46 protein-coding genes, 1 tRNA gene and 2 pseudogenes (1 of these 49 running past the window's edge) are annotated in these 57671 nt (G+C 71.5%); 22 read left to right on the top strand and 27 right to left on the bottom strand.

Annotated elements, in window-relative coordinates:
• From ACFYZJ_RS14405 to ACFYZJ_RS14390, 4 genes are all read left to right on the top strand, one after another.
• Window positions 1-327, top strand: partial view of a trypsin-like peptidase domain-containing protein gene (locus ACFYZJ_RS14405; protein WP_388567094.1) — the 3' end only. The gene continues 3906 nt to the left of window position 1, outside the view; 327 of the gene's 4233 nt are visible here — the last part of the coding sequence; its start codon lies off the left edge, out of view; its stop codon occupies window positions 325-327.
• A gap of 737 nt (window positions 328-1064) precedes the next feature.
• Window positions 1065-1379, top strand: coding sequence for a hypothetical protein (locus ACFYZJ_RS14400; protein ID WP_388567091.1), 315 nt, complete (start codon window positions 1065-1067; stop codon window positions 1377-1379).
• Between the two features lie 127 nt (window positions 1380-1506).
• On the top strand, window positions 1507-1911 hold the full coding sequence (locus ACFYZJ_RS14395) for a DUF6416 domain-containing protein (RefSeq protein ID WP_388567088.1): 405 nt from the start codon (window positions 1507-1509) through the stop codon (window positions 1909-1911).
• A gap of 129 nt (window positions 1912-2040) precedes the next feature.
• Entirely contained in the window at window positions 2041-2763 is a 723-nt protein-coding gene (locus ACFYZJ_RS14390) for a class I SAM-dependent methyltransferase (protein ID WP_388567085.1), read from the top strand.
• A gap of 175 nt (window positions 2764-2938) precedes the next feature.
• Here ACFYZJ_RS14390 and ACFYZJ_RS14385 read toward each other — a convergent pair.
• Window positions 2939-3163: pseudogene (locus tag ACFYZJ_RS14385) on the bottom strand (UTRA domain-containing protein); the annotation flags it as partial.
• Between ACFYZJ_RS14385 and ACFYZJ_RS14380 the strand changes: the two are divergent.
• Window positions 3104-4120 carry an ATP-dependent DNA ligase gene (locus ACFYZJ_RS14380; RefSeq protein ID WP_388567082.1) on the top strand — a complete coding sequence of 339 codons (1017 nt, stop codon included), beginning with the start codon at window positions 3104-3106 and terminating at the stop codon, window positions 4118-4120. The pseudogene ACFYZJ_RS14385 and the gene ACFYZJ_RS14380 sit on opposite strands and share 60 nt — an antisense overlap.
• A 292-nt stretch (window positions 4121-4412) precedes the next feature.
• On the opposite strand, the gene ACFYZJ_RS14375 is transcribed toward ACFYZJ_RS14380, so the two are convergent.
• A tRNA-Arg gene (locus ACFYZJ_RS14375) sits at window positions 4413-4485 on the bottom strand.
• Between the two features lie 304 nt (window positions 4486-4789).
• Here ACFYZJ_RS14375 and ACFYZJ_RS14370 point away from each other — a divergent pair.
• The 4 genes from ACFYZJ_RS14370 (at window position 4790) to ACFYZJ_RS14355 (ending at window position 11079) form a co-directional block, all read left to right on the top strand.
• Window positions 4790-6397: a dynamin family protein gene (locus tag ACFYZJ_RS14370; RefSeq protein WP_388567080.1), complete on the top strand. Its 1608-nt coding sequence runs from the start codon at window positions 4790-4792 to the stop codon at window positions 6395-6397.
• Window positions 6398-6402: 5 nt separating this feature from the next.
• Window positions 6403-8454 carry a GTPase gene (locus ACFYZJ_RS14365; protein ID WP_388567077.1) on the top strand — a complete coding sequence of 684 codons (2052 nt, stop codon included), beginning with the start codon at window positions 6403-6405 and terminating at the stop codon, window positions 8452-8454.
• A 449-nt stretch (window positions 8455-8903) separates the two neighbouring features.
• On the top strand, window positions 8904-9395 hold the full coding sequence (locus tag ACFYZJ_RS14360) for a single-stranded DNA-binding protein (RefSeq protein ID WP_388567075.1): 492 nt from the start codon (window positions 8904-8906) through the stop codon (window positions 9393-9395).
• A 304-nt stretch (window positions 9396-9699) separates the two neighbouring features.
• Entirely contained in the window at window positions 9700-11079 is a 1380-nt protein-coding gene (locus ACFYZJ_RS14355) for a TQXA domain-containing protein (protein WP_388567073.1), read from the top strand.
• A 34-nt stretch (window positions 11080-11113) separates the two neighbouring features.
• Here the strand turns inward: ACFYZJ_RS14355 and ACFYZJ_RS14350 are convergent, their stop codons facing one another.
• From ACFYZJ_RS14350 to ACFYZJ_RS14340, 3 genes and pseudogenes are all read right to left on the bottom strand, one after another.
• Complete coding sequence (locus tag ACFYZJ_RS14350) at window positions 11114-12091, bottom strand: FAD-binding oxidoreductase (RefSeq protein WP_388567070.1); 978 nt, start codon at window positions 12089-12091, stop codon at window positions 11114-11116.
• 49 nt (window positions 12092-12140) lie between these two features.
• A pseudogene (locus ACFYZJ_RS14345) lies at window positions 12141-12464 on the bottom strand (FAD-binding oxidoreductase); the annotation flags it as partial.
• A gap of 61 nt (window positions 12465-12525) precedes the next feature.
• Window positions 12526-13491 (bottom strand): antibiotic biosynthesis monooxygenase, encoded by a 966-nt coding sequence (locus ACFYZJ_RS14340; RefSeq protein WP_388567067.1) that lies wholly within the window; start codon window positions 13489-13491, stop codon window positions 12526-12528.
• A gap of 99 nt (window positions 13492-13590) precedes the next feature.
• Here ACFYZJ_RS14340 and ACFYZJ_RS14335 point away from each other — a divergent pair, with 99 nt between their 5' ends.
• From ACFYZJ_RS14335 to ACFYZJ_RS14320, 4 genes are all read left to right on the top strand, one after another.
• Window positions 13591-14157 (top strand): nucleoside deaminase, encoded by a 567-nt coding sequence (locus ACFYZJ_RS14335; protein WP_388567614.1) that lies wholly within the window; start codon window positions 13591-13593, stop codon window positions 14155-14157.
• A gap of 203 nt (window positions 14158-14360) precedes the next feature.
• Window positions 14361-16025: an energy-dependent translational throttle protein EttA gene (gene ettA, locus ACFYZJ_RS14330; RefSeq protein ID WP_388567065.1), complete on the top strand. Its 1665-nt coding sequence runs from the start codon at window positions 14361-14363 to the stop codon at window positions 16023-16025.
• 2 nt (window positions 16026-16027) lie between these two features.
• Window positions 16028-16438 carry an acyl-CoA thioesterase gene (locus tag ACFYZJ_RS14325; RefSeq protein ID WP_388567063.1) on the top strand — a complete coding sequence of 137 codons (411 nt, stop codon included), beginning with the start codon at window positions 16028-16030 and terminating at the stop codon, window positions 16436-16438.
• Window positions 16435-17121 carry a hypothetical protein gene (locus tag ACFYZJ_RS14320; RefSeq protein WP_388567061.1) on the top strand — a complete coding sequence of 229 codons (687 nt, stop codon included), beginning with the start codon at window positions 16435-16437 and terminating at the stop codon, window positions 17119-17121. Before ACFYZJ_RS14325 ends, ACFYZJ_RS14320 begins: the two co-directional genes overlap by 4 nt.
• Before the next feature lie 22 nt (window positions 17122-17143).
• Here the strand turns inward: ACFYZJ_RS14320 and ACFYZJ_RS14315 are convergent, their stop codons facing one another.
• Complete coding sequence (locus ACFYZJ_RS14315; RefSeq protein ID WP_388567059.1) at window positions 17144-17557, bottom strand: globin; 414 nt, start codon at window positions 17555-17557, stop codon at window positions 17144-17146.
• 185 nt (window positions 17558-17742) lie between these two features.
• On the opposite strand from ACFYZJ_RS14315, the gene ACFYZJ_RS14310 reads away from it, so the two are divergent.
• Window positions 17743-18723, top strand: a complete 981-nt coding sequence (locus ACFYZJ_RS14310) for a methyltransferase domain-containing protein (RefSeq protein ID WP_388567057.1) — start codon at window positions 17743-17745, stop codon at window positions 18721-18723.
• A 21-nt stretch (window positions 18724-18744) separates the two neighbouring features.
• On the opposite strand, the gene ACFYZJ_RS14305 is transcribed toward ACFYZJ_RS14310, so the two are convergent.
• The 14 genes from ACFYZJ_RS14305 to ACFYZJ_RS14240 form a co-directional block, all read right to left on the bottom strand.
• Window positions 18745-20073, bottom strand: a complete 1329-nt coding sequence (locus ACFYZJ_RS14305) for an FHA domain-containing protein (protein WP_388567055.1) — start codon at window positions 20071-20073, stop codon at window positions 18745-18747.
• Between the two features lie 82 nt (window positions 20074-20155).
• Window positions 20156-21502, bottom strand: coding sequence for a VWA domain-containing protein (locus ACFYZJ_RS14300; protein ID WP_388567052.1), 1347 nt, complete (start codon window positions 21500-21502; stop codon window positions 20156-20158).
• 138 nt (window positions 21503-21640) lie between these two features.
• On the bottom strand, window positions 21641-22966 hold the full coding sequence (locus ACFYZJ_RS14295; protein ID WP_388567049.1) for a protein phosphatase 2C domain-containing protein: 1326 nt from the start codon (window positions 22964-22966) through the stop codon (window positions 21641-21643).
• A 3-nt stretch (window positions 22967-22969) separates the two neighbouring features.
• Window positions 22970-25654 (bottom strand): tetratricopeptide repeat protein, encoded by a 2685-nt coding sequence (locus ACFYZJ_RS14290; RefSeq protein WP_388567046.1) that lies wholly within the window; start codon window positions 25652-25654, stop codon window positions 22970-22972.
• The gene (locus ACFYZJ_RS14285) at window positions 25651-26973 is read right to left on the bottom strand and encodes a hypothetical protein (RefSeq protein WP_388567044.1); all 1323 of its coding nucleotides are present in this window, start codon (window positions 26971-26973) and stop codon (window positions 25651-25653) included. The genes ACFYZJ_RS14290 and ACFYZJ_RS14285 overlap by 4 nt, the downstream gene beginning before the upstream one ends.
• 85 nt (window positions 26974-27058) lie before the next feature.
• Entirely contained in the window at window positions 27059-28063 is a 1005-nt protein-coding gene (locus ACFYZJ_RS14280) for a glutamate ABC transporter substrate-binding protein (protein ID WP_388567041.1), read from the bottom strand.
• A 14-nt stretch (window positions 28064-28077) separates the two neighbouring features.
• A complete protein-coding gene (locus ACFYZJ_RS14275; RefSeq protein WP_388567038.1) occupies window positions 28078-29451 on the bottom strand; it encodes a hypothetical protein in 1374 nt (457 codons plus the stop codon).
• A gap of 411 nt (window positions 29452-29862) precedes the next feature.
• The gene (locus ACFYZJ_RS14270; protein ID WP_388567035.1) at window positions 29863-30837 is read right to left on the bottom strand and encodes an N-acetylglucosamine kinase; all 975 of its coding nucleotides are present in this window, start codon (window positions 30835-30837) and stop codon (window positions 29863-29865) included.
• A complete protein-coding gene (locus ACFYZJ_RS14265; protein WP_388567032.1) occupies window positions 30828-32093 on the bottom strand; it encodes a 6-phospho-beta-glucosidase in 1266 nt (421 codons plus the stop codon). Before ACFYZJ_RS14265 ends, ACFYZJ_RS14270 begins: the two co-directional genes overlap by 10 nt.
• Window positions 32094-32101: 8 nt before the next feature.
• Entirely contained in the window at window positions 32102-32995 is an 894-nt protein-coding gene (locus ACFYZJ_RS14260) for a carbohydrate ABC transporter permease (protein WP_388567029.1), read from the bottom strand.
• A 2-nt stretch (window positions 32996-32997) separates the two neighbouring features.
• Window positions 32998-33966 (bottom strand): carbohydrate ABC transporter permease, encoded by a 969-nt coding sequence (locus tag ACFYZJ_RS14255; RefSeq protein ID WP_388567026.1) that lies wholly within the window; start codon window positions 33964-33966, stop codon window positions 32998-33000.
• Between the two features lie 2 nt (window positions 33967-33968).
• Window positions 33969-35300, bottom strand: coding sequence for an ABC transporter substrate-binding protein (locus ACFYZJ_RS14250; RefSeq protein WP_388567023.1), 1332 nt, complete (start codon window positions 35298-35300; stop codon window positions 33969-33971).
• Between the two features lie 88 nt (window positions 35301-35388).
• Window positions 35389-36600 (bottom strand): ROK family protein, encoded by a 1212-nt coding sequence (locus ACFYZJ_RS14245; RefSeq protein ID WP_388567021.1) that lies wholly within the window; start codon window positions 36598-36600, stop codon window positions 35389-35391.
• Window positions 36601-37162: 562 nt separating this feature from the next.
• Window positions 37163-38260: a mechanosensitive ion channel family protein gene (locus ACFYZJ_RS14240; RefSeq protein WP_388567019.1), complete on the bottom strand. Its 1098-nt coding sequence runs from the start codon at window positions 38258-38260 to the stop codon at window positions 37163-37165.
• Window positions 38261-38580: 320 nt separating this feature from the next.
• Between ACFYZJ_RS14240 and ACFYZJ_RS14235 the strand changes: the two genes are divergently transcribed.
• Window positions 38581-39117 carry an HNH endonuclease gene (locus tag ACFYZJ_RS14235; RefSeq protein WP_200417413.1) on the top strand — a complete coding sequence of 179 codons (537 nt, stop codon included), beginning with the start codon at window positions 38581-38583 and terminating at the stop codon, window positions 39115-39117.
• A 240-nt stretch (window positions 39118-39357) separates the two neighbouring features.
• Here the strand turns inward: ACFYZJ_RS14235 and ACFYZJ_RS14230 are convergent, their stop codons facing one another.
• Genes ACFYZJ_RS14230 through ACFYZJ_RS14220 form a run of 3 tightly spaced genes read right to left on the bottom strand, consistent with a single transcriptional unit; the run spans window position 39358 to window position 41905 of the window.
• Window positions 39358-40692, bottom strand: coding sequence for an FtsX-like permease family protein (locus ACFYZJ_RS14230; protein ID WP_388567016.1), 1335 nt, complete (start codon window positions 40690-40692; stop codon window positions 39358-39360).
• On the bottom strand, window positions 40689-41375 hold the full coding sequence (locus ACFYZJ_RS14225) for an ABC transporter ATP-binding protein (protein WP_388567013.1): 687 nt from the start codon (window positions 41373-41375) through the stop codon (window positions 40689-40691). Before ACFYZJ_RS14225 ends, ACFYZJ_RS14230 begins: the two co-directional genes overlap by 4 nt.
• Window positions 41372-41905 carry a PadR family transcriptional regulator gene (locus ACFYZJ_RS14220; protein ID WP_388567010.1) on the bottom strand — a complete coding sequence of 178 codons (534 nt, stop codon included), beginning with the start codon at window positions 41903-41905 and terminating at the stop codon, window positions 41372-41374. The genes ACFYZJ_RS14225 and ACFYZJ_RS14220 overlap by 4 nt, the downstream gene beginning before the upstream one ends.
• A 231-nt stretch (window positions 41906-42136) precedes the next feature.
• Between ACFYZJ_RS14220 and ACFYZJ_RS14215 the strand changes: the two genes are divergently transcribed.
• From ACFYZJ_RS14215 to ACFYZJ_RS14205, 3 genes are all read left to right on the top strand, one after another.
• The gene (locus ACFYZJ_RS14215) at window positions 42137-42376 is read left to right on the top strand and encodes a hypothetical protein (protein WP_388567007.1); all 240 of its coding nucleotides are present in this window, start codon (window positions 42137-42139) and stop codon (window positions 42374-42376) included.
• Complete coding sequence (gene malQ, locus ACFYZJ_RS14210; RefSeq protein ID WP_388567004.1) at window positions 42377-44455, top strand: 4-alpha-glucanotransferase; 2079 nt, start codon at window positions 42377-42379, stop codon at window positions 44453-44455.
• Window positions 44456-44567: 112 nt separating this feature from the next.
• Window positions 44568-44807, top strand: a complete 240-nt coding sequence (locus ACFYZJ_RS14205; protein WP_388567002.1) for a hypothetical protein — start codon at window positions 44568-44570, stop codon at window positions 44805-44807.
• Window positions 44808-44998: 191 nt separating this feature from the next.
• Here ACFYZJ_RS14205 and pepN read toward each other — a convergent pair whose 3' ends face one another.
• Both pepN and ACFYZJ_RS14195 read right to left on the bottom strand, forming a co-directional pair.
• Window positions 44999-47578, bottom strand: coding sequence for an aminopeptidase N (gene pepN, locus ACFYZJ_RS14200; protein ID WP_388567000.1), 2580 nt, complete (start codon window positions 47576-47578; stop codon window positions 44999-45001).
• A gap of 131 nt (window positions 47579-47709) precedes the next feature.
• On the bottom strand, window positions 47710-48738 hold the full coding sequence (locus tag ACFYZJ_RS14195) for an aspartate-semialdehyde dehydrogenase (protein WP_388566998.1): 1029 nt from the start codon (window positions 48736-48738) through the stop codon (window positions 47710-47712).
• A gap of 364 nt (window positions 48739-49102) precedes the next feature.
• On the opposite strand from ACFYZJ_RS14195, the gene ACFYZJ_RS14190 reads away from it, so the two are divergent.
• Both ACFYZJ_RS14190 and ACFYZJ_RS14185 read left to right on the top strand, forming a co-directional pair.
• Window positions 49103-49906 (top strand): hypothetical protein, encoded by an 804-nt coding sequence (locus ACFYZJ_RS14190; RefSeq protein ID WP_388566995.1) that lies wholly within the window; start codon window positions 49103-49105, stop codon window positions 49904-49906.
• 66 nt (window positions 49907-49972) lie between these two features.
• Window positions 49973-50347: a hypothetical protein gene (locus tag ACFYZJ_RS14185; RefSeq protein WP_388566993.1), complete on the top strand. Its 375-nt coding sequence runs from the start codon at window positions 49973-49975 to the stop codon at window positions 50345-50347.
• 70 nt (window positions 50348-50417) lie between these two features.
• Here the strand turns inward: ACFYZJ_RS14185 and ACFYZJ_RS14180 are convergent, their stop codons facing one another.
• A complete protein-coding gene (locus ACFYZJ_RS14180) occupies window positions 50418-53717 on the bottom strand; it encodes a S8 family serine peptidase (protein ID WP_388566991.1) in 3300 nt (1099 codons plus the stop codon).
• 300 nt (window positions 53718-54017) lie between these two features.
• Between ACFYZJ_RS14180 and ACFYZJ_RS14175 the strand changes: the two genes are divergently transcribed.
• Together ACFYZJ_RS14175 and ACFYZJ_RS14170 are read left to right on the top strand one after the other, a co-directional pair.
• A complete protein-coding gene (locus ACFYZJ_RS14175; protein WP_388566989.1) occupies window positions 54018-54482 on the top strand; it encodes an NUDIX hydrolase in 465 nt (154 codons plus the stop codon).
• A gap of 275 nt (window positions 54483-54757) precedes the next feature.
• Window positions 54758-55987: a glycosyltransferase gene (locus tag ACFYZJ_RS14170; RefSeq protein ID WP_388567612.1), complete on the top strand. Its 1230-nt coding sequence runs from the start codon at window positions 54758-54760 to the stop codon at window positions 55985-55987.
• An 89-nt stretch (window positions 55988-56076) separates the two neighbouring features.
• On the opposite strand, the gene ACFYZJ_RS14165 is transcribed toward ACFYZJ_RS14170, so the two are convergent.
• Window positions 56077-57129 (bottom strand): hypothetical protein, encoded by a 1053-nt coding sequence (locus tag ACFYZJ_RS14165; protein WP_388566987.1) that lies wholly within the window; start codon window positions 57127-57129, stop codon window positions 56077-56079.
• Window positions 57130-57671 lie beyond the last annotated feature (542 nt).

The raw sequence follows: 57671 nt of genomic DNA, 5'->3' as shown, positions 1-57671 counted from the left end.
TACGACGGCGCCTACTGGCTCGACGACTTCTTCTCCGCGGACACCCTGGGCACGCAGGGCCCGACGAACGAGTTCACCGTGTGGGACGTGCGCAGCCGCAGCGAGAAGTACCACTTCATGCCCGGTTACTCGGCGACGAGCGACCTGACCTCGGACGGCAGACGGCTCGCCATCGTCGACGGCGGCGACGCCCGGCTGATGTCCCTCGACCCCAGGGACTGGACCGACCGCCTGTGCGCCCTCGCGGCCCGCGAACTGACCTCCGCGGAGAAGGACTTGGCGCCCCCGGGCAGCAGGGTGGACCACCTCTGCGACCACGGCGGCTGACCGGCCTCGTCTCGGGGGCGTCACGGTGTCCCCGGTCGCGGGTTGATGCCGGACGTCCAGGAGCCTGGGCGCGCCACGCCTCGCAGCAGGCCGCAGCGGGTCCGACTTTCACGTATCGGAGTGATCTCGGCCTCGACGGACCACTAGGGTCCAGGCATGACAGGCGGGGTAAGAAGATCGGCGCGCGCGTTGTCGGTGCTGACCTTTGCTTGGGTCCTCTCAGGCTGCGCTTCCAGTACCGATGGCCAGGGGTCCTCGCCGCCGCCGACTCCTTCTGCTTCCTCCAACGTGCATCACCCTGATCCCACCGACCCTGCGGACGCTGTTACCGGTGACCACTTCACAGTCCCGCCTGGGCACTACGCCAGCCCGACGGCAACAGGCGACTGTGCGTCCGGTGGATTCGTGATTCGCGGGGACAAGTTGTATCGATGCGAGCCGAACGGCCACCTCAAGTACCTGGGCCCGTATTCCGGAGCGACTCACTGACCTTGTGCACGCGGCGGAAACGGCAGGGCGACACGTCCCTTGGGTTCGTACTTGTCCAGAGCCTACGGTCCTGACGACCCTGTACCCGGAGCCCACGGTCCTGACGCCCCGCGATGGCCGGCGACTGCTTCCCCCAGCGTCGGCCCGTTGGGGAAGGGACCGGCCCGTTCGATTGCCTGGATACGGCGCCGACCGCGCGGCGGCACCGGCTCCACGCCTTCTTCGCCACCCCGTACCACTGCAGCCCCATGCCCGAGGAAGCCGTAGCCATGCGGGTGCAGGTTGTGACCCTGCCCGAGCCCGACGCCGACGACCAATGGTGCGAGCTGCTGATCCCTACGGCGGCCCCGGAGATCGGAAAGCAGTGGACCGACACGGGGGAGATCCACGAACATCACGACCTGAAAGGCCGCGCGGAGGGCGAGACGCGCACGGTGCCGGGCCACCCGGCCGTGACGCGCATCCTCCGCCAGCACATCGAGGACGAAAGCTCCAGCCGGGTGATCTGCTCTTCCAGGGGGAGTCGGGCGGCATCCTGTGGCTGTGTCCCGTCCTCCTCCTGACCTGTGGCTCTTCCTCAGCTGAGCGGCTTGTCGGTAGAACTTCGACACGGATTCGACACGCAGTGTCCTGGTGGCTCTGTACGGTGCCAACGACACACACGCTGAGTACCAACTGTTGGGGGCGGGCATGACGGAGTATCTGTCTGAGGTTGATCCGCGATGGGCTGAGCACTCGGGCGAAGAGGCGCACTACGGCGCCCCGGAATGGGGTCCGGAGGACTTGCAGCGCGCCGCAGTGTTCTTGGCTGAACTCGCACCGCAGGCCCGGCAGGTGCTCGAGTACTTGGCGCGCAACCCTGGTCGGCGGATCCACTGCACGGAGCTGGTGGACAAGGCCCTGGACGGGCCGAACGAGAGTGATCCGGCGCGGCGCGTGGCAGGGGTGCTGTCCGGGATGAGCAAGGGACACAGCGACAGTGGGCGGCGGCTTCCGTTCTACTGGTGGGAGGCACCCGAGGGGAGCGCGGGCGCGACGTACGCAGTCCGCCCCTCGGTGGCAGCGGTGTTCCTGGCCGCTCAGCTCGGCGAGTGACTCCATCGCTCATGGCCTAGGTGTTCTGGCCGGCGGATCATGGGCCGAGCCAGGGCCGGACCGAGGCGAGGGCCGACCAGTGCCCTAATCGTGTTGACCGCCCCCGACAGGCAGTGCTGGAGTCGGCACGTGGACAGCATCCCCGCCAACCGGCGGCTCTGGAACCAGATCAGCAGCGCCTACCAGCGCGAACACGACCCGCAGATCGGGGCCACCCCCCGGCTGTGGGGCATGTACTCCATCCCCGATGCGCACCTGAACGCCCTGGGCGACGTCACCGGCAAACGCGTCCTCGAACTGGGCTGCGGCGCCGGCCAGTGGTCCAGGGCGCTCGCCGCCGAGGGCGCCACTGTGGTGGGGCTCGACCTGTCCGAAGCCCAACTCGCCGCAGCGAGCCGCGCGATGGGAGCGGCCCGCTATCCGCTGGTGCAAGGCGCCGCCGAACGACTCCCCTTTGCCGCCGACAGCTTCGACCTGGTGTTCTGCGACTTCGGTGGGCTCAGCTGGGCACCGCCGCACCTGGCCGTCCCGCAGGCCGCGCGCGTCTTGCGCCCAGGCGGGCGCCTGGTGTTCAACGTCGCCAGCCCATGGTTCGAAGTCTGCTACGACGAAGCCGCCAGCCGCGTGACCACGACGCTGCAGAAGGAATACTTCGGGCTGAACACCATTGCCGAAGACGGCGACGCGACCAGCTATCAGCTCACCTACGGCGACTGGGTCAGGGTCCTGAGCGGCGCGGGTCTCGTCATCGACGACCTCATCGAGCCGCGGCCCGAACCCGGAACACCCAACGGCTACAACGAAACCGACCCACCCGACTGGGCACACCGCTGGCCGGCGGAACTGCTCTGAGTAACCCACAAACCGTAAGTTCCGCCGCGCCGAGACGTGAAGGCATCCTCTCGCCGGGCAGGCCTAAGGGACCGCTGATCTCGCAGCGGCGCCTCGCTGACGACCAACTGTCGTCGACGGGGCGCACGCCTTTTGCACCTCACGCTGCGGCCGTCAGCCGCCCTCGGAGTGACGGTTAGCGGTTGGTCGGGATCTCGTGGACGATCTCGCAGTGCGCGGCGGGCACCACGATGTCCGCTGTCTCGACGGGCCGTCCTTCGTCGCTGTAGTACGTCCGCCGGATGTGCGTCACGAGCGCGGCCTTCCGGATGCCCAGGAGTGAAGCCTCCTCGGAGGTCGCATGCCTCGGCTCCGGCTGCTCAACGGCGTGGCTGACCGTGACCCCGATCGGTTGCCTCCGCCCGGAGCGCTGCCCGGCGGCTTGGTCTTTCAGCCCAAGTTCGACGGCTACCGCGCCCTGCTTTTCACCCCGAGCCCAACTCTCGGCTCGGCGATTCTCCAGTCCCGTCGGGGCGCCTTCATCCAGGGGCGCTTTCCCGACCTCGGCCAGGCCGCCGGGAGTCTGCCCGATGGCCTTCTCCTCGATGGCGAACTGGTCGTGTGGGCTGGCGAGCAGCTGTCCTTCGAGGCGCTGCAGCGCCGTGCCGCTTCCAGTGGTCGGACAGCCGTACGGCTTGCCGAGGAGCTGCCTGCGCACTTCATCGCCTTTGATGTCCTGCAAGCCGACGGGCAGGAGTTGCTACGTGAGCCGTACGCACGTCGACGCGAGAAGCCGGAGGGCCTGTTCAGCGAGCGTGGGCTGATTACGCCGTGGACGCTCTGCCCCGAGACAAGCGACGTCCGGACCGCACAGGAGTGGCTGGCCTCCTGGACGCAGGTGCCAGGCCTTGAGGGGCTGGTGATCCGCGGGCGGGACCAGCGATACCTCCCGGGCGTTCGGGGCTGGTACAAGATCCGCCGCAGGAACACGACCGAGGGCATCGGCGGGGCGATCACCGGCACCCTGCCCCGCCCGAAAAGCCTCTTGATGGGCCGCTACGACCAGGACGGAGCCCTGCGTCTGGTCGCCCGTAGCACCCAACTGCACCTTGAGTCGGCCCGGCGTGTCGCCGGCAGGCTCACCGCTCCCAGACCTGGGCACCCGCGGGACGGCGTGCGATTCACCACGTCGTGGGCGTCTCGGACACCACTGGACGTCGTCCTCGTCGAACCCGCACTGGTCGCGGAGATCGACGTGGACACTGCCCAGGACAGGGGGACCTGGCGGCACCCGGTGCGGTTCATCCGCCTCCGCGACGACATGGCGCCACAGGACGTTGCTGCCTTCGGCGAGGGCGCCGCGCCGACCGCCGGGTGACCGCATGATCAGAGGTGTCCTGTACACCTCGAGGCAGCTTCGGGACGTCAAGAGCGATCCTCGCGGTTACCTCTTCGCCCTGCGTGAACGGCCTGACGGTGCCCGGAGAACTTCTCCGCGTATTCACCACAGCCACCCGCAGAAACCCGCAGAAACCCGCAGAAACCCGGTGACAGCCGGACAGCGCCGGACTCTCCCCGCTACCACCAGGAGCGGCCCGGCGCTCTTCTGTGTAGACCTGCGCCCACCCTGACCAGCAAAAAGCCCTCCCCGAGGGGAGGGCAGAAACGTGCGCCCCCGGCAGGACTCGAACCTGCGGCCAAGCGCTTAGAAGGCGCCTGCTCTATCCACTGAGCTACGGGGGCCTGTGTGGTGGCCTGTCGTGGTGCCCCAACGGGCTGATCCGTGACCTTGCCGGGGACAAGGATAGGGCTCCCCGGGCCCTTGTCCCTGTTGCTTCGCCTCCGTGGCTCTATGTGGAGGTTCAGTGAAGCGGTCCGATAATCGCAGGCAGGTGCGAATCGTGCATCGCTTTTGGCGTTCGACGCCCCGGGTGTTGTGCACTCGTTATGCCTGCGTCCCAGTCGCCCCTTCCGTCCCGTGTGTCCTTCGGCGCGCAGACATAGCCATATGCTTCAGAAAGCCACCAAAATTGGGCATTCTTCGCATGTGGTGACCTTGGACGTACGGCCTCAGCTGCTCGACGCACTCTCCGCCCTGCGCGACCGTGTCGCCGCCGCACGCTTCCCGCTGCCCCTGCCCGGGGCTCCACGCGCTCGTGCGAACCGCGACGAGCTTCTCGCACAGCTCGACGACTATGTGGTGCCCCGGCTGAGAGATCCTGAAGCGCCCCTGCTGGCCGTCGTCGGGGGATCCACCGGAAGCGGTAAGTCCACGTTGGTCAATTCCCTCGTCGGGCGGAGGGTCAGCGAAGCGGGCGTACTGCGGCCCACCACCCGGACGCCCGTCCTCGTCTGTCACCCGGGGGACCACCACTGGTTCAGCCGTATGCGCGTCCTGCCCGGCCTGTCACGCGTGTGGGTGCCCCAGCAGGACTCCGGTGACGAGCCGCGCACCGCCGTCGGCCGCGACGAGCGGGTGCTGCACATCGAGAGCGCCGACACCCTTCCGCGCGGGCTCGCCCTTCTCGACGCGCCCGACATCGACTCCCTGGTCGCGGGCAACCGGATCCTCGCCGCCGAGTTGATCTGCGCCGCCGACATCTGGGTCCTGGTCACCACCGCCGCCCGCTACGCCGATGCCGTGCCGTGGCACCTGCTGCGCACCGCCAAGGAGTACCGCGCGACCCTCGTCACCGTGCTCGACCGGGTACCGCACCAGGTCGTGTCCGAGGTGTCGGGGCAGTACGGTGCCCTGCTCGCCAAGGCCGGGCTCGGCGATGTTCCCCGCTTCACCGTGCCCGAGCTGCCCGAGTCCGCCTGGGGCGGGGGCCTGCTGCCCGCCACGGCCGTCGAGCCCCTGCGGGAGTGGCTCGCTCACCTGGTGCAGGACCCCGCCGCCCGGGAGGCCGCCATGACACGGACGGCCCAAGGAGTCCTCGACTCGCTGCGGGCCCGGCTGCCCGAACTGGCCGGCGCCGCCGCCGCCCAGTACGCCGCCGCCCTCCGGCTCACCGCGGCCGTCGACACGGCGTACGACAGCGAGTACGCGCGCGTGCGGGAGCGCCTCGAGTCCGGGGCCGTGCTCTCCGGCGACGCCCTGAAACGCTGGCGCGGCCACCCCGTGGACTGCACTGCCGGGGAACTGCTGGACGCCCTCGTGGACAGCCTGGGCGCCCTGCTGCTGTGCGCGGTCTCAGCCGCCGACGAGCGTGTCGAGGAGGCCTGGCGGAGCGAACCCGCGGCCATGGCCCCGGAACTGACCAAGCGCGACCCGACGCTGGAGAGCGCCGAGCACCGCATCGGGATGACCGTACGACGCTGGCGGCGCGTCCTGGAGGAGTACTCCGAGGAAACGGTGCGCGACCTCGACAAGAGCCCCGCCCCGGAGGCCGAGGAAGTGGCCGCCCTCGTCGCCACGGCCCTGCTCGGCGGGCGGCGGGCGCGGGCGGCGGGCGAGGGGCTCGCCGAGCGGATCGGCGCCCACCGGGCACTGCGGCTGCGCGACCGCGCCGCGCTGCTGCTCTGGGAGTACCTCGACCGGGCCCTGCGCACGGAACGCGAACGCCGCCTCGCCCCCCTCGACGCCCTCGGCGTCCACGCCGAGCCCCAGGCCGAACTCATCGCCGCGCTGTCCGTACTGGAGAAGGAGAGGTGACCGCGGTGGCCACCGCCACGGATCCCAGCGATCACAGCGAGCACAAGGGCCATACACATCACAGCGATCACACCGGTCGCAATGGCCGCGCCAAGAACGCTCGGCATGAGCTTCCGGAGGGAGCCGTCGCCACCACCGAGGAGCGGGTCGGTGACGGAGGGTCAGCCGGTGAGTACGCGCGCGTGGAGCCCGATTCCAGGAGGGAGTTGACCGGTGTGGAGACCGGCGTGCCGCACGGCTCCCCAGCGGGCGTCCCGCAGGGGGCGCCCCCGCCCGGGGGCGCTGCGGAAGATGACCGGCACGCGCGCGTGCAGCACGGCGACCTGGGGGCGCGCACGGAGGCCCTGGCGGTCTGGGACGACGGACTGATCGCCCGCCGCATGTCCGGTACGGCCGTCCCGCTGGACGGCACCACGTCGGGCCAGCCCGGCGACGCGGCCCTACGGCAGCCCGCGCCGCTCGCCTACGACGGACCCCTGCGCTCCCGGCTGGACGCGCTGCGCGAACTGGTGGGGCTGTCACGGACCCGGCTGGACAGCCGCACGCTCGCCGAGGCGGGCCGGGTCCTGGACGAGGCGGCGGCGCGTCGCAGGCTCTCCGGAGAACACACCGTGGTCGCCGTCGCGGGCGCCACCGGCAGCGGGAAGTCCACGCTCTTCAACGCGCTCGCCGGCGTGCCCCTCTCCGAGACCGGGCTGCGCCGGCCGACCACCGCCGCCCCGATCGCATGCAGTTGGAGCGACGGCACGGGCCCGCTGCTCGACCGTCTCGGCGTCCCGGGGCGGCTGCGCCGACGCCCCTTGCCGAACCCCGACGGAGAGGCACGGCTGGGCGGGCTCGTCCTGGTCGACCTGCCCGACCACGACTCCGCGGCCGTGGAACACCGGGAACAGGTCGACCGCATCCTGGCGCTCGTGGACGCCGTGATCTGGGTCGTCGACCCCGAGAAGTACGCCGACGCCGTCCTCCACGAGCGCTATCTGCGGCCCCTGGCCGGACACGCCGAGGTCATGTTCGTCGTCCTCAACCAGGTCGACCGGCTCCCCGGGGAAGCCGCCGAACAGGTGCTCGACGATCTGCGGCGGCTGCTCGACGGGGACGGGATCGCGCTCGGGGAGTACGGCGAGCCGGGCGCGACCGTGCTCGCGCTGTCCGCGCTCACCGGTGAGGGCGTGGGTGAGCTGCGCGAGGCGCTCGGACAGTTCGTGGCCGAGCGCGGGGCTGCCGCGCGCCGTGTCTCCGCGGACGTGGACGCGGCCGCGGCCCGGCTCTGGCCCGTCTATGTCACCGCGGGGCGCGCCGGGCTCACCGAGGAGGCGCGCCAGGAGTTCGCCGCCCGGCTCGCGGATGCGGTGGGCGCGACCGCCGCGGGGGAAGCCGCCGAGCGCGCCTGGCTGCGGCACGCCAACCGCGCGTGCGGCACGCCGTGGCTGCGGCTGTGGCGGTGGTACCGGGACCGGCGCGAACCGTCCACGGGACGCCTGCCGGTGCCTGTGCCCCCGGACGAGGAGGTCACCGCGCGGCAGCGCGTCGAGCAGGCCGTGCGGACGGTGGCGGACCGGGCGGCGGCCGGGCTTCCGGCACCCTGGGCCCTGGCGGTGCGCGAGGCCGCGGTACGGGGCGCCGAGGGGCTGCCGGAGGCGCTGGACGAACTGGCGGTGCGTACCTCCCTGCCGACGGAGCGGCCGCCCCGGCCCGGGTGGTGGCGGATCGCCGTGTTCGCCCAGATGTCGATGACACTGCTGCAACTGCTGGGATTCCTGTGGTTGCTGGGGCAGGTCGTCGGGTTCATGCCCTCCAGCTTCGGGATGCCGCTGCTGATGTTGCTGGCCGGTCTGGCCGGCGGTCCAGCCGTCGAGTGGGGCTGCGGGATGGCGGCGCGCGGACCGGCTCGGCGGTACGGGCTGGAGGCGGAACGGCGGCTGAGGGACGCGGCAGCCGAGTGTGGGCGGGGCCGGGTCCTGGATCCGTTGGCGGCGGAACTGCTGCGGTACCGGGAGGTGCGGGAGCAGTACGCGAAGGTGGCGGGGGTCGGGGTGGGGGCTCGGGTGGGGTGAGCGCCGCGGTTGCCGCGGTTGCTGCTGTCGTCGTGGTCGACGGGTCGTCGTGGTCGCTGTGGTCGCCGTGCGGCGGTCGCGTCGGAGAGCGGACAGATGGGTCGGCCGGACGCGGGAAAAGGGCGTCGGTTCCGAACGGGAAGGGGTGCCGGTTCGGCACGGGAAGGGGCGTCGACTCGGAATGGGAAGGGACGTCGGTTCGGCACGGGAAGGGGCGGAGGCGCTCGTTCGGGTGGCGGAGTTTTCCACAACCGGGCGGTAGCCCACAGCGCGCAGCGGGCTCTTGCCGACGGAGGCAGTCTGGCTTCGCGGCGATCGCTGACGACGCGGTCGTCGCACCGGCGGCGGCAGGCGACAGGGCCTGACCGCCGCGGCAGACGCATCCGTGCGGGAGGAGCCCGCACGCGTTCCGCTCCGGCGCGCAGCCGGGGCGAGGGAGGGGTTTCGCCATGAACGAGACGACGGTGTGCGTGGTCGGCAACGTCGCCACCCAGCCGGTGTACCGGGAGTCGCCGACGGGACCCACCGCCCGCTTCCGGCTGGCGGTGACGGCCCGGTATCTGGACCGCGAGAAAAACGTGTGGACGGACGGGCACACCAATTTCTTCACGGTGTGGGCCCGGCGCTCGCTGGCCACGAACGTCGCCGCGTCCGTGGCGGTGGGGGATCCGCTCGTCGTCCAGGGGCGGTTGAAGGTGCGGACCGAGCAGCGCGAAGGGCAGGGCTGGCTCTCGGCGGACCTCGACGCGGCGGCGATCGGCCACGACCTGTCGCGCGGCACATCGGCCTTCCGACGGTCGTCCCGGCCCGAGACCCAGGCCGGCGTCACGGCGCAGCCGGAGCCCAACTGGGAGACCGAACCGGCGAGTCGGATGCCCGAGGAGACGGAGCCGCGCGAAAGGGCGGAGCAACCACACCCCGATCCAGTCGGAGTGACGTGACATCAGTCACGCCGGTTCACCCGATCCCGGCCCAACTGCCGCTTATCACCACTTGAATCGGTGGATATCCCGACGCTTCCCGCTCAAAGGGTGATAGGCGCAGCTCACAGGCTGTGTGAGCGATAACGATTATGAGTCGGATCGGCTGATCGGTCACATGATCGGGGAGTGGGGTGCGCGGCGTCCCTAGGATGCCGGGCATAGCTGACGGAGCTTCTGATTCTGCTGGTGGGACCACACCCCCCACATCAACGGGTCCTGCTCGAAAGGGAATTCTGTGTTTGCTGCGTTCTTTGCGCGGTTCGTGCGCAGGCGAGGGGCCGTCCGCCTCGCCACCGCGACGCTGGTGTCCGGACTCGTCGCGGCGGGCCCGGTCGCCACCGCGGGGGCGGCGGCCGCCGACGGGACGCCGCAGGGCCAGGGCGGGGCGACCGCGACCTTCGGCGGCCTGAAGATCTACGGGGCCGCCGTCGTCCACGACGGCGGCACGGACGAGCAGATGTCGGCGGGGCTGTACGAGATGTCCGTCGACAACGGCGGCACCCTGCAGACGTACGGCATCGACCTCCACAACCCCACGCAGAAGGAGGCCAGGTACCACGAGACGGCCTGGAGCGGCACGTCCCTGAACGGCAACAAGAACGCCGGAAAGATCCGCTGGATCCTGCAGAACTCCTACCCGCAGGTGAACGACCTGGCGCGGCTGGCGGCCGAGGCAGGGGCCAAGGGCCTCACCGAGCAGGACGCGGCGGCCGGCACCCAGGTGGCGATCTGGCGCTACTCGGACGGCGCCGACGTGGACGCGGTCGACCCGCGGGCCGAGAGGCTCGCGGACTACCTGGAGAAGCGCGCGCGGAATCTCCCGGAGCCCGCAGCGTCCCTGACCCTCGACCCGCCGGCCGTCTCCGGCCGCCCGGGAGCGCGGCTCGGTCCGGTCACGGTGCACACGAACGCGGACAGCGTGACAGTGACCCCGCCGACGAACGCCGCCACGACCAGAGTCAAGATCGTCGACAAGAGCGGCAAGCAGGTCACGACCGTGGCTGACGGCAGCCGGATCTACTTCCAGGTGCCGAAGACGGAGCAGGACGGTTCGGCCGAGCTGACCGTCCAAGCGTCGACCACCGTGCCGGTCGGCCGGGCCCTCACCTCCGAGACCCGCAGCCAGACGCAGATACTCGCCGGCTCCAGCGAGTCCACCGTCTCGGCCACGACCACGGCGACCTGGGCCCACAAGGGCGCCATACCGGCCCTGTCGGCAGGGAAGAACTGCGCCGACGGCGGAGTGGACATCACCGCGGTGAACAAGGGCGACGAGGCGTTCACCTTCGAGCTGATGGGCGCCGAGCACACGATCCCCGCAGGCGCGTCACAAACGCTGACCGTCCCGTTTCAGGAGGATCAGCCCTACGACTTCAGGATCAAGGGCCCGGCAGGCTATGAGAAGTGGGTCAAGGGCGTCCTCGACTGCCAGACGGAGACCGCCACGGGCGGCCTGAAGATCCAGACGCTCAGCGAACCCAGCCCGGCCACGGCGGGCGGCACGGCGACGGACACCAACCTCGCCGAAACGGGCACGTCGAACGCTACCCCGCTCATCGCGGGCACCGCGATAACCCTGGTGGTGATCGGCGGCGCGACGCTGCTCCGGCTCCGTACGAGGCGGACGGGGACGCGGGACTGACCGGTAGGCATCGTCCGACCGGTACGGATCGTCGTCACGGCATGACACGCGCGGCGTCCCCAGGTGACAGATAGGAGTGGAAGAGGCCGTCGGGGTCGTACTGCGCTTTCAGCCTCTGCAGACGCTGCCAATCGCCCGGGGTGAACGACCGGCGGGCACGGGACTCGGCGGCGGTGAGGTCGGTCTCGGCGATGTAGTGCCCCGTGCCCAGGGGTTCGACCACGCGGATGGCCTGGCGCAACCAGCTGATGTTGGCCGCGTCCTGCCGGGGATCGTCCCAGACGGCATAAGGGACGACGTAGCTGTCCCCGAGCACCGAGAAGGCCATGTCCTGGGACGGCCGACCCGCCGGTGAGACGGGAGCGAGGACCAGCGATCTGCTCGACGGTGCCGCTTCGAAAGCGTCGGCCAGCCGCCCCAGCAGCGTGGGGAAGTCGGCGTCCGACCACAGTGTGTCCGCCGCATAGCGGTGCTCCGGACCCCACAGGGTGGCGGAGGTGTCGTACAGGGCCTCGAACGTCATCGGTTCGTCCAGTTGCCGGGACAGGGAACGCGCAGCGAGGGGACAGTTCCGGAGCGGTGTCAGGAGGTCGCACGTCTCTTGCCGCGAGGAGGCGAAGACGGTCCCCGTCACGGTCACGACTTTGGGGCCCGGCGCCCTGCCGGGGTGCGCAGCGGCGAGGGAGAAGCTCAGCTCGACGTTCGGGGAGAGCGTCGAGGACACCCCGGTCGCCCACTGCGTCACCTCCACGGTTTCCGCGAGAGGGAAGGTCCATGTGGTGCTGGCGATCGCGCCGGGGCGCGGATACAGCCTGAGGCGGAAGGCGGTGACCGCGGCGAAGAAGCCGGGACCGGCTCCCCGTGCCGCCCAGAACAGATCACGGTGTTCGTGCTCGTTGCAGGTGACCGGCTCGCCGTCCGCGGTGACGGCCTCGATCTCCTCGACGTCGGCACAGGCCGGACCACGGAGTGGGGAGTTCCATCCGAGTCCTCCGCTGAGGAGGTACCCCACCGACGGCGACGGATCCGCAGTGGCCCGTGGGGAAGGCGAGCCCATGACGGCTGATCTCGGAGGTGAGCTCCAGGCCCCTGATCCCGGGCTGCACCGTCGCCGTCGCGGAGACGGGGTCGACCGCACACGCGCGGAGCCGGGAGAGGTCGATCAGCATGCCGCCGTCACGCAACGGTGACCCGCACCAGCTGTGTCCCCCCGACCGCATGGCGACCTGGAGCCCCTGGGCGCGGGCCGTGCGGACCGCCTCCACGACGTCATCGGCCGAGGCAGGGCGGACGATGACGTCCGGGAACCGCGCGGGTGTGAGCCCGTTCCACACCGCGGCGCTGCGGATGTCCTCGTAATCGGCGTCGTCCCGTCTTACCGACATCGCTGCGAGACGGTGGGTGTGCGAGTGCCGGCTCATCAGCTGTGCTCCTCATCTCGGCACGTCAAGTGGTCAAGCCGAAAAGCGCGAGGAGCCCCGCGTAGCAGCCCGTCACGATGGCAGCGCCCGCCAGCTCGACGCGCCGCGAACGCGGCCGGTCGGGCGCCAGCCAGAAGGTCAGCATGCGGTTCACCAACGGCATCAGAACCCAGGTCAGGATGGCGACGCTCAACACGTTTCCGATGAACAGGCCGAGGTACCCCGGAACGCCCGTGTCAGTGAGGGCACGGCCCACGCTGAGGTTGAGCACCACGACGGTGGGATAGAGGGCGAGGAGAACGGACATGGCCTGCTTCCAGTTGGGCGGGACACCCGCCTCCTCCCCGCCGCCGAAACGGAACCACCCGCTGAAGGCCGATGCGATCTCGCGCACCTCGAAGTCGGCGAAGTAGGCACGCCCCTCGTCCAGCAGTTTCCTGCGGACGTCCGACTCCAGCCACTGTTCGAGGTGTTCACGGGTGTCGAACCGGAACACGACGACCCAGCGATCCTGGATCCCCTCCACCGGCGCGAAGAGCTCGGAGCCCTTGAAGCCCCGGTACTTCTGCTGAGTCTTCAGGACCTTGTCCTGCCAGCGCAGGAAGTCCTGCTCGCGCCCCGGTTTCACATCGTGGGAGACGACCGCCGTCACGGCCTCCCCAGCCGGTCGCCCTCCGCTGAGAACCTCCTGGGAGGGCTCCCCCTGGAACAAGTCGCGGCCGTCATCCAGGAGTTCCTGGCGCGTCGCAGACTCGAGCCAGGCGCTCAACCGGCCGAGGTCCGAGAAACGGAACACCACGACCCACTGGTTGTCCTCGGCGGATTCGGGCGAGTACACCTCCGTTCCCTCGAACCCGTCGAAGTCCCGTACCGCTCGATTCACCTGCTCCTGCCAGCGCTTGTAGTCCTCCTCACGACCGGGGACGACCCTTTGCGTGATCACCACGGTCGCTCCGGCTCCACCAGGAGCACGGTTGGCGCTGGCGTTCATACGGAGTAGCCTAATCTGAAAGGGATTTAAGGGGCAAATCGGAATAATTCCAATAAAACTGACCGTCGAGCCATGAAATGGCGAGAAGCGGAGGTCGTCATGGGGCACAAGGAGTTCTTGGCGGAAGCGGTACGACTGGCCACGGAATCGGTCGAGCATGGATGGGGTGGCCCGTTCGGTGCCGTCATCACCCGGGACGACGAGATCCTCGCCCGGGGGCAGAACCGCGTGCTCCTGACCGGCGACCCGACCGCGCACGCCGAGGTGGAGACCATCCGCAAGGCGTCCCAGCTGCTCAACCCCCAGACGCCCACCATCCCGGAAGAGCACCAGAACGAGGGCACCCTGGAATTCGTGCCGCGTCCCGAGGACTCCCCCGACCCGGTCCCCGAGCGCGCCCGGATGCTCCAGGGCTGTTCGATCTACATCAGCGGCGCACCGTGTCCGATGTGTATGAGCGCCATCTACTGGTCGCGCATCGACAACGTCTACTTCAGCTGTGACCTGGACGCCACGCGGAATATCGGCTTCGACGACGCCTTCCAGTACGAGGATTTCCAGAAACCGATGGACCAGCGTCGGATCCACATCGAGCAGATCCACCCCGAGCTGGGTGCGACGGCATACGAGGTGTGGCAGACGAAACCGGACCGGCACCCCTACTGAACCGGCCGGGACACATACAGCCACAGAGCGCGGACGCTCCGTGACGGAGCTGCGTGGCCGGTGCCCGTCGAGCCCGCAGCAGCGAGGGGAGAAACGGCAGGCCGGAGGGGTAAGCACGGACGGGTTTCCGCTCCGGGGCGGCCGTCGGGCAAGATGGGGTGTATCTGCCCACTGCCAGATTTCAAGCTGCCGGACGGTTTCTCTTGGCTGAGTTCATTTACACCATGCGCAAGGCGCGCAAGGCGCACGGCGACAAGGTGATTCTCGACGACGTCACCCTGAACTTCCTGCCGGGTGCGAAGATCGGCGTCGTCGGTCCGAACGGTGCCGGTAAGTCGACCGTGCTGAAGATCATGGCGGGGCTGGAGCAGCCCTCCAACGGTGACGCCTTCCTCACGCCCGGCTACAGCGTCGGCATCCTGCTCCAGGAGCCCCCGCTGAACGAGGAGAAGACCGTCCTGGAGAACGTTCAGGAGGGTGTCGCCGAGATCAAGGGCAAGCTCGACCGGTTCAACGAGATCGCCGAGCTGATGGCCACCGACTACTCGGACGCGCTGCTGGAGGAGATGGGCAAGCTCCAGGAGGAGCTCGACCACGCCGAGGCCTGGGACCTGGACGCCCAGCTGGAGCAGGCCATGGACGCGCTCGGCTGCCCGCCCGGCGACTGGCCCGTCACGAACCTCTCCGGTGGTGAGCGCCGCCGTGTCGCGCTGTGCAAGCTGCTGCTGGAGCAGCCCGACCTGCTGCTGCTCGACGAGCCCACCAACCACCTCGACGCCGAGTCCGTGAACTGGCTGGAGCAGCACCTGGCGAAGTACCCGGGCACCGTCGTGGCCGTCACCCACGACCGGTACTTCCTCGACAACGTCGCCGGCTGGATCTGCGAGGTCGACCGCGGTCGGCTCCACGGCTACGAGGGCAACTACTCGAAGTACCTGGAGACCAAGGCCGCCCGCCTCAAGGTCGAGGGCCAGAAGGACGCCAAGCGGCAGAAGCGGCTCAAGGAAGAGCTCGAGTGGGTGCGGTCGAACGCCAAGGGGCGGCAGGCCAAGTCCAAGGCGCGTCTCGCCCGGTACGAGGAGATGGCCGCCGAGGCCGAGAAGATGCGGAAGCTGGACTTCGAGGAGATCCAGATCCCGCCGGGCCCGCGTCTGGGCAACGTCGTCGTCGAGGTCGACAGCCTCAGCAAGGCCTTCGGGGAGAAGGTCCTCATCGACGACCTGAGCTTCACCCTGCCGCGGAACGGGATCGTCGGTGTCATCGGACCGAACGGTGCCGGTAAGACGACCCTGTTCAAGATGATCCAGGGCCTGGAGACGCCGGACTCCGGCGACATCAAGGTCGGCGAGACCGTCAAGATCTCCTACGTCGACCAGAGCCGCGCCAACATCGACCCCAAGAAGACGCTGTGGGAGGTCGTCTCCGACGGGCTCGACTACATCAACGTCGGCCAGGTCGAGATGCCGTCCAGGGCGTACGTGTCCGCGTTCGGGTTCAAGGGACCGGACCAGCAGAAGCCGGCGGGTGTCCTCTCCGGTGGTGAGCGCAACCGGCTCAACCTGGCGCTCACCCTGAAGCAGGGCGGCAACCTGCTGCTCCTCGACGAGCCGACCAACGACCTCGACGTCGAGACCCTGTCGAGCCTGGAGAACGCTCTGCTCGAGTTCCCGGGCTGCGCCGTCGTCGTCTCCCACGACCGGTGGTTCCTCGACCGTGTCGCCACGCACATCCTCGCCTACGAGGGTGACTCCAAGTGGTTCTGGTTCGAGGGCAACTTCGAGTCGTACGAGAAGAACAAGATCGAGCGACTCGGTCCGGACGCCGCGCGCCCGCACCGCGCCACCTACAAGAAGCTGACCCGGGGCTGATCTTGCGGCATCTCTACCGCTGCCCGCTGCGCTGGGCGGACATGGACGCATACGGCCACGTCAACAACGCGGTGTTCCTCAGCTACCTGGAGGAAGCCCGGATCGACTTCCTGAGCCGACCGGACAAGGAGTTCAGGCAGGGATCCGTGGTGGCACGCCATGAGATCGACTACAAGGCGCAGCTCGTCCACCGGCCCGAGCCGGTGGACATCGAGCTGTGGGTGACGGAGATCAAGGCGGCGTCCTTCACGGTCGCCTACGAGGTCAAGGACGGCGAGAGGGTGTGCGTCCGGGCGTCGACGGTGGTCGTGCCGTTCGACTTCGAGGCGCAGCGGCCCCGCCGGATCACGGCGGAGGAGCGCGCGTTCCTCCAGGACTACCGGGACGACGAGGAGGAGGCCGTCGCCGCATGACGGTGCTCCACCTCGCCGACGGCGGGGAGGCGGCCGATCTCGCCGCCTTCCTGTCCCGGCTGCTCCACTACGACCGCGGCGCCGCCGTGCGTCTGCAGGCGGCCGGGACGACGCTGGCGGTCTTCGGGCGGCCGCCGTCGTTCGAGGTGCTCGCGGTCCGCGCGGTGCGGCTCGCCAAGCCGTACGAGAACGGGCTGGAGGTCCAGCTCGACGTGACCGTGTCGGCGGGTGAACTCCTGGAGTCGATCGACGAGTCGGCGGCCACGGTCGGCGTGCCCGCCGCCGTGACCGGACCGCCGTGGGCGGGCGTCCTTCCGCCCCGCGGCGGCTGGCGACCCGAGCCGGGGCTGCCGGCGCCCGAGGCGCTGCGGGCCACTGTGGCCGCGGTGGTGGCGGAGTTCCGGTCGCGTACGGAGGAACTGCCGGCCGAGCGGCGCACCCGGGCCGAACTCGACCGGATCGGCCGGGAGATCTGGTCCCGCACGGTGGCGGACACCGGGCTGCCGGTGCGGGCCGTGCACGCCGCACAGTCGCTCGGCTTCCTCCGTCCCGCCCCGCAGGCGGCCGAGGGGGAGCCGCTCGCGCTGCTCTCCTCCGGCGCGTGGCTCCGGCTGCGCACGCCCTACGGGTCGATCGCCGTGCGCAGGGCCGGACTCGGCGCGCTGAACGTCAGCGTCCGCTGACCCCAAGGATCACCCCGAAGGGTCACCCCGGGGTGTTCACCATCGTCGCGGCGGCGTACGTCAGGTAGTTCCACAGCGTGGTCTCGTGCTCCTCGGAGAGGCCGAGCTCCTCCACCGCGACCCGCATGTGCTTCAGCCAGGCGTCGTGCGCGGCCTGGTTCACGGCGAACGGGGCGTGGCGCATGCGCAGCCGGGGATGGCCGCGCCGCTCGCTGTACGTCGTCGGGCCGCCCCAGTACTGCATCAGGAACAGGGCGAGGCGCTCCTCCGCCGGGCCCAGGTCCTCCTCGGGGTACATCGGCCGCAGGAGCGGGTCCTCGGCGACTCCCTCGTAGAAACGGTGCACCAGACGGCGGAAGGTCTCCTCACCGCCGACCTGCTCGAAGAAGGTCTGCTCCTGAAGCGTGCCGCGCCGAATCTCATTCACATGCTCCATGGTCTCAGACGCGCCGACCGAGGACGAAAGGCTTAGGGCCTGCCTGAGGCCTGAGGACCTGGGGCCCGAGGCCTGAGGACCTGGGGCCTGAGGTCTGAGGACCTGGGGACCGGCCAGGGGGACGGATTCCGGACGCGGCGCGCGGCGTGCTCGCTTCGGGCTGTGTGCCGCAGCACAGTGGAGGTATGGCCACGCACGCTCTCGACCACGATCTGGAGAACCTCGCCGCGTCCGCGCGGGCGGAACTCGTGCGGGAGATCGACGCGAGCGGCGCCTGGAGCGCGGATCCCCTGTGGCGGGAGGCGTTCGAGGCGGTGCCGCGCCATCTCTTCGTGCCCTACTACTACATCGGTGTCAGGGGTGGCTACGAGCGCCGATGGTGCGGCGACCCCGACCCGGAACGCAGGGAACGGTGGCTGCGCGGTGCGTACACCGACACCCCGCTGGCCACCCGCGTGCGGGACGGCGAGCTGGTCTCCTCCAGCAGTCAGCCCTCCCTGATGGCGGAGATGCTGACCGAGCTGAGGGTCGAGGACGGGAACGCCGTACTGGAGATCGGTGCCGGCACCGGCTACAACGCGGCCCTGCTCGCCCACCGCCTCGGCGACGACCGGGTCACCACCATCGACCTCGACCCGGAGATCACCGAGTCCGCCCGGCAGCACCTGACGGCCGCGGGCTACCACCCGACCGTGGTCACGGGCGACGGCGCCCGCGGCGTTCCGGAACGCGCCCCCTTCGACCGGATCATCGCGACCTGCTCGCTGAGCTCGATCCCGAGCGCCTGGCTCGCGCAGTGCGCTCCGGGAGCGCGCATCCTCACGCCCTTCGCGACCGGGCTGGTCGCCCTGCGGGTACGGGACGCGGCGCACGCAGAGGGGCGTTTCCTGTGGACCCCAGCCTTCTTCGTGCCGTTGCGCGGGGGCCTGCGTTCCGAACCGGACCCGCGGGATCTGGGCGGGCTGCCGCAGCGGGCGCGCGGCAACGACCGGTTCCGGTTCCTGCTGGCCCTGACGCGGGGCAGCCTCGACCCGTACGAGGCGTACACGCTGTGGGAGCACGAGGAGCAGCCCGGACGGGAGCGGTACGGCATCACGGTCGGCGGCGACCGTTCCTGGGCATGGCTGGACGACCCGGAGGGACCGCACGCCTGGCCCCTCCCCTGATCGTCGGGTCCTTTCGGCCCATCAGCCCCGGCGGATGGTGATCGTCGTCCACGCGCCCACGTGCACCCGGTCCCCGTCCCGCAGGGGGACCGGCACGAACGGCTGGATGGGCTCCTCGGAGCCGTTGACCGTGGTGCCGTTGGTGGAGTTCTGGTCGACGATCGCCCACGACCCGTCCGGCTGCTGCACCAGCATCGCGTGCTGGTGCGAGACGCCCGGGTCCTCCGGCGGCACCGACAGGTCGATGTCGGGGGTGTCGCCGGTGGAGTGGCGGCGGCGGCCGATGGTGACCTGGTTGCCGGTGAGCATGCGCTGCTGCTCCGGGGAGTACGCCGGCAGGTTCAGGCCCGCCGCCTCGGGGCCGGAGCGCTGCATCATGGCCATGAAGTACTCGCGGTCCGGCCCGATGGTCGCGGTCCAGGTCGCCGGCTGCTGCTGCTCGTACGGGCGCGGCGGGGCCTGGGTGGAACCGGGCTGCGGGTAGCCGTAGCCACCGCCCTGGCCACCACCGGGGCCGCCAGGACCACCCGGGCCGCCGGACGCCTGGGCGGGAGACGGCGGCGAAATCACCCAGTCGTCGTCACCGCCGCCGAAGGACGGACCACCCGACTGCGGCGGAGCGGGCGGCGGGAAGCCCTGGGTCGGCGGTGGGGGCGGCGGCGGACCGGGTCGCTGGAAGGCGGAGGGCGGTGCGCCCTGCGGGAAGCCCGACGGCGCACCCGGAGCCGTCGTCTGCGGACCACCGGAGGCTCCGGGACCGCCCGGGCCGCCGGGACCGCCGGACGTGGGCCCGGGCGGCGGCGGAACCGGACGCGACGGATCGCCACCGAAGCCGGGCGGACCGGGCGGACCGGACCGGCGTGAGGCATCCGGGCCGAACCCCGTGGGCCCGGACGGCTCGCTGCCGAACGGCGGCGACGGCGGAATCGGTTCCGCGGGCCGGTTCACCTGCGACGGCCGGGAACTCTGGTAGTCGTACGAGTCCGGCCCGGGCCCGGCCGGTCCGCCCTGCTGGAAGCGCACCCCCGGATTGGGCGCCGGCTGGCGCGGGGCGGCGGGGGTGTACGAGGTCGCCGTGTTGGTCAGGAAGTTCCACCGGCACTCCTCGCAGAACGGCGCGCCGCCCTCGCGGGGCGTACGGCACTGCGGGCACAGTTCCGGCTCGGAATCCGGTGCTGCGGACAGCGGGCGTCCCCCGGGACGGCCGCCGGCGCCCGGGGGCGGCGGGTAGCCGTAACCGGCGGGCGGCGGCGGTGGAGGCGGCGGGGGTACGGCACCGGCCATACGGTGACCGCAGACCTCGCACCAGTCGTCGGAACCCGACTGGTGTCCGTTCGGGCAGGTCGGCATGTCGGCGCGTCCCCCTCTCCTTCTTCCGGCCGCTCGGACCGGCGTGGTTCTCCAACCCCTGGGGGTCGGGCTGGCTGTTATGTCACTTCTTTACACGAACAGTCTTTGTGGACCGTGTCTCGAGCGTCATCTCGTCGGCCTCAGCGACCTTCGCCTTCAGTCGCACAGTACCTGTCGCGGCGTCGACCACGTCCACCACCTTCGCAAGCAGTTTCGCAGTATCCGCGTTCCCTGAGGCATTCGCGAGCTGAACAGCGCGGCCCAGCTTGGCCGTTGCGCCATCGAAATCGCCCTCTTTGCGCAGATTCAGCCCCTGCTGGATGACTTGGGCGAGTTCGGCCTGCCCGGTGTAGTGCGCGACCTGGGGGTTGATCGAGGTGGACGCCACCATGTCATCGGTCCACACCGCCCGGACGAGGCCCTGCGCGCCGAGGTTGTGGACCGTACCGTCGCTCTGCGGTATGACCAACGACACGCGCGCGGCCAGCATCTCCTGACCGACGTTCGCGGCCGGGACCTGAACGCAGACGTGGTAGTCGCGGGACTCGTCGCCCCAGGAGCCGGTGGGGTAGTCCCCGGCGCGCGGACCGGCCTCGATGCGGCGGCCGGTCAGGTCCTCGACGGTGGGCGCCACCTGCTTGACGAACCTGATCTCCGTGCCGACGGGCGTCCACAGCCGCAGTGCGACGTCCGCGACCTCCTTGCCCATGGCCGTCTCCATCATCTGTGTGAAGTCGGCGGCGAGGGCCGCCGGATCGGCGACGATGTCGGCGGTGCCGAGCAGCGCGGAGGCGATCCCGGTGACCTCCTTGACCTCCCAGTCGGTCCCCACTCCGCGCGCGTCGCAGGTGAACCGGCCGGCGCAGGCCTCCAGCGTGCCCTTCAGGGCGTCGGGGGACTCGTGTTCGTTGCGGCCGTCGGTGAGCAGGATGCCGTGGCGTATGGAGACGTCCGCCGAGGACAGCAGCCGGTCCGCGAGCCGCAGCCAGGTTCCGATCGCGGTGCCGCCGCCCGCGCTCAGCCGGCGCAGCGCCTGCTTGGCCTGGCCGCGGGTGGCCGCGTCGGCGACCGCGAGGCGCCCGCCGCCCGGGTAGACCTCCTTGGCCACATGGGTGCCGCCGATCACCGCGAAGCGCACGCCGTCGCGCAGGGTGTCGATGGCGGCGGCGGTCGCCTCGCGCGCGTTGCGCATCTTGGTGGGCGGATAGTCCATCGACCCCGAGCAGTCGACCATGATCGCCACGGCCGCGTCGGGGCCCTGCCCCGGCGCGTGGAGGTGGGGCGCCGTGACGGCGCTTCCGATCGTGCCGCCGCCGGTCGCCGTCACCGTGACGATGGCGTTGACCTCGCGGCCCCCCTCCGGCAGGTACTCGTTCTGGTAGACGTCCACCGAGAACTGCGGCACGTTCGACTTCGAGAAATTGGCCATGGCCGTTCGGATCCCCCTTGAGAGCCCCACCGCGGTGGGAGACGACTGGTGGCGGACCGGTCCCCTCCGGTCCTTTGGCCGACCCCCGCCGGCCCGGGCGCGTCCGGGGCACCCGTCACGGCGCCCCGGGCACGCTTCTCAGGCGGATCCTGCCCCCTGCGGCGGGGCCGGGAACGGGACGACCGCCACTGTTACGTTGTCGTGCCCGCCGCCGTCCAGGGCGTGGCCCACCAGTACCCGGGCGGCGTGCAGCGGGCGGAACCCGGCGTCCGGCGGCACCACCTCGGCCATCTCCTCGGCGGTCTCCGCGTAGTTCCACAGTCCGTCGGTGCACACCACCACGACACCGGGCCGGTCCGGCTTGAAGGACGCGGTGTGCGGGTCGAGTTCGTAGGCGTCCGCGCCGAGCCAGCCGGTGATCGCGTGGGCACGCTCGTCGGCGTACGCCTGGGCCTCGCTCATCAGGCCCGCGGCGACCATCTGCGCGGCCCAGGAGTCGTCCTCGGTGAGCCGGGCAGACGGCGCGGCGCGGTCCACCGGAACCCAGTAGGCGCGGCTGTCACCGACCCAGCCGACGACGAGCAGGCTCGCGGTGACGACGGCACCGACCAGGGTGCAGGCGGGCGCGTTCTGGTGCGGGGCGTGCTCCTGGGCGGTCTCGGGGGCGGCGGCCAGGGAGTTGACGGCGTGCGAAGCGGCGACGATCGCGTCGTGCATGGCCTGCTGCGGGTGTGTGCCGCGCGGCAGGGCGTCGAGGAGCGCCTGGTTCGCCGCCCGGGCGGCGGCCAGGGAGGCGTCGTCAGGGCGGGTCGCCGAGGACACGCCGTCGCAGACGATCGCGACGACCGCGGGCGAGCCGTCGGGCAGCGCGGTTGCGGAGACCGCGAACGCGTCCTCGTTGCGGTGGTGGCGCAGGCCGCGGTCGCTGACCGCCGCGACTGCTCCCAACTCCTGCTCCACATGGTCGCGTTCGCGTGGCTGGGCGTGGCCGCAGTGCTCGCAGTAGCCGTCGCTGTCGACGGTGCCCGCGCGGCAGGCCACGCAGATTTTGGTGCCGGCGGGAGGCGTCGACGCGACGGCGGTGCGCGGGTCGGCCGGCTGGGGCGCCGCGAGAGGGTAGTCCTCGGACTCGGCGGGGCGGTCGAAGCGTACGCCGCGCGCGGCGGGGTCGGCGGGCAGCTCCGAACCGCCGGAGTCCGTGCCCGGGATGTCGGTCGGCAGGTGCACCGGGGCGGGCACCTGAGGGCCGCCCGCCGCCGGGGCGGCCGGCCAGTCCACCGAGGACGACCCCGAAGGGGGCCGCGGCACCGAGCCGTTCATGGTCAGCGTCGGGGGGTCCGACGGCGGGGCGGGCACCACCGACAGGTCGTACCCGCAGGCGCCGCAGTAGCGGTCGCCCGACTCGAGGGGCTCCTCACAGCTGGGGCACCTCGAAAGCGCCGTCGACCGGGGCATCTGCGACATCGATCACACCCACGTCCGGGGGCGGTAACGGTTGGCACGTTCCACCAGGTCGATCCTCTCCTCGCCGCCCTGGGCGAGCCTGGCCAGCGTCCGGTACGAGCGCTCCAGGCCGAAGCGGAGGCCCCGCTCGTCCAGGTCGCTGCCGAGCAACGCCCGTCCGTCGGCCGCGGGTGGCGCGGAGCCCTGACCACCGGAGAGTACCCAGTCCAGCGCACAGCCCAGGACTTCTGTGGACAACTGCTCGCGCCGCACGGCGTCCAGACCGTACGCCTCCAGCGCCTGCACCTGTGCCGCGGCGGCCACCAGGTCGTCCAGGAAGGCCGGATCCGGTCCCCGGCCGGCGCGCTGCCGCAGTCGCGCCCGTACGGCGGCGACGCGGGCGGCGGTGTAGTGGATGGACGCCTCCGGCACCGACTCCAGGGTACGCACGGCGCCCCGGCGGTCACCGGAGGCGAACTGGACGCGGGCCAGACCGAAGGCCGCGCTCACGTAGCTCGGGTCGGTCGTCCAGACGAGACGGTAGTACTCGGCGGCGTTGTCGAGCTGGCCCAGGACCTCCGCGCACAGGGCGAGGGCCAGCTTGGGCGCGGGCTCGCCGGGGAACGCGTCGTAGACCGCGTCGAAGGAGAGCGCGGCGGCCTCGTGGTCGCCCGTGACGAGCGCGCTGACGCCCCGGTACCAGACAACCCGCCAGTCGTCGGCGTGGTCCGCCTCCAGGGCCGCGAGGGCCTGCCCGGCAGCCGCCGTCTCGCCCATCTCCAGCCGGGCGCGCAGTTCGCGCAGCCGCAGCTCCGGGGAGGTGGCGGGGGCGGCCCGCAGAGCGACGATCAGCTCGGTGGGCGCGGAGGCCATGAGACCGGCCAGGAAACCGGCGTTGGGGTCGCCGGGGTCGACATGCGGGACGGGCAGCGCGAGCGCGGCGGCGGGGGCGTCGACCGGCTTGACGGCCGCGGGGGCGCCGGAGGCGGCGGTCGCGCCCCCCGTGCTCGCGGCCGCTCCCGGACGGGCGCCGGCGGCGGGGAAGCCGGAGCCGACAGCAGGGGCGGACGCGGCGGGGGCGACGACGGGAGCGGTGGACGTTGCCGCCACGGTGCCGGGGCCGGGCGTTGCCTGCGCCGGGGGCGCCGCTCCGCCGGTTCCTGAGCCCGCCGTTCCAGGCGTCGCGGGCAGCGCACCCCCGGCCGTCCGGCGCCAACGGAGCGCCGGTACCACCCGTGCCCCGAGCCGCGACACCTCCCCGGCCTGCTTCGGGAACAACTCCGTGTCCGTGACCCTCGGTTCCGGACCGAACAGCGTCGACAGCGCGGGCTTCGGGCGTCCCGTCCGAAGGGCGACGACCTCCCGCAGCACCCCCGTCAGCTGCTCCGACATCTCCTGCGCGGAAGCGAACCGGCGGGCGGGGTCGGGGTCGGTGGCGCGGACCAGCAGCCGGTAGAAGGACTCGTACCGCCGGAACACCTCGATGGTGTCCGGATCGGGCAGGGAGTCCGCGTAGGCGTTCGTGTAGCCCTGGAAGTCGAAGGTGAGCACCGCAAGGGTGCGCGCGACCGTGTAGAGGTCGCTGGCCACCGACGGGCCGACCTCCGCGACCTCGGGCGCCTGGTAGCCGACCGTGCCGTAGATGGCCGACTCGTCGTCGTCCATCCGGCGCACGGCGCCCATGTCGATCAGCTTCAGCTGGTCCTCGGTCTGGATGGCGTTGTCGACCTTGAAGTCGCAGTACAGCAGGTTGCGGCTGTGCAGATGGCCGAGCGCCTCCAGCGCCTCGATGCCGTACGCGCACGCCTGCTCCACCGGCAGCGGATCGCGCCGCCCGTCGGGTGTGCGCCGCTCGTTGGCGATCTCCTTCAGCGACTTGCCGCCGACGTACTCCATCACGATGTAGCCGTCGAGCGAGCCGGTGCGCTGGTCGAGGTGCTCGACGAAGTTGTAGATCCGCACGATGTTGGCGTGCTCGATCTCCGCGAGGAAGCGCCGCTCGGAGATCGCCGCGGCCATCGCGTCCTGGTCGCCGGTGTCCAGCAGGCCCTTGAGGACCACCCACCGGTCGGAGACGGCGCGGTCGACCGCCAGGTAGATCCAGCCGAGGCCGCCGTGTGCCAGGCAGCCCACGACCTCGTACTGGCCGTGCACGATGTCGCCGGCCTTCAGCTTCGGGACGAAGGAATAGGGGTGGCCGCACTCGGTGCAGAAGCCCTCCGTGCGCCCCGGCCGGTCACCGCGCGCCCGCCCCACCGGGGCACCGCAGTCCGAGCGCGAGCAGAACCGCTTGCGCTCGGGTACTTCGGCGCGCTCCAGCACCATCGCCCGCGGGTCGGGCCGCGGCACCGCCGGGACCTGCACCAGGCCGAGGCCGAGCCGGCTGCGGCCCGAACTCCCGGCCGCGGAACCGGAGCTGCGCACCGACACCGAACGGCCGGTGGACTTCCCGGACACCCGGGCCGACACCGACCGCCGGGACTGCGACGACCGCGACGACGCCCCGGAGCCGGGCCGCGAGCCGCCGGTTCCGGAACCCCCGGAGCCCTCGGCGCCCGCGCCGCCCCCCGCCGGCGCCGAGCCCACGCCGCCCTTGGCCGAGACGACCGGCGCGAGCCCGCACATGTCGCAGTACAGCTCGCCGCCGCCCACGTCCTCGTACGACCCCTCGCAGCCGGGCCGCTGACACGTCCGTCCCGCCTGGCTCATGCCTGCCCCCTCCGGTCGGCCGGTGCACCCGGCTCGGTCACCCGCGCGCCGAGCAGTTCCGCGGCCGCCCGCTGGTAGCGCAGCACTGCCTGCTCCGCGGCCCTCAGGTCGCAGGGCGCGCTCCACAGCATGCGCCGCGCCGCGTCGTACCGCTCGACCAGCAGCGGGTCCTCCGCCAGACCGTGCCGGGCCACCTTCGCCTTGTACGCGTCGAGGCGTCCGCGCAGCTCGGCGCGGACCGCGAGCGGCGCGGTGACCGCCGTCAGCGACTCGCGGGCGCGCTGGAGCTCGTCCTCCGCCCGCTGCTCCAGCGACTCCAGGAGCGGCGAGAGGCGGTGCCACTGGGCGTGCCTGCGGTACTCGGCTGCCGTCGCCAACTGCTCCTGCAGCGCGGTGGGCGGGCCGCTGACCGCGGGCACCTCCGAGGCGGCGATCTTCGCCAGCACCTCACCGCGCGCGCTGCGGGCCTCGGCCAGGGTGCGGTCCGCGCGGCTGAGCAGGTCGCGCAGCCTGACGAGCCGCTTCTCCGCGTCCTGGCGCACGGTCAGCACGGCGTCGATCTCCCGGCGTACGTCCTCCAGGGCGCGCGCCTGCCGGTCGTACACCGTGGTGTCCGGCCTGCCACCGCCGGGCGCCGAACTCCCCTCGGCCGGGACCCAGTACGCCAGCGGGTCGGAGACCACCTGCTCGCGCAGCCTGGTCAGGGTGCGGGTGATGCGCTCCAGGTCGTCGCCCGCCGGGTGCTCGCCGGGTCGTACGCCCACCGAGTGGGCGAGCTGACAGGTGCGTTGCAACTCCGCGGCCAGTAAATCGATCCGGGCGGGCAGCGCCGACCACACCGCGTCGGCGGCGACGACCATGTCCAGCGAGGAGGCGTACAGGTCGTTCATCCGGTCCACGAGCTGCTGCAGGGTGAACTGCTCGCTGAGCCGGCCGGTGCCCGCGAGGGTCGGCGCGTTCGCCGTCGCCGCCGTACTGCCCGCGACGGTGACGCTCGGGCCGCGCAGCAGTTCGGTCAGCTCGACCAGGTCCTCCCGGCTGGACCAGCGCCTGCGGGCGCGGATCTCGCGCGCCGTGCGCAGGGCGTCCGTGTAGGCGTCGAAGTACGCCCACAGCAGGGTGATCGACGCCTCCGCCGACGCCCACCGTTCCTTGGTGACGCCGGTCAGTTCGGCACCTTCGAGGAGTCTGCGGCCCGCGTGGTCCTGCAGGGCGAGGAGCGAGGTCTCTATGGCCTCGTGCTCCGCGCCGAGCCGCGCCAGCGCACGGTCCACCTCGTCCCGGTCCATCACCGGCCCGGTGTGTCCCGTGACGCCCATCGATCACCTCTCGTTCTCGTCGTTCCCCGGCGCGTGTCCGGTGTGCCGGGGAACTCTCCAGTGGTACCAGGTCGGTTGCGTCGGTTCAGGTGGAAGGCGGCCGTGACGGCGTCGAGTCCTCGCCCAGCGTCTGGGAGAGCCACCTGGTGTACGAGGCCTGCCAGCCGTTCCTGCGGTAGTCCTCGAGCACCTGGTTGACCCGGCGTACCAGATCCTTGTCATCCTTGTTCATCGCCACGCCGTAGTACTCGGTCGTGAAGGGCTTCCCCTTGAGTTCGACGGTCGGGTCCTGGGCGGCCTGGCTCGCAGCGAGCGCGCCGTCGGTGACCACCGCGTCGACCTCGCCGAGTTGCAGTTTCACCAGGCAGTCGAGCTGGTTGGGGACGGTGGTGGAGATGTCGGCGGACGCGGCGAGCCGGCCGGTCTTGCTGTCCTCGGTCAGCTTGGCGTTCGCGGTCGAACCCTGGGCCGAGCAGATCCTCTTGCCGGCGAGCGACGCGTCATAGCCCTTGATCGGGGACGACTTGGGGGCGAGGACCTGCTGGCCGGTCGTGAAGTACGGCTCGGAGAAGGCGACCTCCGCCAGCCGGTCGCAGGTGATCGTCATGGTGCGCACCACCATGTCCACCTGGTGGTTCTTGATGGCCGGGATGCGCTGGTTGGTGGGGATGGCGTGGAAGCGGACGGCATCGGGCCTGCCGACGACCTGCCGGGCGATCTCGCGGGCGAGGTCGATGTCGAAGCCCTCGAGGTCGCTGCCCTTGGTGTTGGGGTCGCGGTAGCCCCAGCGGTAGCTGTTCTGGTCGACGCCCACCGAGAGATAGCCGCGCTGCTTGATGGCCGTGACCGCGGGGCCCGTCTCGTCGCTCGACGCAGGCGGGCTCATCCGCTCCGGGTGGCCGCCGCAGGAGTCGTCCCTGGCCTGCGTGGCCTCGGCGAGGCCCGGGCCGCCGGTGCCCGTCGAGCCGTTCCCGCGCGGGTGGTTCAGCGGCAGCAGCAGCGCGAGGACGAAGGTGAGCGCGCAGGCGACGAGCATCGCCGCCACACCGCCCCAGCCCTTCACGCTCGCCCTCAGGCGCCGTGCGGTCATCGCCGCTCCCCCTCTCACCGGTACTCCGACAGTCTGCGCCCGATGCCGAGCACCGCGCCGGACGCGCCCAGCACGGCGAGGACGGCCGCGCCCACCGGGAGCCCGGCCATGGCGTCCCGGCCGTCGCTCGCCGCCTGCACGAACTCACTCTCCTCGTGGTCCAGCGCCTTCGCCAGGTTCGCGTCCACGCCGTCGAAGCACTCGCCGGTCGGCTGGTCCGCCTTCGATCCGATGACCTTGTCGAGCGCTTCCTGGTAGTTGCCGTCGTCGTCGGCGGCGCGCGCCTGGGTGTGGCGCTTCTGCCATTCCTTCATGTTCCCGGTGGCGGCCTTAACGGGCTGCTCGCCGGCCGGGTCGTCGGCGAGGGAGGCCGCCTTGGCCAGGCTCGTGTTCAGCGCGTCCATGTCCTGCTGGAACGCGTAGTCATAGGCGTCCTCGACCGCTCCGTTGGGCAGCTTCTTGGTCTCGGCGCCGCGGCTGACCAGGGTCAGGTTCTCGTTGCCGCGTGCGTTCAGGGACGCGATGCGGGCGTCGTGCAGCACGTCCAGCGAGCGGATGCCCCGCGCGTACGAGGAGTTCAGGCCCGCACGGGCGACGCTGTGGCCGACGACCAGCCACAGCAGGACGATCGCGGAGGCGGCCGTGGCGGCGACCAGGCCGTGGTTGAGCACCCGGTTGGTGCGCAGGTAGTGGCGGCGCTGGGCCCAGCCGAGGGCGGCGAGCGCGAGGACGCCGAGGGCGAGGGCGAACCAGGGGTACGGGGTCGCGGCCGTGTAGTCGGAGCGCAGCCGCTGGTTCTCCTTGGTGTACAGGTCCTGGGCGGCCGGCAGCATCTCCTGCTGCATCTTCTCGTTCGCGGCCCGCAGGTAGGCGCCGCCGACCGGGAAGCCCTGGCGGTTGTTGGCGCGGGCCCGTTCGATCAGGCCCTTGTACTCCGGGAGCAGCGTGTTGAGCTTGGTGATGGTGGCCGCGGAGGGGGAGCCGGGCTCGGCGTTGGCCGCGGCGGTGACCAGCTTGGTGGCGGCCGTCCGGATGTCCTTCTCGTACCGGAGCGTGGTCGCGGCGGGCTCCTGGCCGCCCGCCAGGAAGCCGCTGGAGGCCGCGGTGTTGGCGTCCGCGAGGGAGCGGTAGATGTCGGCGGCGCCCGCGCTGAGCGGCTGGCTGCGGTGCAGTACGTCGTCGGCGGCGCCCGCGCGGTCGGTCATCTGCCAGGCGGTGACGGCGCCGAAGGAGACGACGAGCAGGGCGAGGACGGCGCCGATCACGCGGAGCCTGCCGGGCTCGGTGGCCGCGGCGGCGCGCAGGCGGTCGGCGCCCTCGGCGAAGGCGGTGCGGCGGGGTGCGACGGGCGTCGCCGGTGGGGCGACGCCGTGCTGCAACTTTGTCACCTGACCTCCCCCTTGGCCATCTGTCGCGGTAAGTATCGCCGCGGGGGGTGCGGTCCGCACAGGACTTCATGCGATCTTGTTGCTGAGCCGTGCTGTTGCGTTGCCCCCCGCTCTTGAATACGCGCCCTGTTCCTGGTTGGTTCCCGGTGGTGGGGCCGGGCGGGGGCGGGTGCGCAACCCGGCGCTTGCGGGGTGCCTCCCCCAAGCTGCTTCGAGCAGGGGGTACCCCCAGCGCCCACCCGTGCCGCCCCAGCGGCACGACTGCCCGCAGCTGCGCGGGCACGGCTGGGCGCGGCTGTGCGGGCGCGGCTGGGCGCGGCTGTGCAGGCACCACTGCCCGCAGCTACGGCGGCTGCGGCGCCCACAGCGGCTGCGGCGCCCACAGCGGCGGCTGCGGCCGCGGGTAGTGCGCTACGCCGCCTCGTAGTATCCCCGTACCCGTTCCTGGGCCTCCCGCGGTGCGTCCTCGTGGTCCAGGCCCAGCAGTGCCGCCCCCAGGACCGGGCGGGCCGTCACCACCTGGGGGACCGCCTTCGGGGCCTTCGAGGCCAGGAGGTCCCGCACGGCGTCGTCCAGTTGGGGGTGGCGCGCTGCCAGGATGCTGCCGCCCAGGACGACCGGGGTCTCCTCCTCCAGGAGGTCCAGCCGCTTCAACGCCACCGTCGCCATCGTGACCACCTCCTCCGCCAGCCGGTCCACGACCGCGCGGGCCACAGGGTCTCCCTCCTCGGCCGTCCGGAACAGCACGGGGGTCAGCTCGTGCCGCCGGTCGTGGGCGATGTGCCCCAGGTGCAGCGCCTCGATGAGCGCGTACATCGAGGCGAGGCCGAAGTGCGCCGGCAGCGTGCGTGCCAGGGCGGTGGGGCCGCCGCGGCCGTCCTCGGCGCGCACGGCCCACCACAGGGCCTCCTCCGCCAGGCCCCACCCCCCACCCCAGTCACCGGAGATGCGGCCGAGCGCGGGGAAGCGGGCGGTGCGTCCGTCGGGACGCATGCCGACGCAGTTGATGCCGGCGCCGCACACCACGGCGACGCCCCTCGGTTCGGCCACCCCGGCCCGCAGGATCGCGAACGTGTCGTTGCGCACTTCCACCGTCGTGCCCCACGCGCGCGCGTGCAACGCGGCGGCCAGCTGTTCCTCCTCCACCGGCAGGTCGGCGTTGGCCAGGCAGGCCGAGACATGGGCGACCGAGGCGACCCCGGCGGCCGCGCAGGCCCGCTCGACGGCTTGGGCCAGGGCGTCGACCGCCGGCTCCACCCCCACGGCCGGCGGCCGGAACCCCCCGCCCCGCGCGGTGCCGAGGACCTCGCCGTCGGCGGCCACCACGGCGACGTCGGTCTTGCTGTTGCCCGCGTCGATGGCGAGGACACTTGCGGTCAGGCCCACGCGAGGTGCTCCCGGTTGTGCGCGATCAGTTTGTCGGTGAGGGCGTCGGCGTGGTCGTGCTGGCCGATCAGGGGATGGGAGAGCAGGGCCCGGAAGACGCGGTCCCGGCCGCCGCGCAGGGCGGCGTCCAGGGCCAGGTCCTCGTACGCCGTCACGTTCGCCATCAGGCCCGCGTACAGCGGGTCCACGGTCGGTACGGGCAGCGGGCTCGGTCCGTTGGGGCCGACGGCCGCCTGTACCTCGATCACCGCGTCGTCCGGCAGGAAGGGCAGCGTGCCGCGGTTGTAGGCGTTCACCACCTGGTACGGCGACCCGGATCCGCCGAGCAGCGCCACCGCGAGGTCGACGGCGGCCTCCGAGTAGTAGGCGCCGCCCCGCTCGGCGAGCAGCGCCGGCTTCTCGTCGAGCGCCGGGTCGCCGTACATCTGCAGCAACGCCCGCTCCATGGCCGCGACTTCGGAAGCGCGCGAGGGTTTCGTCCGGAGCTCCCGCACGACCTCGTCGTGCGCGTAGTAGTAGCGCAGGTAGTAGGAGGGGACCACACCGAGCCGGTCCACGAGCGTGCGGGGCAGACGCAGGCCGGCGGCGATCGCCTCGCCGTGTTCGGTGAGCAGCTTGGGCAGTACGTCCTCGCCCTCGGGGCCGCCCAGGCGCACACCGGTCTCCCAGGTGAGATGGTTCAGGCCCACATGGTCCAGGTGCACATTGGCAGCGGTGACCCCGAGCAGCGCGGCGAACTTCCGCTGGAAGCCGATCGCCACGTTGCACAGCCCGACGGCCCGGTGGCCCTCCTTCAGCAGGGCGCGGGTGACGATGCCGACCGGGTTGGTGAAGTCGATGATCCAGGCCCTCGGGTTGGTGCGGCGGACCCGTTCGGCGATGTCCAGCACGACCGGCACGGTACGCAGCGCCTTGGCGAGGCCACCCGCGCCCGTCGTCTCCTGGCCGACACAACCGCACTCCAGGGGCCAGGTCTCGTCCTGCTCCCGCGCGGCCTGGCCGCCGACGCGCAGCTGGAGCAGCACGGCGTCGGCCCCGTCGACCGCCTGGTCCAGGTCGCCGGTCGTGACGACGCGTCCGGGGTGCCCCTGCTTGGCGAAGATCCGCCGGGCCAGCCCGCCCACCAGCTCCAGGCGTTCGGCTGCCGGGTCGACGAGCACCAGTTCCTCGACGGGCAGGGTGTCCCGCAACCGTGCGAATCCGTCGACGAGTTCGGGTGTGTAGGTCGACCCTCCGCCGACCACGGTGAGTTTCATGCTGCTGACTAACCCTTCACTCCGGTGAGCGTGACGCCCTCGACGAACGCCCGCTGGGCGAAGAAGAACACGAGGATCACGGGGGCCATGACCAGCACGGTTGCGGCCATGGTCAGGTTCCAGTCGGTGTGGTGCGCGCCCTTGAACGACTCCAGGCCGTAACTCAGCGTCCAGGCGGCCGGGTTCTCGGAGGCGTAGATCTGCGGGCCGAAGTAGTCGTTCCAGGCGTAGAAGAACTGGAAGAGCGCGACGGCGGCGATCCCCGGCCGGGCCATGGGCAGCACGACCTTCAGCAGGGTCCGCAGGTCACCGCAGCCGTCGACCTTCGCGGCGTCCAGGTACTCGTTCGGGATGGTCATCAGGAACTGGCGCAGCAGGAAGATGGAGAACGCGTCACCGAACGCCATCGGGATGATCAGCGGCCACAGCGTGCCCGCCAGATCCAGCTGCTTCGCCCAGAACAGGTACATCGGAATGATGATCACCTGCGGCGGCAGCATCATCATCGAGACCACCAGCATGAGGGACAGATTCCGGCCCGGGAAGCGGAACTTGGCGAGCGCGTACGCCACCGGAACGGAGGAGACGACGGTCAGGACGGTGCCGAGGCCGGCGTAGACGAGGGTGTTCTTCCACCAGGTGAGGAAGCCGGGAGTGCTGAGCACGGTCTTGTAGTTGCCCCACTCCCAGGTGTGCGGGATCAGATCCCGGCTGAGCGCCTGGCTGTCGCTCATCAGCGAGGTCAGGAACACGAACACGAACGGCAGCGTGAAGAACAGGGCTGCGGCGACCCCGAGGGAGTGGACCGCGACCCACTCCAGGGCGGCCCTGCGGCGGGCGGTGCGTGCGGCCGGCGAGACGGGCGCCCGCACCCCCACCGGCTTGTCGAGTACTTGGGTCATGGTCAGTCACCTGCCAGGTTGAGGCCGCCCCGGCGCCGCATCAGGAACGCGGTGAACACCATGGACAGGGCGAACAGCACGAGCGCGACCACACAGGCGGAGCCGTAGTCGAAGCGCTGGAAGCCGAGGTTGTAGACGAGCTGGGGCAGGGTGAGCGTGGACTTCTCGGGGTAGCCCGGCTCGAACTGCGTCCCGGCGCCCTGGATGACACCGGAGGCGACCTTTCCGGCGATCAGGGGCTGTGTGTAGTACTGCATGGTCTGGATCACTCCGGTGACCGCCGCGAACATCACGATCGGCGAGATGTTCGGCAGCGTCACGTACCGGAAGCGCTGCCACGCGGAGGCGCCGTCCAGTTCGGCCGCCTCGTACTGCTCCTGCGGCACGTCCAGCAGCGCGGCCATGAAGATGACCATCAGGTCGCCGATGCCCCACAGGGCGAGCAGGGTGAGGGCGGGCTTGGACCAGGAAGGGTCGTTGAACCATCCCGGCGCCGGGATGCCGACCTTTTCGAGGAGCGAGTTGACCGGTCCCGTACCGGGGTTGAGGAGGAAGGCGAACGCCATGGTGGCGGCGACGGGCGGGGCGAGGTAGGGCAGGTAGAACAGGGTGCGGAAGACACCCGTGCCCGTCTTGATCTTCGTGATCAGCAGGCCGACGCCGAGCCCGAAGGCGACCCGCAGGCTGACCATGACGACGACCAGCCAGAGGGTGTTGCGCAGCGCGGGCCAGAAGTAGGGGTAGTCCTCGAAGACGTACGTCCAGTTCTTCGCTCCGCTCCAGGCCGGCGGCCGGAAGCCGTCGTAGTGCATGAACGAGAAGTAGACCGTCGAGATCAGCGGATACGCGAAGAAGACCGCGAAGCCGATCAGCCAGGGCGACATGAAGGCGGCCGTCCGCAGTGCCCTTTTTCCGCGCTTCTCCGTGAGGCCGGCCCCGCGGCGCTTCGAGGCGAGGGTGATCGTGCTCATCACTACTTCGCCTGCGCGATGTCGGTGTCGATCTGCCGGGCGGTCTTCTCAAGAGCGGCCTTCAGGTCGGTGACCTTTCCGCTCTCGTAGTCGTATCCGAGCTGCTGGATCGTCGTGAGGTACACGCCGCCGTTGACCGAGGCGGGTGTGGTCGTGGAGTTCGGGTTCGCGGCGATGTCCAGGAACGTCCTGAAGCGTGGGTCGTACTTCAGCTTCGGGGACTTCAGGGCCGTCAGGGTGGAGGGCACGTTGTGGATCGCGTTGGAGAAGTTCACCACCGCGTCCGTGTCGGTGGTCATGTACTTCACCAGCTCCCAGGCCGCGTTCTGCTTGGTGCTGGTGGCGGCGATGCCGGCGATCGTGCCGGTGATGTAGCCCTTGCCGTACTGGGAGGCCTGGACGTCGGGGACGGGCAGCGGGGCGACCCCGATGTCGAAGTTCGGCTTGGCGTCCAGGGCCATGCCCAGGCGCCACTCGCCGTCGAGCTGCATGGCGACCTGGCCGGTGTGGAAGGGGTGCTTGGGACCCCATTCGTCACCGAGCTTCGAGCGGTACCGCTCCAGCTTCTGATAGCCGCCCAGTTCGTCGACCAGCTTCTTCTGGAGCGTGAATCCGGCCGTGAAGGCGGGGTCCTTGGCGAGGTTGGACTTGCCGTCCTTGTCGAAGTAGGTGGGGGAGAACTGCGCGAAGTAGTGCTCGGTCGTGGTCTCCCAGCCGTGGTAGTCCGGCATGAATCCGAGCTGCTTGTAGCCGTCGCCGTCGGGAATGGTCAGCTTCTTGGCGTCGGTCTCGAATTCGGACCACGTCTTCGGCGGGGCCGTGATGCCCGCCGTCTTGAACGCCGTCTTGTTGTAGTAGAGCCCGTACGCGTCGCCCAGCAGCGGCACCGTGCAGCGGTTGCCGTCGAACCGGGTGTACTCGTTCATCGCCTTCGGGAAGGTCGTGGCCGGGTCGATGCCGGCCTTCTTGAAGAAGGGGTTGAGGTCGACCAGGGCACCGGAGGAGCAGAACTTGCCGACGTTGTTCGTGGTGAAGGACGAGATGACGTCGGGGGCCTTGTCGCCGCCGGTGCGCAGCGCCTGGTTGATCTTGTCGTCGGTCATGTTGGCGACGACGTTGACGTGGATGTTGGGATGCGCCTTCTCGAAGCCGGCGATCAGCGCGTTCACGGCCTTGGTCTCGTTCGGCGCGCTCCAGGCGTGCCAGAAGTTGAGGGTGGTCTCCTTGGACGCGTCATCACTCGCGCCGGAGGAGGACTGGCCGGTACAGGCGGTGGTGAGGAGAGCGAACGAGATGGTCAGGGCAAAGGCAACTTTTCTGGATGTTTCGGGCATGACGGGGTCTCCCTGGGACGGGCGGGGGTGTGGTTCGACCGGGGCGGGTGCCGGGGCAGGGGGGAACCGGGGTGGGGACCCGGGGACTTCAGCGCGAGGTGTCGAAGACCTCGTCGCGGGTGGCGGCGAGGGCGCTCTCCAGCGCGCCGCGCAGCACCGGGTGTTCGCGTACGTCGCCTACGACGAGGCGTGGCCGGGATGCGGCAAGCTCCTCCAGTTCGGCCTGGAGCAGGCCCCGCAGCGGCTCGCCCCCGGCGGTGAGGGAGGCGCCGCTGAGGACGACGAGTTCGGGGTCGAGCACGGCGACGAGCGAGGCCAGACCGGTGGCGAGCCGGGTCGCGTACGTCTCCAGGAGCTGCCGGTGGGGGCCGGTGGTGCTGTCGGCGGCCCGGGCGACGAGGGTGGCGGCGACCTCGGCGTACGGGCCGGTGGGCACGTCGTCGATGCCGAGTTCGCGGGCCAGTACCGGGATGGTCTGGGAGCCGGCCAGTTCCTGGAAGCCGCCGCTGTTGGCCTTGGTGACGTGGCGGACCAGGGGCGCGCCGGGCACCGGCAGGAACCCGACCTCGCCCGCGCCGCCGGTCCAGCCACGGTGCAGCCGGCCGCCGAGGACGAGGGCCGCGCCGAGACCGCCCTCGCTCCACAGCAGGACGAAGTCGTCGTGTCCCCTGGCCGCGCCCAGACGCTGCTCGGCGAGGGCGACGAGGTTGACGTCGTTCTCGTACTCGACCGGCATCGGCAGGGCGGCGGCGAGTTCCTCCAGCAGGGTGGGGGAGTGCCAGCCGGGCAGGTGGGAGGCGTAGCGCAGGCGGCCGGTGTTGGGGTCGAAGGCGCCCGGGGTGGCTATGACGACCCGGTGCACGTCGGAGACGGCGAGCCCGGCGGCCTTGACGGCGCCCTCCAGGGCGTCGGTGACCTGCCGTACGACGGGCTGTGCCGGGCGGCGGCCGGGGGTGGGCAGTTCGTACTCGCCGACCGTGCGGCCCGTGATGTCGGCGACGGCGGCGAGGATGCGCTCGGGGGTGACGTCGAGGCCGGCGACATGGGCGGCGGCCGGGTTGACGACGTAGAGCTGGGCGCTGGGGCCCGGGCGGCCCTCGCTGGTGCCGGTCATCAGGACGAGCCCGGCGGCCTCGAGACGGGCGAGCAGTTGGGAGGCGGTGGGCTTCGACAGGCCGGTGAGCTTGCCGATGCGGGTGCGGCTGAGGGGGCCGTGCTCCAGGAGCAGATCCAGGGCAGCGCGGTCGTTCATGGCACGCAGAACGCTCGGGGTGCCCGGCGTGCCGGCGGATCCTGCCATGTGTGTCGCCACCTGCCTTTCGACGGCCCAGCTTCTCAGTGGGGGCGCGGGGAAGTCCACCGAACGATCGCTGCCTCGTGATCTGTTAGGAAGGTTTCCTATCGGTGCCAGGAAGGTAGGGGCCGACCGCCGCAGGCGTCAATACCGGCCACCGGCGGGAAACCAACTCGTTACCGGGGTCAGCTCTCCAGGAACGGGGTGGTGTCCAGGATGGGGTGGGGGCCGGGAGGGGAAGGGGGCTTGCCGAATTCGACTGACACCTCGGTGCCGTAGTGGGCCCCTTGGCGAGGTGGCCGCTGCGCCTCACTGGAGAGCGACGGGCTCCAGTTGGGAGAGAAGGTCCGGTTCGGCTGCGGGGTCGGCGTTCACTGCTGAGCTCCTCGGCGAAGGGCGGCCGGTCCGGTCACTCTCCTGAGCAGCGGCACCGGACGACCGTAGCGTTGTCAGGCCGCGCACGTTCACTCGAACGAGTGTGCTGAACCGCTCCGCTCTGCCCGCGCACACGAAGAAGCGGCGCCCGGAGTACCCAGGCGCCGCCTCCCTCGTACGAGCGTGCGACCCGCTACTTCGCCGCCGGACGCGGCGGCGGGATCGGGGACGCCGCCTCCGACTGCGGGGAGTCCGGGTTGGAGTGCGCCGACGGAGGCGCCACCGGGGCCGCGGGGTCGGTCGCTTCCTCCTCCTCCGTGAGGGTGGCGGGCGTGCCCCCCACGATGCGGATGTCCGCCTCGTCGAACGCCCGCTTGACGCGCCAGCGCAGTTCGCGTTCCACCGCCAGGGCCTTGCCCGGCATGGTCTTCGCCGAGAGGCGGACCACCATGGAGTCGATCAGCACGCTGTCCAGTCCGAGCACCTCGACCGGGCCCCAGAGGATCTCGTTCCAGGGCTCGTCCTTGCTCATCGCCTCGGCCACCGCGTCCAGGGTCGTCTTCACCCGGTCCAGGTTCTCGCTCGCGCGCACGGTGACGTCCACGCCGGCCGTCGCCCAGCCCTGCGAGAGGTTGCCGATGCGCTTGACCTCGCCGTTGCGGACGTACCAGATCTCGCCGTCGGCGCCGCGCAGCTTCGTCACCCGCAGGCCGACCTCGATCACCTCGCCCGAGGCCACCCCCGCGTCGATGGTGTCGCCGACGCCGTACTGGTCCTCGAGGATCATGAACACGCCGGACAGGAAGTCCGTGACCAGGTTGCGGGCGCCGAAACCGACCGCCACGCCGGCGACACCCGCCGAGGCCAGCAGCGGGGCCAGATTGATCTGGAAGGTCGACAGCACCATCAGCGCGGCGGTTCCCATGATCAGGAAGCTCGCCACCGAACGCAGCACCGACCCGATGGCCGCCGCGCGCTGCCGGCGGCGCTCGGCGTTGACCAGCAGGCCGCCCAGCGCCGTGCTGCTCGTCCCTTCGGTGGGGCGGTTCATCCGCTCGATGAGCTGGGTGATCGCGCGCCGTACCGCCACTCTCAGCACCGCCGCGACGACCAGGATCAGGATGACCCTGAGCCCTATCGCGAGCCATGTGGACCAGTTCTGCTCGACCCAGCTCGCGGCGTGGGTCGCGCTCTGCTGGGCGTCCTGGAACGTGGATACCGCCGGAGCCGTCGACTCCGTGGGGGACGGAGTCGGTGTGGCGCCGGCGGCCAGTAGGGCGGGCAGGGACACGTCGGGTACCTCCAGTGCGTCTGCCTCCGGTGGGCGGTCAAGGTCGTCGAGGTCACGGAAAGGTCACCGGACTGCAGGAGCACCACACTAACGGGGCATCGTGTGGGGATCATGACGATGTCCCGGGGAGAGACCGTGTCACCTGGGGGTTCACCAGGTGAAGCAGGGGGGCGCGCGGCGGGCGGCGCACCGGGTGTGGTCGAAAACACTCCCAGCCCGTTACCGGGACATGGTGGCGCTTCCAGCAGGCATGAGGGGAGACTGGCTCTCAGATCGTCCCGGCGCGAGCCACGCGCCGCCGGCGTACAAGGAGGGCATCCGTGCCGCACGTCCTGGTCCTCAACGCGTCGTACGAGCCACTCGGCGTCGTACCGCTCCGCCGCGCGCTCGTCCTCGTCCTCGAGAACAAGGCCGTCTGCCTCGAGGAGTCCGGCGCCTACCTGCACAGCGCGACCGTCACTGTCCCCGCACCCAGCGTGGTCCGGCTCAAGCGTTTCGTCCGGGTTCCCTACCGGGGGCCCGTTCCGCTCACCCGTCGCGCGCTCTTCGCCCGCGACGGCGGCCGGTGCATGTACTGCGGTGGCGTCGCAACCAGCGTCGACCACGTCATTCCGCGCAGCCGCGGTGGTCAGCACGTCTGGGACAACGTGGTGGCCTCCTGCCGCCGCTGCAACCACGTCAAGGCCGACCGCCACCTCGTCGAGCTGGGCTGGCGGCTGCGCCACAAACCCGCCCCGCCCACCGGCCTGGCCTGGCGCATCATCGGCACCGGCCATAGGGACCCGCGCTGGCTGCCATACCTGCAGCCGTACGGCGCGGACGATGCCTTGGCCCGGATCGACGGCATTTCAGCCTGAGGATCCGGGCCTTCGTGTTCCCCTGGGCCCGCGGCCCCGGGTCCTGGCCCTCGGCCCCGGCCCCGGCTCCGGCCCCCGTGCCGGGGCCGTAGGGACGCCGTGGGCCCCGCTTGTGTTGCCGGTGCCCCCGTGCCGGGGGCTGCGGGCGCCGAAGCCCTGGCGGTCACCGCTCGCACCCGACCGCCGGCGCCCCCGGCCGGGTCCGGTTCCGGGAGTCCCCTGCGCCCCCGGGACCGGCCGTCACGCGTGCCGCAGTTCGCCCGGGTGCGCCGAGCGGTGCAGGAGGGGCAGTGATGTGGCGGCCGCCAGGACGCAGGCCGCGTAGACCGTCACCGGCACCAGGAGCGGCAGCATCGGTACGGAGGCACTCGACGCCAGGGCCGCGTACCAGGCGCTGATCGCCATGCCGCCCGCGCCCGCCAGGACCACCGCGGGGGCCAGCGGCAGCGCGGTCTCCAGGAGCAGCGCCCGCGCCGGCACGGAGGCCGGTACCCCGGCGGCCACCTGCGCGGCCAGGCCGCGGCGTCGGGTGGCCACGGACTCGGCGGTGCCCACGGCCAGCGCGGACAGGGTGATCGCGAGGGCGACCAGGACGGCGGCGCCCGTCAGATCGATGCCGGTGGTGTAGAAGGACAGGTCCTCGGCCGGGGTGGTGTGGTGCAGGCTGTCCAGGAGCACCTGGCGCACGCCCACGAACCCGGTGCCCACGACGGTGACGAGCAGCACCGCCGCATGCGTACGGGCCGCGGCCCACGGGTCGTCGCGCAGCCGTTCCGCCGCGATCAGCACGGCCGGGTTCCCGGTCCGCTCGGCCAGCAGCCGGCCCGTGCGCCGCGCGGTGGCGCCGCTGAGCCGGACGGCGCCCATACCGGTGAGCACCACTACGGCGAACACCAGTCCTGGTGCCGTGGCGAACCCGCCGAACATCCGCGGCGCCAGGAACAGCCCCGCCACCACCAGCACCACCAGCGCCGCCACCAGGTACGCCACGACCGGTCCCCGGGACGTGGGCGGACGCACCCGCCGTACCAGGCCCAGCGGCTCGGCGACCACGCGGCGCAGCGCGACCACGCCCACCAGCACGCCCAGCACCGGCATGGCCGTCGTGACCAGCGCGAACGCCGCCCAGACCACGGCCGGTGCCCCGTGCCACAGATGCAGCAGGGCCAGGACGGACAACCCCGTGACCAGGGCCGAGCCCACCAGGCAGGTCAGCCCCGTCTCCAGCGCGGCGATCCGGCGCACCCGGCCCGGCTCGGCCCCCGCCAGCCGCAGCGCGGCCAGCCTCCGGTCCCGGTGCACGGCCCCGATGCGGGCGCACTGCCCGAGGAAGCCCAGCACCGGCACGAGCAGCAGGACCAGCGTGAACACGATGCCCCGGCGTTCGCCGGGCTCGTTCAGCAGACCGTTCGCGAGGGCGATCGAGTACTGCCCGCGCAGCGCGGCGACCGCCACGGCGGCCAGCGCGAAGGCGGTGGCGAGCCCGGCGCCCACCGCGGTGAGCAGCACCCGCCACCATTCCCGCCGGTCGGACCCACGGGTCAGCAGCCAGGCCAGCCGGAGGTCCGCGCTCAACGTGCCACCTCCACGGACTGACCCTCGAAGGCCCCGTCCCGCAGGGTCACCTCACGGTCCGCGTACGCCGCGACCTGCGCGTCATGCGTGATCAGCAGCACCGCCGTGCCCGACTCACGGGCCGTGTGCACGAGCGCGGTCATCACCTGCTCCCCGGCCAGGGAGTCCAGCGCACCGGTCGGCTCGTCCGCGAAGACCACCTTCGGCCCGGTCGCCAGCGCCCGTGCCAGCGCCACCCGCTGCGCCTGACCCCCGCTCAACTCGCCTGGTCGCAGCGCCTCCTGCCCGAGCACCCCGAACCGCTCCAGCCACTCGCCGGCCCGCTCCCGGGCCCGCTGCCGCGGTGCGCCCGCGAGCAGCAGCGGCAGCGCCACGTTGTCGGCCGCGGTCAGCTCCGGGATCAGCTGCCCGAACTGGAAGACCACCCCGAACTCCGTCCGCCGAAGCCGGCTCAGCCGTGCCTCGGGCAGCGTGTCGAGGCGCTCACCGGCGTACTCCACCGTGCCGGAGTCCGGGCGGACGATCCCCGCCAGGCAGTGCAGCAGCGTCGACTTGCCGCTGCCGCTGGCCCCGGTCACGGCGAGGATCTCCCCGGAGTGCAGGGTGAGGGAGGCGCCGCGCAGCGCCGGGGTGGGACCGTGTGCCTTGTGCAGGCGGTGGCCCGTGAGCAGGGGAGTGCTCATGGTGAGTCGACCTCCGCGGTCAGAGTCGTGAGCCGGGCCGCCGTGGTGGTCATCCAACGGAGGTCGGCGTCGAGGTGGTTGAGGGCGTAGTCGGCCGAGAGCACCGTCGCGAGACCGGCTCCGGGGGTGGTCTTCACCGCCGTCAGCTCCCGCATCCGCGCCATGTGCGCGGCACGCTGCGCCGCGAGGTACGCGGCCGGGTCCGCCGACGCGAGGATGGAGACCACCACCTTGGCGAAGATCTCGTTCGTCACGAACGGCGCGGGCGGTGTGATCTCCCCGGCCCAGCGGACCAGCTCGCGTGAGCCGGCGTCGGTCGAGCGGTACAGCGTGCGCTCCGGCCCGCCGTCGGAATCGGTGCCCTCGACCTCGGCGAGGCCGTCGCGGACCAGGCGTTGGAGGGTCGTGTAGACCTGCCCGTAGGCCAGGGGCCGCGCCTGCGGGAACCGCTCGTCGTGCCGCCGCTTGAGGTCGTAGCCATGGCTCGGCCCTGCGGCGAGCAGCCCCAGAAGGATGTGGCGGGTGCTCATGAAGATCAGTATGCACTCGCTACATGTACGGAGTGAATAGTCACCGGAACTCGCCGGAAAGCCTCCGGAAAGTCCGTAAGCTCCTCGGGACGGTGGCGTGCCGCAGGACCCCGCACCGGAGTACGGTCTGTGAGCAAACCCACCTTGTTCACCCTCGTACGTCTGCGCACGCGCCCACTGGGTAGGCCTGCACTCACCCGCAGAATGTCGCACGACGACAAGGAGGCCCCCGTGGCCGCACCGGCACACCATCCGCTCCCGACCCTGTCCAAACGCGACGCGGAACCCTCCGCCGCCCCCCGGGCCCCGATCGGCGTCCTCAGCGCGGAGGGCGCCCGCACCCAGGCGCCGCTGACCAGTGAGCCGCCCCTGCCCGACGCCGAGCCCCTCACCAGCGAACCCCCGCTCGCCGACGTCACCCCCCTGACCAGCGAGCCCCTGGCCGCCGGCCCGGACCCCATGGGGTACTAGATGACACCGGCGGACCCCGAGCGCGCCGACACGCCCCTGGCCCGGCTTGCCGCGCTGCACGGCGTCGCCACTTCCTACCGCCCCTCCCCGGACCGCACGGTCACGGCCTCGGACACCGCGGTCACCGCCGCCCTCGCCACGCTCGGCGTGGACGCGAGTACCCCGGACGCCGTACGCCACGCCCTGGCCGCCCGTGAAGGGGAGCTGCGGGAGCGGCTGCTGCCCCCGACCGTGGTCGGCTGGGGCGGCGAGCCGCCCGCCGCGCTCGCCGCCCTCCCGGACGGCACCCGGGTGCGCGTCGAGACCGAACAGGGCGAGACGCGCGCTTCGGCCGAAGGCCTCCCGCCCGGCGTCCACACCCTCCATGTCGCCACCCCCGACGGCCGCACGGCCGAAGCCCACCTCATCGCCGCCCCCGCCCGGCTGCCCGAGCCGCCGGGGCGCTCGTACGGACTGCTCGTCCAGCTGTACTCCCTGCTCTCCCGCCGCTCCTGGGGCATGGGCGACCTCGGCGACCTGGCCGAGCTGACCGCGTGGGCCGGGCGCGCGCTCGGCGCCGGGTTCGTGCAGGTCAACCCGTTGCACGCGGCCGTACCCGGCGCTCCCACCGACCCCTCCCCCTACCGCCCCTCCTCCCGCCGCTACCCGGACCCCGTGCACCTGCGCGTGGCGGACATCCCCGAGTTCCCCTACGCCGAGGACCGCTCCCGCACCCGTACGCTGCTGGAGCGTGCCGCGCGGCTGCGTGAGTCCGTCCTCGACAAGGGCGAGCTGATCGACCGCGACGCCGTGTGGGAGCTCAAGCGCGAGGCGCTGGAGATGGTGCACGCCGTCCCGCTCGGGCCCGGACGGCGCGCCGCCTACGCCGACTTCCTCGCCGAGCAGGGCCAGGAGCTGGAGGACCACGCCACCTGGTACGCACTCGCCGAGCTCTACGGCCCCGACTGGCACACCTGGCCCACCCGGCTGCGCGACCCCCGCTCGTCCGCGACCGGCCGCGCCCGTGCCGAGCTGATGGACCGCGTCGACTTCCACAGCCGGCTCGCCTGGCTCACCGACGCCCAGCTCGCCACCGCCCAGCGCACCGCCCGCGACGCCGGAATGCCCATCGGGCTGATCCACGACCTGGCGGTCGGGGTGCACCCGGGCGGCGCCGACGCCTGGGCCCAGCAGGAGTACCTGGCGTCCGGGATGTCGGTGGGCGCCCCACCGGACGCCTTCAACCCGCGCGGCCAGGACTGGGGCCTGCCGCCCTGGCGTCCCGACCGGCTCGCCGCCTCCGGCTACGCGCCCTACCGCCGGCTGCTGCGCGCCCTGCTGCGGCACGCGGGCGCCCTGCGCATCGACCACGTCATGGGTCTGTTCCGGCTGTGGTGGGTGCCGCAGGGGCAGCCACCCACCGAAGGCACGTACGTCCGCTACGACGCCGAGGCCATGCTCGCCGTCCTGGTCCTGGAGGCGTCCCGCGCCGGGGCCCTGGTCATCGGCGAGGACCTGGGGACCGTGGAGCCCGGGGTGCGCGAGACCCTGCACGAGCGCGGGGTGCTCGGCACGTCCGTCCTGTGGTTCGAACGGGACTGGGAGGGCGACGGGCAGCCGCTGCCGCCCGAACGCTGGCGTGCCGACTGCCTGGCCACCGCCACCACCCACGACCTGCCGCCCACCGCCGCCCGGCTCAGCGGAGAGCACGTGGAACTGCGCGACCGGCTCGGCCTGCTCACCCGCCCCCTGGCCGAGGAGCGTGCCGAAGCCGCCGCCGAGACGGGCCAGTGGCTCGCCCTGCTGTCCCGGCTCGGACTGCTCGACGGGGCCGGCGGCGCCAACTCGGCGGTGTCGGAGGAAAGGGAGATCCAGGCCGTGCACCGCTTCCTGCTGCGCACCCCCGCCCGGCTGGTCGGCGTCTGGCTGCCCGACGCGGTGGGCGACCGCCGCCCGCAGAACCTGCCGGGCACCTGGGACCAGTACCCGAACTGGCGCCTGCCGATCGCGGACGCCGCGGGACGCCCGGTGACCCTGGAGGACCTGGCGGCCTCGCCGCGGCTGTACGCGCTGATGGACGTGGTGCGGCGGGGTCGGTAGAGGCGCGGTACGACACCCCCGGGGCCGGGCGCGGCCCGGTGGAGCGCTCCGGGCGGCCCGGTAGGGCACCCCCGGGCGAGCGGGCCGTTCGGGCGTTCGCTACTTTTGCACCGTGGACAAGAAGAACGCCCTGCGCGCCGGCGCCCTGGCCGCCGGTACGACGCTGATGATGCTGCTCATGTCGTCCCCCGCACTCGCGCTGACCCGCGACGACGGCGACGACCCCGGCAAGGGCCTGAGCGTAGTGGAGACGCTGGGGCTGTTCGTGGCGGCGCCGATCGTGCTGTTCCTGGTCATCGCGGGCCTGGTCATGGTGACCGACAAGTCGCGCAAGCAGGCGAAGCAGGGCTGACCCCCAGCAGCTTCTTTCATTCGTTTCACCGAGGGAGTCCGCGCACCGGGAAGGTGCGCGGACTCCCTCGGCGTGTTTCCACGCACTCAGAGCTCGGCCACCCGAAGCTCACCCGAAGCTCGGCCACCGGAAACTCCGCCACTGAAAAAAGGGGGTGCCCGGAATGTGCCGGGCACCCCTCCCGCGTACGGTCAGGCCGCAGCGGCGTCCGCCGCCTGCGCCCTCAGCGCCCGTTCGACGCCCGCGCGTGCCTCCGAGACCAGGCGCCGCAGCGCCGGGGGCGGCTCGGCGGAGGCCAGCCAGGTGTCGGTCTTCGCCAGCGTGTCCTCGGACACCTGGATCGACGGGTAGAGACCGACCACGATCTGCTGGGCCATCTCGTGCGAGCGGGCGTCCCAGATGTCCCTGGCCACCTCGAAGTACTTCTCCGTGTACGGGGCGAGCAGCTCCCGCTGGTCGGTCTGGACGAAGCCCGCGATCACCGCTTCCTGCACGGCGTTCGGCAGCTTGTCGGACTCCACGACCGACGCCCACGCTTCCGCCTTGGCCTCCGCGGTCGGGCGCGCGGCCCGGGCGGTGGCCGCGTGCCGCTCACCGGCCGCCGTCCTGTCCCGCTCCAGCTCGCCCGCGATCTCCGCCTCGTCGAAGCGGCCCACCGCCGCGAGCCGCTCCACGAACGCCCAGCGCAGCTCGGTGTCCACGACCAGGCCCTCAACGGTCTGCGAACCGTCGAGCAGCGCCTCCAGCAGGTCCAGCTGCTCCGGGGTCCGGGCGGTCGCCGCGAACGCGCGCGCCCACGCCAGCTGGTGGTCGCCGCCCGGCTCGGCGGCGCGCAGATGGGCGAGGGTCGCGTCCGTCCACCGCGTCAGCAGCGCCTCGCGCGCCGACGGGTCGGCGTAGAGGTCGATCGCCAGCTTCACCTGGCGGTGCAGCGACTGCACGACACCGATGTCGGACTCCTTGGAGATCCCGGACAGGATCAGGGACAGGTAGTCGCGGGTCGCCAGCTCCGCGTCCCGGGTCATGTCCCAGGCGGACGCCCAGCACAGGGCGCGCGGCAGCGACGACTGGAAGTCGCCCAGGTGCTCGGTGACGAAGGCCAGCGACTTCTCGTCCAGGCGGACCTTGGCGTAGGACAGGTCGTCGTCGTTGAGCAGGATCACGTCCGGGCGGCGCCGGCCGGTCAGCTGCGGCACGGCGGTCAGCTCGCCGTCGACGTCCACCTCGATCCGGCCGTCCTCGTCGCGCAGCAGCTTGCCGCTGTCCTCGTCGAGGCCGTAGAGGCCGATGGCGATGCGGTGCGGGCGCAGGGTCGGCTCACCTTTCGCGCCGACGGGCAGCGCGGGGGCCTCCTGGCGGATCGCGAAGGACGTGATGACGCCGTGCTCGTCCGTCTCGATCTCGGGCCGCAGGATGTTGATGCCCGCGGTCTGGAGCCACTTCTTCGACCAGGTCTTCAGATCGCGCCCGGAGGTCTCCTCCAGGGCGCCCAGCAGATCCGACAGGCGCGTGTTGCCGTACGCGTGCCGCTTGAAGTACGTCTGCACCCCACTGAAGAACTCGTCCATGCCGACATACGCCACGAGCTGCTTGAGGACGCTCGCGCCCTTGGCGTACGTGATGCCGTCGAAGTTGACCAGGACGTCGTCCAGGTCGTTGATCTCGGCCATGATCGGGTGCGTGGAGGGCAGCTGGTCCTGCCGGTACGCCCACGTCTTCATCTGGTTGGCGAACGTGGTCCAGGAGTGCGGCCACTTCGACTCGGGGTGCAGCGCCTGGCAGGCGGCCTCGGCGTAGGTGGCGAACGACTCGTTCAGCCACAGGTCGTTCCACCACTCCATGGTCACCAGGTCGCCGAACCACATGTGGGCCAGCTCGTGCAGGATGGTGGCGGCCCGGGCCTCGTACGCCGCGTCCGTCACCTTCGAGCGGAACACATACTGGTCGCGCAGGGTGACCGCGCCCGCGTTCTCCATCGCGCCCGCGTTGAACTCCGGCACGAAGAGCTGGTCGTACTTCTTGAACGGGTACGGGAAGTCGAACTTCTCCTGGAACCACTCGAAGCCCTGCCGGGTCACCTGGAAGATCGCGTCCGAGTCGAGGTACTCGGCCAGGGAGGGCCGGCAGTAGATGCCGAGCGGGATGCTCTGGCCGTCCTTCTCGTACACGCTGTGCACGGAGTGGTACGGGCCGACGATCAGCGCCGTGACGTACGTCGAGATCCGCGGCGTCGGCTCGAAGACCCAGACGTCGTCCTTGGGCTCGGGGGTCGGCGAGTTCGAGACGACGGTCCAGCCGCTCGGCGCCTTCACGGTGAACTGGAAGGTGGCCTTCAGGTCCGGCTGCTCGAAGGAGGCGAACACCCGCCGGGCGTCGGGCACCTCGAACTGGGTGTAAAGGTAGGCCTGGTTGTCGACCGGGTCGACGAAGCGGTGCAGGCCCTCGCCGGTGTTGGTGTAGGCGCAGTCGGCGACGACACGCAGGATGTTGGGGCCCTGAAGGAGGCCGGGCAGGGCGATCCGGGAGTCCTTGAAGACCTCGGCGGGGTCGAGCGGGTCGCCGTTGAGGGTGACCTCGTGGACGGTCGGGGCCACCAGGTCGATGAACGACTCCGCACCGTTCTCGGCGGAATCGAAGCGCACCGTGGTCACGGACCGGTAGGTGCCGCCCTCCTGCGCGCCGGAGAGGTCGAGATCGATCTCGTACGAGTCAACGGTGAGCAGCTTCGCCCGCTGCTGCGCCTCTTCGCGAGTCAGGTTTGTGCCAGGCACGCGGTCATCTCCTCGTGATGGGTCGGTTCCGTCATCCTTCCACGTCATCGTCACGTTGGGCGATGATCAGGGCCTACAGCAAGGGGCGCGCACCGGCAGCGGTGCGCGCCCCTTGGATGTGAGGGTTTTCCCTACTTGGTCAGCTCGGCGGCGACCAGCTCCGCGATCTGCACGGCGTTGAGCGCCGCACCCTTGCGGAGGTTGTCGTTGGAGACGAACAGGGCCAGGCCGTTCTCCACCGTCTCGTCGCGGCGGATGCGGCCCACGTACGACGGGTCCTTGCCGGCCGCCTGCAGCGGGGTGGGGATCTCGGAGAGGGCCACGCCCGGGGCACCGGACAGCAGCTCCGTCGCGCGCTCCACCGACAGCGGACGCGCGAAGCGGGCGTTGACCTGGAGCGAGTGCCCGGAGAAGACCGGGACGCGGACGCAGGTGCCGGAGACCTTCAGCTCGGGGATCTCCAGGATCTTGCGGGACTCGTTGCGGAGCTTCTGCTCCTCGTCGGTCTCGTTCAGGCCGTCGTCGACGAGGTTGCCGGCGAAGGGGATGACGTTGAAGGCGATCGGGCGCTTGTAGACCTGCGGCTCGGGGAAGTCGACCGCCTCACCGTCGTGGGTCAGCTTGTCGGCCTCCGCGACCACCTTCTGCACCTGTCCGTGCAGCTCCGCCACGCCCGCGAGGCCGGAGCCGGACACCGCCTGGTAGGTGGCGACGACCAGCGCCTCGAGCCCCGCCTCCTCGTGCAGCGGCTTCAGCACCGGCATCGCGGCCATCGTCGTGCAGTTCGGGTTGGCGATGATGCCCTTGGGGCGGTTCACCACCGCGTGCGGGTTCACCTCGGAGACGACCAGGGGTACGTCGGGGTCCTTGCGCCAGGCGGAGGAGTTGTCGATCACGACGGCGCCCTGCGAGGCGACCTTCTCGGCCAGCGCCTTCGAGGTCGCGCCGCCCGCCGAGAACAGCACGATGTCCAGGCCGGTGTAGTCGGCCTCGGCGGCGTCCTCGACGGTGACCGGTGTGCCCTTCCAGTCGATCGTCGTGCCCGCCGAGCGCGCCGAGGCGAACAGGCGCAGCCGCTCGACCGGGAAGTCCCGCTCTGCCAGGATCCTGCGCATGACCGTGCCGACCTGACCGGTGGCTCCGACGATTCCTACCTTCACGGCGACTCCTTGCGTGCGTGATCTGCGTCCGTACGACGCCTGCTGCTCCTGCTCCACAGGCGTACAGCGCTGTGCTGTCCGCTGTCCGCACGACGGCGTACGGGGGGTCCGGCGGACCCGTGGGCGTGGGGTCCGGTGCACCCCATCATGCGTATCACCGGTCCCCGGGTGTCCACTCGTTTGCCCGAGGAGTGGGATGGCGTGACCCACGTCTCGGTTCGGGCGGGCGTCCGCCGAACGTTTCTCCGCCCTCCCGCGTCACAGGGGAAAACAGTCGCAGCGGAGGCAGCGTTTGCTGGGGGGAAGAACCGCCGGCTCGGAGGAGGACCCCCTCGACGCCGCACCGGTACACAGGGTACGTGCTGTGCTGGCGCTCGGTGGTGTGCCGCAGTCCGAGTTCCAGGACGGGGTGCAGCAGGTCAGGCTACGGCTGCTGGAGCGGCAGGCGGGGGGCGAGCAGGCGCCGCGTGAGCTGGGGGCCTGGGTCGCGGCGGTGGCCTCCGACATCGCGGTGGACTGGCACCGCGCCCGAAGCCGGCAGGAGCGGATCGGGGCCCGCCTCGCCGCGCTGGGGCCACTGGGGGCCGAGATGTCCGGTGGGCAGGAGGCGAGCCTGCTCACGCTCGCTGTCGCGGACGGACTGGAGAGCGTGCCGGTGCCGCAGCGACAGGTGATCGTGCCGTCGCCGTCCGGTCCGGGAGCAGTGCGACGCCCGCGGGGGAACGCCCGCAGGTGGGCCCTCGCCGCCTGCGCGGCGTTGGTCGCCTCACTGCTGGGCGCCGGCCTCATGTGGAGTGCGGCGCAGCCGAGCGGTGACGCCGGCGGCGCGAGTGCCGCGAAGCTCTCGCGGGAGGGGATCGTCGCCTGCGCCCGGACCATCGTGCGGGGCACGGTGACCGGCGTGCGGCCGGACGGCGGGCGGACACGCCTGGTACTGCGGGCCGAGCGCCATCTGAAGCCCGAGCACGGACCGCGGGACGCGGAATTCACGGTGCCGACCGACGAGGCGAGACGATATCGGCCCGGGACGGAGCTACTCGTCAGTGTGTCGCGTTTCCCCGAAGAGCCGGTGATGATCTTCGTGGGGGATGACATGGCGCCCAATTGGGACTGGATGGCCTCGGCGCTGCCGACGTCTCGTTCAACCCCTCGCGACACTCCTGGATGATCAGCGCACACAGGACTCGGTCACCGCTACGGCTACCTGAACGCGAGCGCTGCGGGGACCTGAGTCATGCGCCGGATATCTTTGATCGCCGTCTCGGCGGTGGCTGTTCTCGGACTCGGAGCCACAGGATTCCTGTTGACCCGGGAGTCGGAGGTCGATGCCTTCCGGAAGTCCCCGCACCACGCGGAGTTCTGCAGGGACGCGGCGCCGCTCGATCTTCAGCGAAGTGAGCAGCTCACGCCACACAAGCGGCAGCACGTCATCGAAGACCTCGCCGGTCAGGCCCCGGACGGGATCTCGAAGGGCTTCGACCGGCTGATCGACTGGTACGAGCACCCCAGGCCCGAGCACGAGCAGGCGGCACGGGAGTCCGGCGTCAAGGTGGGCGAGTTCATCGAGCGGGTCTGCGACGACATCGACATCGGTGGGATCAGGGCCTGACCCGGTGGTCGACGACGGTGCGGGTGCTTTCGGATCAGTACCCGCACCGCCTGCGTCGCCACGGCATCCGCTACGGCGTGACCTTCTCGATCTTCACGCTGCCGGTGCCCGCGACCGTGCCGCGTGCGTTCACCAGCTGGACCTGGCCGAAGAACTCCCGGCCCTCGGGTGCCGGCGCGGTGGCGGTGACCGTGCCGGACACCGTCGCGGAGTCACCCGTGGCCAGCTTCACCGGCGCCGAGGCGTCCACCGTGACCTGGCCGAGCGCGGGGGAGAAGAACACGTCCCGGTAGTCGTACGCCGTCGAGCCGGCCGGCACCGAGTAGCCCACGACCTCGATCGTGTAGGTACCGGCGGCCGGCTTGTCGATGTGCACCGACTCCTCCGAGTCGCCGTCGGCGGACTTGCCGACCTCCTTGCCGGAGGCGTCGTACACCATCAGGTCGAGGTCGGCGGCCGTGTCGGACACGTTGCCGATCGCGACGTCCAGCGAGGCGGCACCAGCGGGCACCTCCACCGTGGTGGTCTTCGTCTCGCCGTTCTTGATCGTCGGCCGGGCCGTCTTCGACGAGCCGAGCGGGCCGCCGACCAGCTTGCCGTCGAGCGCGGCGTACTTGTCGGTCACCTTCCAGGAGACGGCGGCCGGGGTGCCGACCTCGGCCTCGGACACGGTCACGGTCTGAGGGTCGAAGGCCGCGCCGAGCACGGTGACGTCCAGCGTGTACGGGTTGTCGAGCAGCGGCGAGGTGCGGCGCGACTCGACCTCGATCTCCCAGACGCCGGCCTGCGGGTCCGCGTACGAACGCACGTCGGGCTTGCAGCCGTTGCCGTCGAGGTGGTTGTTGTAGCAATACGGCGTCGAGGTGTTGTCGACCGGGGTGCCGAACGGGTGAATCGCGATGAACCGGGTCTGGCTCTTGTCCTTCAGCCCGCCGATCGCGACCTCCAGCGACTTCGCGCCCTCGGGCACGGTCAGGAAGTACGACTGCGAGCTGTTGCGCTGCACCGAGCTCGACGCGGAGTAGGTGTACTTGACCGGGGTCGACACCACGACCGTGGTCAGGATCTGCTTGTCGACACCCTCGGTGAACGGGTCGTCGACCTCCAGGATCGCGCTCTTGATGCCCGCGGAGCGCGGGGCCGCCTGCACCTTCACGGTCACCGGCTGGTTCAGCGGCAGCCGCACCAGGGGCGCGCCGAGGAGGCGGAAGGTGTCGCCCGCGTTGTCGGCGAAGCGCAGCGTGTGCCGGACCGCCCGGTCGGGGCCGGAGGTGCGGGTGACGGTGATGTCGTACGTCTTCTTCTCCCCCGCCTTGAGGCCGCCCTCGCGGTCGTACAGGCCGGTGCCGAAGCCGGGGGTCTTCAGCGCGTAGTCGATCGCGGTGTCGACGGGGGCCTTCACCGTGTAGTCGTGGGCGGAGGCGTCGTCGCGGATCGCGTCCCAGGCGTCGAGGATGTTGATGCGGCCCGCGCCCTCCTCGTACGCCTGCACCCCCTTGATGTGGTCGGCGGTCGAGGTCAGGGCCGTGCGCAGCTTCGCGGGGGTGAGGTCGATGCCCTGCTGCCTGGCGGCGCTCAGCAGCAGCGCGCTCGCGCCCGCGGCCTGCGGGGACGCCATCGAGGTGCCCTGGAGCATGGAGTAGCCGGCCGGCAGCGAGTAGCCCGCCTCGGCGACCGGGGAGCCCGGCAGCCAGGTCTGGGTGGTGTTGATCGCGGCGCCGGGCGCGACGAGGGTCGGCGTGAAGCCGCCGTCCTCGCGCGGGCCGCGGGAGGAGAAGGGCAGCAGCTGGTACTTCTTCTCCACGGCCGAGCCGTAGTTGGCCGCCCAGGTCTCCTTCGAGATCGCCGCGCCGACGGAGATCACCTTGTCCGCGAGACCGGGGTCGCCGATGGTGTTGGCGCCGGGGCCCGAGTTGCCCGCCGAGATCACCAGTTGGACGCCGTAGGTGTCGATCAGGCGGGTGTAGAGCTCGGCGCGCGCGTTGTTGCCGTCGTTGAGCGCCGGCAGGCCGCCGATGGACATGTTGACGATGTCGACGCCGCGGTTGACGACGAGGTCGATCATGCCCTCGGTGAGCGCGACGTTGGTGCAGCCGCCGGTCCAGGTGCAGGCGCGGGAGGAGACGATCTTCGCGCCGGGGGCGGCGCCGTTCATCCTGCCGCCGAACAGGCCGTTGGCGGCGGTGATGCCCGCGACGTGCGTGCCGTGCTCGGACTCGATGACGCCGATGTTGACGTAGTCGGACTTGGCGCCGGAGGCGTTGTAGACGACGTCCTTGCGGATCTCGACCACGAACGGGACGCGCTCGACGACGTCGGTGGCCGGGTTGTCGGTACCGAAGTAACCGATCTGGTAGCCGTCCTTGTACGGCTTCATCGGCACGTCGTCGGTGAAGTCGTGGTCGTCGTCGGTGTCGACGCGCACGGTGCCCGTGGCCGGGTCGTACAGCACACCCCAGGCGTCCGTGGTGTCCCCGTCGCGGTTGAGGTCGCCCTTCTCGTCGCCACCGGTGGTGGCCGACTCGTACATGTAGGTGAACTTGTACGAACCCTCGGGCGCCTTGAACGTCTCCGTCCCCTGGGTGGAGGTCGTGATGGAGAACGTGGGCCCGGAGACCCCGGTCGTCATCCGCCGCCAGGTGCCGTCGCCGTCGGCGACCGGGTCGGTCGCGGTCACCCAGTCGACGATCTTCCGCTCACCGGTGGTGGTCTTCTGCAGCGCCGGGTGGCCGAGGTCGACGCCCGAGTCCAGGATGCCGATCGTGATGCCGCGGCCGTCCGCCTTGGGGTGCTCCTTGACGAAGTCGACGGCACCCGTCTCGAAGGACGGGTTGTACGGGTTCTTCGCGGGGGTGTCCTTGCCCGGGGCCGGGTAAGTCGCGCTCTTCGCACCGGACGTGGCGGTGTCCGCGCTCGGTGACGGGTCGTCGAGCGGGATCTCCCGCTTCAGGTCGATGGCGTGCACGGAGGGCAGCTTCTCGGCGGCGGTGATCGCCGAGTCCGCCTTGGCCGTCGGCACGGTGGCGCGGACGTAGCCGAGCTTGTCGTAGGTGCGGCCGACGGTGCCGCCCTTGACCGCGTCGAGCTGCTCGGCGACCTGCTCGGTCTGCCCGGGCGCGGTCGCGACCATCATGGTGACGTTCTTGGCGCCGTCGGCCTTGGCCTCGGCGAGCAGGTCCGCGTCGTCCGAGCCGAGCTTGGCGCTCGCGGACTTCACGGCGGGGTCGGCACCGGCCGACGGCTGGTCGGCGGAGAAGGCCAGGGGTATCGGCCCGGCCGCGCAGAGCGCGGCCACCAGCCCCGTGGCCGCGGCTATGCGCGCCACACGTCTCGTGCCCGGTTTCGGGCCGCGCTGGGGGGTGAAGGTCATCGGCATCCCTTGTAGGTAAAGGAGCGTGCGGGGACCGACCGGGACCGATCGGCCCTGGTCGTGGTCGTCCGGTGGGCGACCCCGGACGATCGCACAGCTTTACGTAAGGAACGTGAGTTTGGGGAGTGTTGACCGAATCGAAATGGATGCATGGGGAAAACCCGCGATGGGCTTGACGGAGTTCGGCTCGGGACGATGGCAACCGGCCCGGTTTCAGGCCTCCTTCGAGCCGTGCCGCTGCGCCGGTCCGCGCCCGGATACTCCCCTGCCGATCCGGAGCCGACGGGCTAACGTGCCCGAGTGCGTACACGACTGAGGGTGGCGGCCTACGCCATCTGCGTTCGCGACGGCCGGCTCCTGCTCGCCCGCGGGCGGGCCTTCGACGGCACCCCCGAGTGGACCCTCCCGGGCGGCGGCATGGAGCACGGCGAGGACCCCTACGGCACCGTGGTCCGGGAGGTGGAGGAGGAGACCGGCTACCGCATCGAGGTCACCGGGCTGCTCGGTGTGGACTCGGTCCGCCACAGTCTCCGTCGCGGCTTCGGCCGCAGCGTCGACCACCACGGCGTACGGCTCGTCTATGAGGGCCGGGTGGTCGGCGGAGAACTCAGGAACGAAGTCGCGGGCTCGACGGATCTCGCCGCCTGGCAGGAGCTGGCCGCCGTCCCCGGACTGAGTCGGGTCGGGCTCGTCGACACCGGGCTCGCGCTGTGGCGGGAGCGTCCCGCGGCGGGGCGGGTCGCCCTGTCCGAGCCGCCCGGGTGACCGGGCCGGGGCTGCGCGGGTGACCGGGCCGGGGCCGCGCGGGTGACCGGGCCGGGGCCGCGCGACGAGGTGCGGCTCCGTCTCGGTGCGCCGCTGGATCACGGCGTACCAGGCTGACGATTTACGGCGTAACCCAGTCGACCCGGACATGAGACGCCGTGTTCATCCGCCCGAAACATTTGTGCCGCCTCATAGCGACCAACCCGCTGTTCACGGGGATGGTTCGACACTTGTGCAAGGCGGGTGGTCACGTGCGTGCACGGCACGAGCTGCGCGTGCTGTCGGTCTACGACGGCTTCTTCTCCGGGGGCGCCCGGATCCTCCACAGCGACGTCGTCCTGGGGCTGCGCGAAGGCGGCCAGCACCACCGGGTGCTCAGCGTCCACGGCGAGGTGCTCCGTGAGGCCACTCGGCAGGCCATGCGGGACGACGCCTGCTACCGGTCGCTGACGGCGGCCGGGGTGGAGGTCACCTCCCTGGGTCGCACCTTCGGGCTGACCGGGGGCCCGGCCGCCGATCCGGCCGTCTTCAGCGGCCCTGAACTGGCGGAGACCGCACGGGCCATGGCCGGGGCCGACGTCGTCCTGTCGCTCAAGGAGCAGCCGCTCGGCCTGCTCAACCAGGCGGGCCTGCCGCGCCGCCCGGTGATCGTCTGCCTGCACCGCTCCGACCCGGAGAACCAGGGCGGGGCGCTCGCCGAGCTCAAGGCCGCCATCGCCGACGGCACCGTGGTCGCCTGCGTCTGCTGCGCCGAGTCGACCCGGGACGCCTACCGGGCCGCCGGGATCCCGGCCGAGCTGCTGCACGTCATCCCCAACGGGGTGGACCTGCTGCGCTTCCGCCCCGACCCGGGCCGGCGCCTGCGCACGCGGGAGGCGCTCGGCATCCCGGAGGCCGCACCGGTCGTCGTCTTCGCGGCCCGCTACGACGCCATGAAGAACGTTCCGCTGTTCCTGCGCGCCGCGCACGCCTGGCTGCGCCGAGAGCCCGCCGGGCACGTGCTGATGTGCGGCGCGGGCATGACCGCGGACCAGCCCGGGCTGGCCGCCGACATCCGGGAGGCCTTCGGCGACGACACGGGGCTCACCGGGCGGCTGCACGCGTTGGGCGTCCGGCGCGACATGGAGACCGTCTACGCCGCCTCCGACGTGGTGGCGCTGACCTCGTCCTGGGGCGAGGCGGCCCCGCTGTGCCTGATCGAGGGCATGATGTGCGGGGCCGTCCCGGTCGCCACGGACGTGGGGGACAGCGCCCTGATCGTGTCCGGGCACGGCCGGCTCACCCCGCCGGACCCCGACGCGATCGCCCGGGCCTGGACCGAGGCCGCCGCCGCCCGCGCCGACCTCGCGCCCGTCCTCGCCCGCAGCCGCGAGCGGTTCAGCCGCACCCGGATGATCGCCTCGTACGCCGACCTCATCGACCGCGTCCACACGGAGGCGATGAGGCCCACCCCACCGGAGCGGGAGCCCGCGCTCCCCGAACCGCCCCTCCCCGACCCGCACTGACGGCAGCCCTCCCGAACCGGCACAGGAGGAGGGGCCACCGGCAGGTCCCGGCGGCCCCTCCTCTCCCCTCCTGGTACCGCCCCGGTCCGTCACCGGGGCAGCACCTCCACCGGCGCGGCCGGTTCCCGGTCCAGGGCCGCCATCAGTGCCGTGCGGACCACCGTCGCCTGCTGCTCCAGACCGTCGCGCAGCTTCTTCGGGGTCAGGTACACGACCGTGATGCCGAGCCGCTCCAGCTGCTCGCGCTTGCGGGCGTACTCCGACCACAGCGCGTCCTCGTCCTGGCGCGGGGCGCGGGTGTCCAGTTCCAGCGCCACCGCCTGCTCGGGCCAGTACGCGTCCAGGCCGCCGAGGTAGGGGCCGCCGGGCAGCCTCAGGTCCACGTTCCAGACCGGGTCCGGCAGGCCGTGCTCGCGCACCATCCGGTACAGGCGGTCCTCCGCGACCGCCCGGCTCTCCGCCAGCAGCGCGTCCACGGCGTCCACCACGTGCGGTCGGCTCAGCAGCCGAGCCTGGTTCAACTCCCGCACCACCGCGGTCGGTTCGCAGTGCCCGTCGCGGACCGCCTCGGTCAGCAGCCGGCGCACCACACCCGCGTCCGACACCTCGGCCACCGCGTCGGCCAGGGCGCGCGCGACCGGGGCGACGGGCACGCCGGTCACCAGCCGCGGGTCGGGCAGCGACGCGGTGCGGACCACCCGGGCGCAACCGGTGCTGCGCAGCCGGCGCGTCCGCGGCACCAGGACGTCGATCTTCTCCAGCGACGACAGCCCGGGTGCGGAGGCGAAGCCGTACAGAGCGAGGGCGGCCAGACCCGTGACCATGGCGTCCGTGTACGGCAGCGGGGCGTGCGGGGAGCCCGCGCCCGGCTGGGCCGGGACCGCGGGCGCGGGGTCGGCGAGCGAGGAACGGGCCGCGTAGAGCAGCACCGCGTGCAGGCGCTCCTCGGAGGTCGGCGGACCGGGGTGCAGCAGGTGCACGCCGGGCAGGAACTGCTGCCAGGGGCCGCCGGGCCGGCACTTCGCGGTGGTCTCGGCGGTGCTCACTCCGTGGGCGCGCAGCTGGGCGGTGGTCAGCACCCGGCGCTGCACGTCGGACAGATGGCGGAGGGGGCGGGGGGAGAGCGGGGTGTTGTGGTTCATGATCCCGGATTTCCCGTCCCCGGTCCGCCCTCTAACCGCTGTTACACGCCTGTCGACAAATGCGGACAACATGGCGCTAAAGTACGTGCGTTCGACTGCCGAAAGAGGCTGGTCCGGACGGGGGACGCGGGAGGTTACGGGTGGCGATACTCGTATTTCGTCACCGTCGCCCCACCGCGCCCGTCAGCCGCCGTCTCCGGTACCAGTCGCCCCACCGCGCCCGTCAGCCGCGGTCTCCGGCGTCAGCCGACTGCTCGCGGGTCAACCGTCGTTCCCCGGCGCCAGTGAGCCGCCGACCGGTCAGCCACCGCCCCCGCACCAGTCGCCCCCACCGCGCCCGTCAGCCACCGCCCCCGGTACCAGTCGCCCCACCGCGCCCGTCAGCCGCGGTCTCCGGCGTCAGCCGACTGCTCGCGGGTCAACCGTCGTTCCCCGGCGCCAGTGAACCGCCGACCGGTCAGCCACCGCCCCCGCACCAGTCGCCCCCACCGCGCCCGTCAGCCACCGCCCCCGGTACCAGTCGCCCCACCGCGCCCGTCAGC

The sequence above is a fragment of the Streptomyces sp. NPDC001848 genome (genome assembly GCF_042891915.1).
In the GTDB taxonomy this organism is placed as follows: Bacteria; Actinomycetota; Actinomycetes; order Streptomycetales; family Streptomycetaceae; genus Streptomyces.
The sequence above is the reverse complement of the archived record's forward strand: the minus strand, read 5'-3'. Positions and strand labels throughout refer to the sequence as shown.

Coding starts and splice junctions, on each gene's coding strand:
- ACFYZJ_RS14280 (WP_388567041.1), bottom strand. CDS start 28,063: ATGACCGCACGGCGCCTGAGGGCGAGCGTGAAGGGCTGGGGCGGTGTG.
- ACFYZJ_RS14395 (WP_388567088.1), top strand. CDS start 1,507: ATGACGGAGTATCTGTCTGAGGTTGATCCGCGATGGGCTGAGCACTCG.
- ACFYZJ_RS14310 (WP_388567057.1), top strand. CDS start 17,743: ATGGCCACGCACGCTCTCGACCACGATCTGGAGAACCTCGCCGCGTCC.
- ACFYZJ_RS14220 (WP_388567010.1), bottom strand. CDS start 41,905: ATGAGCACCCGCCACATCCTTCTGGGGCTGCTCGCCGCAGGGCCGAGC.
- ACFYZJ_RS14245 (WP_388567021.1), bottom strand. CDS start 36,600: ATGGCAGGATCCGCCGGCACGCCGGGCACCCCGAGCGTTCTGCGTGCC.
- ACFYZJ_RS14290 (WP_388567046.1), bottom strand. CDS start 25,654: ATGAGCCAGGCGGGACGGACGTGTCAGCGGCCCGGCTGCGAGGGGTCG.
- ACFYZJ_RS14305 (WP_388567055.1), bottom strand. CDS start 20,073: ATGCCGACCTGCCCGAACGGACACCAGTCGGGTTCCGACGACTGGTGC.
- malQ (WP_388567004.1), top strand. CDS start 42,377: ATGACACCGGCGGACCCCGAGCGCGCCGACACGCCCCTGGCCCGGCTT.
- ACFYZJ_RS14335 (WP_388567614.1), top strand. CDS start 13,591: ATGGGGCACAAGGAGTTCTTGGCGGAAGCGGTACGACTGGCCACGGAA.
- ACFYZJ_RS14265 (WP_388567032.1), bottom strand. CDS start 32,093: ATGAAACTCACCGTGGTCGGCGGAGGGTCGACCTACACACCCGAACTC.
- ACFYZJ_RS14285 (WP_388567044.1), bottom strand. CDS start 26,973: ATGGGCGTCACGGGACACACCGGGCCGGTGATGGACCGGGACGAGGTG.
- ACFYZJ_RS14225 (WP_388567013.1), bottom strand. CDS start 41,375: ATGAGCACTCCCCTGCTCACGGGCCACCGCCTGCACAAGGCACACGGT.
- ACFYZJ_RS14250 (WP_388567023.1), bottom strand. CDS start 35,300: ATGCCCGAAACATCCAGAAAAGTTGCCTTTGCCCTGACCATCTCGTTC.
- ACFYZJ_RS14320 (WP_388567061.1), top strand. CDS start 16,435: ATGACGGTGCTCCACCTCGCCGACGGCGGGGAGGCGGCCGATCTCGCC.
- ACFYZJ_RS14400 (WP_388567091.1), top strand. CDS start 1,065: ATGCCCGAGGAAGCCGTAGCCATGCGGGTGCAGGTTGTGACCCTGCCC.
- ACFYZJ_RS14380 (WP_388567082.1), top strand. CDS start 3,104: ATGCCTCGGCTCCGGCTGCTCAACGGCGTGGCTGACCGTGACCCCGAT.
- ACFYZJ_RS14295 (WP_388567049.1), bottom strand. CDS start 22,966: ATGTCGCAGATGCCCCGGTCGACGGCGCTTTCGAGGTGCCCCAGCTGT.
- ACFYZJ_RS14315 (WP_388567059.1), bottom strand. CDS start 17,557: ATGGAGCATGTGAATGAGATTCGGCGCGGCACGCTTCAGGAGCAGACC.
- ACFYZJ_RS14180 (WP_388566991.1), bottom strand. CDS start 53,717: ATGACCTTCACCCCCCAGCGCGGCCCGAAACCGGGCACGAGACGTGTG.
- ACFYZJ_RS14300 (WP_388567052.1), bottom strand. CDS start 21,502: ATGGCCAATTTCTCGAAGTCGAACGTGCCGCAGTTCTCGGTGGACGTC.
- ACFYZJ_RS14260 (WP_388567029.1), bottom strand. CDS start 32,995: ATGACCCAAGTACTCGACAAGCCGGTGGGGGTGCGGGCGCCCGTCTCG.
- ACFYZJ_RS14340 (WP_388567067.1), bottom strand. CDS start 13,491: ATGAACGCCAGCGCCAACCGTGCTCCTGGTGGAGCCGGAGCGACCGTG.
- ACFYZJ_RS14165 (WP_388566987.1), bottom strand. CDS start 57,129: ATGAACCACAACACCCCGCTCTCCCCCCGCCCCCTCCGCCATCTGTCC.
- ACFYZJ_RS14360 (WP_388567075.1), top strand. CDS start 8,904: ATGAACGAGACGACGGTGTGCGTGGTCGGCAACGTCGCCACCCAGCCG.
- ACFYZJ_RS14255 (WP_388567026.1), bottom strand. CDS start 33,966: ATGAGCACGATCACCCTCGCCTCGAAGCGCCGCGGGGCCGGCCTCACG.
- ACFYZJ_RS14185 (WP_388566993.1), top strand. CDS start 49,973: ATGCGCCGGATATCTTTGATCGCCGTCTCGGCGGTGGCTGTTCTCGGA.